Source organism: Janthinobacterium sp. PAMC25594 (genome assembly GCF_019443505.1).
Taxonomy (GTDB): Bacteria; Pseudomonadota; Gammaproteobacteria; order Burkholderiales; family Burkholderiaceae_D; genus Janthinobacterium.
This window is the reverse complement of the sequence record NZ_CP080377.1, coordinates 3,088,374-3,145,889: the sequence shown is the minus strand read 5'-3', so window position 1 is coordinate 3,145,889 and position 57,516 is coordinate 3,088,374. Positions and strand designations below refer to the sequence as shown.

Here is a 57,516-nt window from a genome sequence, read left to right as displayed (position 1 = left end):
GCGCAGGAATTCCGCCTCGCCTTCCTTCATGGAAATGGAATTGACGATGGCCTTGCCCTGCACGCATTTCAGGCCCGCCTCGATGACCGACCATTTCGACGAGTCGACCATGATGGGCACGCGCGAAATATCGGGTTCCGAGGCGATCAGGTTCAAAAAGCGCGTCATGGCGGCCAGCGAGTCGAGCATCGCTTCATCCATGTTGATGTCGATCACTTGCGCGCCGTTTTCCACTTGCTGGCGCGCCACGGAGAGCGCCTCGTCGTATTGCTCGTTGAGAATCATGCGCGCGAACGCTTTCGAGCCCGTGACGTTGGTGCGCTCCCCCACGTTGACGAACAGCGACTCGTCGTTGACGACGAACGGCTCCAGGCCGGCCAGGCGCAAGTCGTGCGACGGGGCCGGCACGGTACGCGGCGTATTTTTTGACAGCAACTCGCCGATGGCGGCGATGTGCTCGGGCGTGGTGCCGCAGCAGCCGCCGGCCATGTTCAAAAAGCCCGCGTCGGCAAATTCGCGCAGCAGGGCGGACGTGTCGGCTGGCAACTCGTCAAAGCCCGTGTCGCTCATGGGGTTGGGCAAGCCCGCGTTCGGGTAGATGCAGACGAAGGTGTCGGCGATCCTGGCCAGTTCTTCCGCGTACGGGCGCATCAGGGCGGCGCCCAGCGCGCAGTTCAGACCGATGGTCAGCGGTTTCGCGTGGCGCACGGAATTCCAGAAGGCGGGCACGGTCTGGCCCGACAAAATGCGTCCCGAGGCGTCCGTGACGGTGCCGGAAATCATCAGCGGCAGGCGCACGACGGTCGGATTTTGCTCGTAGAACAGGTCGATGGCGAACAGGGCCGCCTTGCAGTTCAAGGTATCGAAAATGGTTTCCACCAGCAGCACATCGGCGCCCCCTTCCACCAGGCCCTGCGTCTGCTGCAGGTAAGCGGCCACCAGCTGGTCGAAACTGACGTTGCGCGCGGCCGGGTCGTTCACGTCGGGCGAGATCGATGCCGTCTTCGGCGTGGGGCCCAGGGCGCCGGCGACGAAGCGCGGCTTGTCCGGGGTGGAATACTTGTCGCAGGCGGCGCGCGCCAGTTTTGCCGCCTGCACGTTCATTTCATAGGCCAGGTGGGCCATGTGGTAATCGTCTTGCGCGATCGTCGTGGCGCCGAAGGTATTCGTTTCGATCAGGTCGGCGCCGGCCGCCAGGTAGCGCTCGTGGATTTCCTGGATGATGTGCGGCTGGGTGAGCGTGAGCAGCTCATTGTTGCCTTTAACGAACAGTTCGCGCGCGCCACTGTCGGCCGGCGCGGCGAAATCGATGAAGCGGCCGGCGGGGCCGCCACGGTACGCTTCTTCGTCGAGCTTGTATTGCTGGATGATCGTGCCCATGGCGCCGTCGAGGATCATGATCCGCTGCGCCAGAATGGCGCGCAAGGTGGCTTCGGTCGGGGACATGGCGGAGATCACGGTATCGTTCATTTCATGCTTTCAATAGGCAAACGGGCGGCGGCGCGGCGACAAGACAGGTACGGGGCGGTTGCGGGTCAGCAGGATCCGCTGACGGAGAGTGCCGGCCGGGTAGGGCAGGCAGAAGGTGGCAATCGCCTGATTTCACCGGGTCTAAAATTATACGGCATCAGGCTGCTTTGGTTTTAAGCAAAAGCGGCCGTTCGCCCCACGGCAAGCTTTCTTGCAACACATCGCCTTGCGCCGCACCTGTTTCTGAAAATGCCATTCCTGAAAATCTTGCTCAAAACGTTAATTCTTCCACCAAAATTGGCAGAAATGGATGTCGACCAAGGTGCGGAAAAATTTTTACATTATTTGTGCCATATCAGCCTGTTTTTAATGAATCAAAAGCAGCAATAGTTGTCTTTAGGAATCGAATTAACCGATAATATTGGTTCCTCGAAAGTAAATTCTCACCAAAAGTCACCAATATGTCACATTTTTCTCGTGTCCTCCCCTGCATCGCGCTGCATCAGCATGGTTGCCAGCCATGAAAAACTATTTGCTAGTTGCATTGTTTGTCATGTTGGGTCTGTCCGCCTGCGGCGGCGGTGGTGGTGGCGACACGGTGGTGACGACCACCTCGGGCAATCCCGTCGTGATTCCTGCCGTGACGGCCGTCTCGGCGGCGAATGTCGCCGTCGGTGGCAGCCTGGTGGTCACGGGCACGAATTTGAGCCGCGTGACGGCCTTCCAGGTGGGCGGCGTGACGCTTGCCACCAGCGCCGCCAGCGACACCAGCGTGACTCTGGCCATGCCGGGCGTGCCCGTATCGGGCGCCTTGAGCCTGGTCAGCGCCAGCGGCACGGCGGCCACCAGCTATAACGTCAATGTGTACCTGCCATTGAGCGTGGGCAGCATCGCACCAGCGACGGGCGGCGTCGGTTCCAGCGTGACGATCGCGGGCGGCGGCATGGGTGCCGTGACGGCGGTGCAGTTTGGCAATGGTGCGGCGACGACGCCGCAAAGCCAGACGTCCGGCAGCGTGACCGTGGTGGTGCCCCTGGGTGCGGCAACGGGGGCACTGACGGTGCGCGGTCCGTACAACGATGCCATCAGCAGCGATGCGTACAAGGTCTTGGCGAGCGTGGTCGTGACGTCGATCACGTCCGCCGTCAACAGCGGGACCTTGTCGGTGACGCTGCAGGGCAGCAATCTTGACCAGGTCAGTTCGGCGTCGGTGGGCAAAACGCCAGCCGTGATCGTCAGCGCCAGTGCCAGCCAGCTGGTATTGTCTGCACCAGGCTCGGCAACGGGCGATGTGATGCTGTCAGCCGCTGCGCGCATCGCCGTCAATGCGGGTACGGTGTCGGCCTTTACCCTGGGCAGCATTGATTTCGCGCAGGTACTGAACTTGAACGCCAGCAATACTGCCTTGCACCTGACGCGCGGCAAGCAGGCCGCCGTGCGCGTGTCCGTGCTGGCCTTGCAAGCGGGCCAGGCCAGCCCCGCCGTGACCTTGATTGCGACCGCCGCCAATGGCAGCAATCTGGGCAGCATCAGCATGAGCGGTCCCCAGGTCTTGCCGACGGCGAAAAGCGATTACAGTTTCAACGGCAATTTCAGTGCCGTCCTGCCTGCAGGCTGGATCTTGCCCGGCGTGCGCGTGCGCGTGACGGCCGTGGGCAATGACGGCGTGCAAGTGAGCCAGGAAGCGGCGCCTGCCGTTTCCAGCGCGGCGCGCATCCGCCTGGTACTCGTGCCCTTGAGTACCGATGATGGCGTGGCACAATTGCCTGACGCCAAGGATATCCGCGCGGCGCTGCTGCGCGTCTATCCGTATGCGTCGGAAGACATCAGCATCACCACGCGCACTGCGCTGAGCATGCCTGGCAGCAGCACGGCCGACAGCTGGTGGAGCAACGCCCTGGGAGAGCTGGAAAGCAAGCGGGTACAGGAAGACAGCGGCGCCTATTATTATGGTTTCGTACCGAAAATGTCTGTCACCCGCGCCGCGGGCCTGGCCTATATCAACGGCCGCAGCAGCGGCAGCGACAGCACCTCGGCCATCGGCCTGGACGCCAGGTTCGATACCAGCGCGGCGTTCGATCCCTTCGGCAATGGCTGGCCTGAATGGCTGACCACGCTCGTGCATGAACTGGGCCACAATCACTCGCTGCAGCACGTTCCCTGCGGTAGCCCGGCTGGTGCGGTGACCGATTACCCGTATGCAAATGGTGAATTGGGCCCGCAACCGCTGTACAACAGCGACTATGCGGGCAACATCGGCCAGCTGAGCAAGGCAGTCAATGGCGGCACGCCGATGAAGGATGTGATGAGCTATTGCAGCGGCGCCTGGTTCTCCGACTACAGTTATGCGCGGGTGCAGCAATTCCTGGAAAAACGCAGCACGCAAATAACGGGCAGCAATGTGCTGGCCGCCAGCATGTCCGTGGCCGAAAATGGCTACCTGACCATTTCCGGCCGCATCACGCCGGCCGGCGTGGGGCTGCGTCCCGCCATTGCCTCGTCCACGCGTGTGGGCGCGGCGGCCAGCGGCAGCGGCCAGGCGTACACGCTGCGGGTTTTGACGGCATCGGGAACGACTATCGACTTGCCCTTCGACGCGGTCACCGTGGCCGACCATGGCGGCAGCGCCATGCGCCATTTCCGTGTCAGTTTCGCCAACCCGGGCGATATCAGCGATGTGGAAGTATTCTCAAATGGTAAGCCTTTGCCCCGGCTGGAGCGTTCGGCGCGCCGCAGCAAGGCCGCCAACGATGGCAGCTTTGAGGCAGCGCAAAGCGCTGGCAAGCTGGCGCTGGTCTGGGATGCCCAGGCGGAACCGTACGCCGCCGTGCTGCACGTGGCCGCCGATGGCCGCAAGACGGTGGTCGCCAGCGGCTTGACGGGTGGAAATGCCAGCGTCGACGTCAGCGCCTTGCCGGCCGGTGGCCGTTTCGAGGTCAGCCTGTCGTCGTCCGTGGGCGGACGGTTGATGAAGGTGCAGCGCCGCTAAGGCCGTGGCTGGACGTAAAAAGGGCTTGCCGCGGCAAGCCCTTTTTTTATGGCGCCAGGTTCTTAAACGAAGCGTTTGCCTTCGAGCGGGAAGCCCTTGATGAATTCGGCCGCGGGCAGGCGCTTGCCGCCCGGTTTTTGCAGTTCCGTCAGGCGCAGCGAGCCATTGCCGCAGGCCACGACGATGCCGAGCTGGGCGTCGGCCGCCAGCACCTGGCCCGGCGCTTCCTTGCTGTCCGCTTCGAGTACCTCGGCGGCCCAGATCTTGATGGTCACGCCATCGACCTGGCCGCAGGCGCCGGGAAACGGATTGAAGGCGCGGATTTTCAGGCCCAGTTCCAGCGCGGGCTGGCTGAAATCGAGCGCCGCCTCGTCCTTGGCGATTTTTGCCGCATAGGTGACGCCCGCTTCCGGCTGCGGCACGGCTTCCAGCGGCTGCTGCTGCATCTTGCGCAAGGTCTCGACGATCATCTTGCCGCCCAGCATGGCCAGCTTGTCGTGCAGGCTGGCGGTGGAGTCGCCCGCTTCGATGGGCGTGCGCTCGATGGCCAGCATGGGGCCCGTATCGAGGCCTTCTTCCATCTGCATGATGGTCACGCCCGTTTCATCGTCGCCGGCCTCGATGGCGCGGTGAATCGGCGCGGCACCGCGCCAGCGCGGCAGCAAGGAACCGTGGATATTGATGCAGGGTTTGATGTCGAGTGTGCTGCGCGGCAAGATCAAGCCGTAGGCCGCCACCACCATCACGTCGTAATCGGTGGCCAGCAGGCGCTCGTGGGCCGCCTTTGCCTCGGCGGCGCGCTGCGGGTCCTTGCTGTCCATGCGCAGGGACAAGGGCTGCAGCACCTCGATGCCATGCTGCTGCGCATATTGCTTGACGGCCGAGGCGTGCAGTTGCATGCCGCGTCCGGCCGGGCGGTCGGGCTGGGTCAGCACCAGCGGAATGTCGAATCCCGCTTCGTGCAAGTCTTTCAGGGCCGTGGCGGCGAATTCAGGCGTGCCTGCGAAGATCACTTTCATATGGTTCCTTGACGTGAGGTGCGCAGGCCCGCGCCGGAGGCGCCAGGCTGGCATGGTGTAACGACGACTGTTGCTGCTTAGTCTACCAGCAGTGGCTTAGAAGCGGCGGTTCTGAGCGCGCAGGCTCGCTTCGCGCTCGAGACCACGGACTTCCTTGATCATCTTGGCCTTGATGCGGTTGCGCTTGAGCGGCGACAGGTATTCGACGAATACCTTGCCCAGCAAATGATCCATCTCATGCTGGATGCAGACTGCCAGCAAGCCATCGGCTTCCAGCTCGAACTGCTTGCCGTGGCGGTCCAGGGCGCGCACCTTGATGCGGGCCGGACGCTCGACGCCATCGTAGACGCCGGGCACGGACAAACAACCTTCGTCGTAAACCTGCTTTTCTTCGCTGGCCCAGGTGATCTCCGGGTTGATGAATACTTGCAGCTGGTTTTTCTCTTCGGTGATGTCGATCACCATCATCTGGATATGCGCGTCCACTTGCGACGCGGCCAGGCCGACGCCGGGGGCGTCGTACATGGTTTCGGCCATGTCGTCGATCAGGGTTTGCAGGCGCTCGCCAAATTCGGTGACGGGCTTGGCGATCGTGTGCAGGCGAGGATCGGGGTAACGCAGGATATTTAATATGGACATACGGATTCGACTGGTTAAGGTGGGCGCCGGTGCGCCTGATTATTCATGCCTGGGCCATGCGGACGATGGCAGGGCTATTTTATTTGAATGCGCTACGGTGGGGCGCGTATGGCGCAACGGCGCGGCAGATGCGTTTGCCAGTGCGCTATTCGTTTGCTGCAAAGGGAAATTTTATCACAGACGCCCATGGCGCTGTGGATGAGGGGCCGTTTTGCGGCGCCATTGCACGCATTGTTGCGCGCGTCGGTATCGCGTGCCTGCCAGGGCGCTAGCATGGGAGGGCACAGTACACAGCGAGGTTGTCATGCATGCACTTGCCACAACGGCGGACACGGCCACGGAACTGGCGGGCTGGCTGCGCCTGCAGCATCTGCCCGGCGTGGGTCCGGTGGCGGCGCGCGCCTTGCTGGTCCGCTTCGGCTTGCCGCCGGCCATTTTCGCCGCATCATTCGATGCCTTGCGCGAGGTGGTGCCAGCCAGCGTGGCGCGTGCCATCGTGCAAGCGCCCAAACCGGTGGCCAACAGCCAGCTGGCGCTTACCCTGCAGTGGCTGCAGCGGCCCGGCAATGCCGTGCTGACCCTGGCCGATGCCGCGTATCCGCCGCTGTTGCTGGAAATCGCCGATCCGCCGCTATTGTTATATGTACGGGGGCGGGCGGAACTGCTGTCGCGTCCCGGCGTGGCCATCATCGGCAGCCGCAATGCCAGCGCGCAAGGCATGCAGAATGCGGCCGCTTTTGCCCACGCCCTCAGCGCGGCGGGCCTGACCATCATTTCCGGATTGGCGCTGGGCATCGACACGCACGCGCACGAGGGCGGCTTGCGCGGCCCGGGCGCCACCGTGGCCGTGATCGGCACGGGCGCCGATCTGGTGTATCCGCGACGCAACCTTGATCTGGCGCAAAGAATTGCCGAACAAGGCTGCATCGTCAGCGAGTACGCGCTGGGCTTGCCTGCCATGCCCGGGAACTTTCCGCGTCGCAATCGGCTGATCAGCGGCCTGGCGCGCGGCGTGCTGGTGATCGAGGCGGCCGCGCAATCGGGCTCCCTGATCACGGCGCGCCTGGCCGGCGAGCAGGGGCGCGATGTGTATGCCTTGCCCGGCTCCATCCATGCGACTTTGGCCAAGGGTTGTCATGCACTCATCAAGCAGGGCGCCAAGCTGGTCGAGTCGGCCGATGACGTACTGCAAGAGTTGCAGTGGCTGGGCGGCGTTCCCCTCGTGCCGCCAGCGGTGGCAGACGAGACGCCGCTGCAGGCCGCGCTGGGCCACGATCCCGTCGACGCCGATACCCTGGCCGCGCGCAGCGGCCTGGCCATGGGCACGCTGATGGGGGAATTGCTGGCGCTGGAGCTGGCGGGCCTGGTGGAACGCTTGCCGGGAGGACTGTTTCAACGCTGTAAATGACAGCTTGTCACTTGTGTGGCGGCCTTGCCGCACAGGGAGGCTTTGTCGGCGCGCACTCTTGTGTCGTAGCGAACTTAGCTGATAGAGTAGAGCCATGTTCGATATCCTGGTGTACCTCTACGAGACTTACTATCGCCCCGACGCCTGCCCCGAGCCGGCCGTCCTGGCGCGCAAACTGTCGGCCGTCGGTTTCGACGACGTGGAGATTTCCGAAGCGCTGGTCTGGCTGACGGACTTGAACGCCATGGCGGGCGCCGAGCAAACCCTGACGGCCAGCTCCACGGGCACGCGCTTCTATGTCAAGCAGGAAAGCGACGTGCTGGGCACGGCCGCCATCGGTTTCATCCAGTTCCTGGAAAGCGCCAAGGTGCTCTCGCCGCTGCAGCGCGAAATCGTCATCGAACGGGCGCTGGCGCTCGACGAGGCGCCCGTGTCGCTGGGCAAGCTGAAAGTCATCGTGCTGATGCTGCTGTGGAGCCAGGGCAAGGAACCGGACGCGCTGATGTTCGACGATTTATTCGTCGACGACGAAGATCTCCCGCCGCGCCTGCTGCACTAGTATATAAACACCCCCGGTCGCACCTGGCGCCGCTGCCGCGCCATCTCCCTTACTATATGCGGCGGCACCGCACCCGCCAGCCCATTGTGTTTGCGCTGGCGCATTCTTGCTTGCAGATAACTTGCCGAATTCTTCAATAGGCGCTTATCATTGGCCGCTTGACAAGACCACAAGTCACAAGGCATTGCGCAGACAAAAGCGTCGGTGCCTGGCAATGCACTGTATGATGCGCATGCTGAAACTATCCTAGAGCATTTTTCGAGACCACAAAATATGACAAAAACCCTCATCATCGCCGAGAAGCCTTCTGTCGCGAACGATATCGCGAAGACGCTTGGCGGCTTCACCAAGCACGATGAGTACTTTGAATCGGACGAGTACGTCCTGTCGTCGGCGGTCGGCCACTTGCTGGAGATCGCCGTACCGGAAGAATTCGACGTGAAGCGCGGCAAATGGAGTTTCGCGCACTTGCCGATGATTCCACCGTATTTCGCGCTGAACCCGATCGCCAAGACGGAAGCGCGCCTCAAAGTATTAAACAAGCTGATCAAACGTAAAGACGTCACCACCCTCATCAACGCATGCGATGCGGGGCGCGAAGGCGAGCTGATTTTCCGCCTGATCGCGCAAAACGCGAAAGCCAAGCAACCGGTCAAGCGCCTGTGGCTGCAGTCGATGACGCCGGGCGCCATCCGCGACGGTTTCTCGCACCTGCGCAGCGATGAAGAAATGCTGCCGCTGGCCGATGCGGCCCGCTGCCGTTCGGAAGCCGATTGGTTGATCGGCATCAATGGCACGCGTGCCATGACGGCGTTTAATTCGAAAGAGGGCGGCTTCTATCTGACCACCGTGGGCCGCGTGCAGACGCCGACCCTGTCCATCGTCGTCGAACGCGAAGACAAGATCAAAAAATTCGTGCCGCGCGACTTCTGGGAAGTGCGCGCCGAATTCGTTTGCGCGGCCGGCATCTATGAAGGCCGCTGGCTCGACACGAAGTTCAAGAAGGACGAGAACGACCCCGAGAAGCGCGCCGAGCGCCTGTGGAGCAAGACGGCTGCCGACTCGATCGCCACCGCCTGCTGCGGCCGCCAGGGCATCGTCACGGAAGAATCGAAACCGACCACCTCGATGGCGCCGGGCCTGTTCGACCTGACCAGTTTGCAGCGCGAAGCGAACTCGCGTTTCGGCTTCTCGGCCAAGAACACCCTGGGCCTGGCCCAGGCGCTGTATGAAAAGCATAAAGTGCTGACGTATCCGCGTACCGATTCGCGCCACCTGCCGGAAGACTACATCCCGACCGTGCTGCAGGCGCTGGAAACGGTCAAGGAAAACAGCAACTACCACCAGTTCGCCAAGCAGATCGTCGACAAGGGCTGGGTCAAGCCGAACAAGCGTATTTTTGATAACACGAAGATCTCGGATCACTTCGCGATCATCCCGACGACGATCGCGCCAAAGAATTTGTCCGAGCCGGAACAAAAATTGTATGACCTGGTCACGCGCCGCTTCATGGCCGTGTTCTTCCCGCCTGCCGAATTCCAGGTCACCACGCGCTACACGGAAGTGTCCGGCCATCAGTTCAAGACTGAAGGCAAGGTCATGACCAATCCGGGCTGGCTGGCCATCTACGGCAAGGAAGCATCGACGGACGCCGACAAGGAAAGCAATGGCAACGGCAACCTGGTGCCGGTCGCCAAGGGCGAGAAAGTACAGACGGAAAGCGTCAACGCCAACGGCCTGGTCACCAAGCCGCCAGCGCGATATACCGAGGCGACGTTGCTGTCGGCCATGGAAGGCGCCGGCAAGCTGATCGACGACGACGAGTTGCGCGATGCGATGGCCGGCAAGGGTCTTGGCACCCCGGCGACGCGCGCGGCCACCATCGAGGGCTTGCTGACGGAACGCTATCTGATCCGCGAAGGCCGCGAACTGATCCCGACCGCCAAGGCCTCGCAGCTGATGACGTTGCTCAAAGGCCTGGGCGTCAATGAATTGACGGCGCCGGAGCTGACGGGCGAGTGGGAATACAAGCTGTCGCAGATGGAAAAAGGCAAGATTTCGCGTGAAGAATTCATGCGTGAAATCGCGCAGATGACGCAAATCATCGTCAAGCGCGCCAAGGAATACGACAACGACACGATTCCCGGTGATTACGCCACCCTGGAAACGCCATGCCCGAATTGCAGCGGCGTGGTGAAGGAAAACTACCGTCGTTTCGCTTGCACCAAGTGCGAATTTTCGATGAGCAAGACACCGGGTTCGCGTCAGTTCGAAATCGCCGAAGTGGAACAATTGCTGAAGGACCGCACCATCGGCCCGCTGCAAGGCTTCCGCTCGAAGATGGGCCGTCCGTTCGCCGCCATCCTGCGCATCGTGCGCGATGAAGAGATCAAGAATTTCAAGCTGGAATTCGATTTCGGCCAGAACGACGAGAGCGAAGATGGCGAAGGCGTCGATTTCACGGGCCAGACGCCCGTGGGACCTTGCCCCAAGTGCAATGCCGGCGTGTACGAAATGGGCCTGGCCTATGTGTGCGAACACAGCATGGCCAAGCCGAAGACGTGCGATTTCCGCAGCGGCCGCATCATCTTGCAGCAGGAAATCTTGCCGGAACAAATGGCAAAACTGCTCAACGATGGCAAGACGGACTTGCTGCCGGGCTTTGTGTCGCAGCGTACCCGTCGCCCGTTCAAGGCTTTCCTCGTGCGCGGCAAGGATGGCAAGGTGAGCTTCGAGTTTGAAGAGCGCAAGGCCAAGCCGGGCGCCAAGGTCAAGGCGGCAGCGACCGAGGTCGAAGGCGAAGAAGGCGCGGCGCCGGCGAAGAAAACGGCCGTCAAGAAAGCGGCAGCCGTCAAAAAGGCGCCAGCGAAGAAAGCCACGGCCGTGAAAAAGCCGGCCGCCAGGAAGGCGCCGGCGAAGAAAGCGGCAGCGGCGGAGTAATCGGGCGCCAGCCAGACAGGCAGACAAAAGCCAGGGATCGCTCCCTGGCTTTTTTTACGTCCCGATGCTACTTGGTGCCAGCCTGGCTCTTAGTCCAGGTAGTCGGAATACTCGCGCTGCGCGTAATTCTGCAAATTCGCCCACGGCTGCGCCTTGCTGACGGTCGGCTGCAGCTTGACGTCGACCCGGCGATAAAAAGTGTTGGCGCGGTCGCCGCTTTCGATGATCAGGGGAATCTGTTTTTGCTCATCCCACAGGATGCGCTGGAACACGCCATTCTTTTCCACTTCGCGCCAGCGCGCGCCCGTCACGTTCGACGCCTGTTTCGACAGTGGCATGGCGGTGATCAGTTTCGGGTCCAGCAAATAAAAACTGTTTTCCCAGGAACCGTCGAAATTGACGTTTTCGTACTCGGCCTTGGGAATCGAGACGACGATCTTGTCGTGTGCATCGATGTATTCCACGCGCACGGTGTTCTTTTCCAGCATCACGTGACGCGGTATCAGCACGGGATTGAAGTGCTTGTGTTCATGTTGCGTGGCCTTCAGCGCGACTTTGGTGGTTTCGCCATGCTTGTGGCCGGCATGCGCGTCGGTCGACGGCGCCAGCACGCGCTCGACCCACACGTGGCCGGGGCGGCGCAGCATTTTTTCTTCGTAGCGGCTTTCGCGCGTCACGCCTTCCGGCGTCAGCACGCGGCTGTAATAAGTGATGCCCAGGTCCAGGTCGGCGGGAGCGGAAGGGGTTGCAGGAGCGGCTTGCGCGCTGGCGGCAAAGCCGGCGGCCAGGAGGACGGCGATCAGGGTCGATTTCATGGTGTTGCCTTTACGTGCAGAGGGGCGGAGGGCAAAACTGCCATCCGCCCCGGTGGGGTTACCGTGTTGATGCAGATCAGAAGCCGAATGCCGCCTTCAGCAAGTCAAATACCTTGGTGTTGTCCAGCGTGCCCTTGAAGGCCTTGGCGCCGGCGCCCGTGGCCAGCAGCTTGACGTCGCCGCCGCCGTGGGTTTCGCTGGCCAGGCGCACGCCTGTTTCTTGCAGGTAGTTGTCGGACAGGGCCGTGGCGCTGTCGACGTTGGTGCGCAGGTCAGGGCGGTTCGGGCCGTTGCCGAACACCAGGGTGGTGTAGGTATTGCCGTCTTCATCCTTGCTTGGCGCGTTATCCTTGTAGCTACGGTTGATGTCGAGGATAGGGTTGCCGCGCTTGCCGTAGCCGTTGAACGCCAAGGTGTGGTCGTGGTCGGCCGTGACGACGATCAGGGTATTTTCCAGCTTCGGATCGGTTTCCCTGACCTTGTCGATGGCCGCCTTGATGGCGTCGTCGAAGGCGATGGTGTCGACCAGCGCGCGCTTGGCATTGATGCCGTGCAAAGCGTGGTCGATGCGGCCGCCTTCGACCATCAGGAAGTAGCCAGCATTGTTTTTCGACAGCAGGTCGATGGCTTTCAGCGTCATTTCCGACAGGCTAGGCTGGTTGGCGCCGTCGGCCGATGGCTTGGACGAGGTGCGGTCCAGTTCATAGTCGAGGTGGCTCTTCGCGCTGTACAGGCCGATGAACTTCTTGTTGGCTGGCGCGGCAAGCATTTCCGCTTTCGTCGCGGCCACGGTATAGCCCTTGGCCGCGAATTCCGTCAACAGGTTGCGGCCGTCGGCGCGGCCGCCCTTGTTGCTGGCCGACCATGGCGTGAAGTGGTTGCGTCCGCCACCCATCAGCACGTCCACGCCGTCGCCCAGGGCCGTGTTGTAGCCGGCGCCGCCCGGCGCCGTTTGCGCGGCGATCGCGTATTGCGCATTGCGGTTGCAGATGTGCGAGAAGGTCGTCGCCGGCGTGGCATGCGTCAATTCCGTGGTGGTGATGGCGCCCACGGCCTTGCCCTTGGCTTTCGCCAGTTCCAGGATGGTCGGCACGCTCTTGCCGCCGGCCGGGCAGTTGTCCACGCCCAGGTTGCCGTTGGCGTCGCGGCCGGGTTCCTTGGCGATGGTTTCCTGCGCCATCGAGATGACTTCATTGTTCATCTTGACGCCGGTCATGTAGGCGGCCATCGATGGGGCGCTGTCCGTCGTTTGCGCATCGTGCGAGAACGTCTTGATGCGCGCCGTGCGTTCCAGCTTGTCCATGTTCAGGCTGCCTTCTTCCTTGTACTTGAAGATGCGCGCCGCCGTCACGACGGAAGGGCCCATGCCGTCGCCGAGGAAGAAGATGACGTTCTTGGCGTCGGCGGCATAGGCGCTGGCGACGCTGGCGGCCACGAGCGTGGTCAGCAAGGAGAGTTTCAGGGCGGGTTTCAATGCGAGTTTCATGTGCTTGTCCAATTCTTGTCTCTTGGGGATTACAGACCGCCGGCGGTCTTGACCAGGCCGAATACTGTGGTGTTCTCGATGGTGCCCAGGAAGGTTTCCGAACCCTTGCCGATGGCGCCCAGGAAGACGTCGGTGCCGCCGTGGGTTTCATTGCCGACCGAGGTGCGGATCACCGCTTCCTGATGGTAATCATTGGCGCTGGTGACGGTTTCATCGAGGCTGGCCATGGTGGCGCGGCTCGATTGCGTGCGCTTTTCGCCATTGCCGAAGCCGATGATCGAATACGGTGCGCCGTCCAGGTCTTTTTCGACCGCGCCGGTGACGTAATTCTTCACCACGCCCAGCACGCCAGGGTTGCCGGCAGCCGTCTTGCCCGTGCGCTTGGCGTAGCCGTTCAGCACCAGCGTGTGGTCATGGTCGGCCGTGACGACGATCAGGGTATTGGCCAGGGTCGGATCGGTGAGCTTGGCTTTTTCGATGGCCGCCTTGATGGCGTTGTCAAAAGCAACCGTGTCTTGCAGGGCCTTCTTGGCCGTCGTTTCGTGCAGCGCATGGTCGATGCGGCCGCCTTCGACCATCAGGAAATAACCCTTCTTGTTCTTGGCCAATACATCCATGGCCTTGGTGGTCATTTCCGCCAGGCTAGGTTCCTTGGCCGCATCGCGGTCCAGGTCGTAGCTCATGTGGCTGGAGGTGAACACGCCGAACAGGCGCTCCGTCTTGGCCGGATCGACAGCCTTGAAGTCGGTGGCGTTGTTGGCGATGGTGTAGCTCTTCGCTTTCAGCTCGGCCACCAGGTCGCGGTCGTCGGAACGCTTGCCGCCGTTCTTGAATGGCGTAAAGAATTGCGCGCCGCCGCCGAGCACCACTTCCAGGCCGGTGGTGCCCAAAGCGCTGTTGTAGCCCGTGCCGCCTGGCACGAGCGCTGCGGCGATATCGTTTTCCAGGTCGCGGTGGCAGATGTGCGAGTAGGTAGCCGCCGGCGTGGCGTGCGTCACGCGCGTCGTGCTGACGACGCCGGCTGCGTAGCCCTTGGCCTTGGCCAGTTCCAGCAAGGTGGTGGCGGGCGTGCCGTTGCCGGTGCCGCATTTGTTGACCAGCTTGTTGCCGTTGACATCCTTGCCCGGATCGATGGCGAGCGTGTTGGTCGACATGGAAATGACTTCATTGTTCATCTTGACGCCCGTCATGTAGGCGGCCATCGATGGCGCGCTGTCGGTGACTTGCGCATCGTTCGAAAAGGTCTTGACGAAGGCCGTTTCTGGCAAGGTGTCCATGGTCAGTGCGCCCTCTTCGCCTACCGAGTAGATGCGCGCGGCCGTCATGGTGGTCAGGCCCATGCCATCGCCGAGGAAGAAAATGACGTTTTTCGGCGGGGCCTCAGCCACTACCTCTTCTTTTTTTGCATCACTGCCGCAAGCGGCCAGCATCAGGGTGATGGCGACGCTGCAGCCAGCGACGGAAATTTTTCTGCGTGTCATGTGGTTCATCCGGCTAGGTTTGAAAGAGCTAGCAAGATAGCAATCCAATGTGACACCCTGATGACGCTGTGACATGTTTTGTGACGCTGCTGCGCAGGCGCAGGTGGCGCGGCTTTTGCGCACGTCCTTGCTGGAAAAATACACCGTATCGCGCCAGTCATTGGTAGATTGCATCGAAATATGCAACAAACTATTGCGTTTTATTGGGTTTTTCTACCGAATGAAGCAACGTAAGATGCATGCATCCCAATCATCTTGTGAAGGCGCATCATGTTCTCCAAATCCATCAGCAGCGTTCTTGTTTCCACCCTGTTTGCCGCCGGCGCGGCCTCGGCCGCCGCCAGCGCCCCCCTGACCCTGGAAGTCTTCAACCCGGGCGAAGCGGCCATCTTCCCCGTCGCTTCCGTATTGGTCGCGGGCAAGCATGACGCCGTGCTGATCGATGCCCAGTTTTCCCGCGCCGAAGCGCAAAAGCTGGTGGAAAAGATCCGCGCCAGCGGCAAGAAACTGACGACGGTGTACATCAGCCACAGCGATCCCGATTTTTACTTTGGCCTCGACGTGATCAAGGCAGCTTTCCCACAGGCAAAAATCGTCGCCACGCCGGACACCGTGGCCGAGATCCGCCGCAAGATGGATGCCAAGGTCGCCTACTGGGGGCCGATTTTGAAAGACAATGCGCCGCACAGCATCGTCATTCCCGAAGCGTTGAAAGGCCAGCGCATCACGCTGGAAGGCCAGTCGCTCGATATCGCCGGCCCGACGCCATCGCGCACCTATGTGTGGATTCCGTCGATCAAGGCCGTCGTCGGCGGCGTGGTGCTGTTTGGCAACCTGCACGTCTGGACGGCCGATACGCAAAGCGTGCAATCGCGCCAGGACTGGCTCAAGACGCTCGATGGCATCGCCGCGCTGAAACCCGTCACCGTCGTGCCCGGTCACTTCAAGGTGGGTTCGCCCCTGACGCCCGACAGCATCGGTTTTACGCGCGACTACCTGGTGACGTTCGAAGCGGAAACGGCCAAGGCCGCCAATTCGGCCGCACTGATCGAGGCGATGAAAATGCGCTATCCGAAGCTGGGCCTCGATGGCGCTTTAGAAACGAGCGCGAAAGTGGCCAAAGGTGAAATGAAATGGTAAGCGGCAACAAGGAAGCTATCATGCCCACACTGCACTACATTTTCGACCCGCTGTGCGGCTGGTGCTACGGCGCGGCGCCGCTGGTCGAGGCGGCGCGCGCCGTGCCCGGCCTGGCGGTGGCCTTCCACGGCGGCGGCATGATGACGGGCAGCAATCGCCGTCAGATCACGCCCGCATGGCGCGGCTATGTGCTGCCGCATGACCGGCGTATCGAGCAACTGTCAGGCCAGCCTTTCGGCGACGCCTATGTCAACGGCTTGCTGAACGACACCACGGCCATGATGGATTCCGAACCGCCGATCACGGCCATCCTGGCGGCGGAAGTCCTGGCAGGCAAGGGCCTGGACATGCTGCGGCGCGTGCAGCGTGCCCATTACGTGGATGGCTTGCGCATCGCCGACCTGCCCGTGCTGCTGGCGCTGGCGCAAGAGCTGGGCATGGATGGCGCCGCCTTCCAGGCCGAGTATGCGCGGCAGGCGGGTGCCGCCACGCAGCGGCACATCGACGCCAGCCGCGCCTTGCTGGCGCAGGTGGGCGGCCAGGGCTTTCCCACGTTCGTGCTCGACGATGGCAGCGGCAAGTTGTCCGTGATCGACATCGGCGATTATCTGGGCCAGCCGGCGAAGTTGCAGGCGCAACTCGGTGGCGTGTGTGACGCCCATGGCTGTGCATTGTAAATATCTATCGATTCGATAAAATCAATTATCTTTTCCTTTGTTGTTGACTTCATTACACTGCTTCCATCAGTCAACAACGAAGGAAAAGCAGTCATGAGTCAACAGCCGCCATTCAGCACCGCCTCGGGTATTCCCGTCGCCGACAACCAGAATTCCATCAGCGCCGGCCCCCGCGGCCCCTTGCTGCTGCAAGACTTTCACCTGATCGAAAAACTCCAGCATTTCAACCGCGAGCGCATCCCCGAGCGCGTGGTGCACGCGAAAGGCTCGGGCGCCTACGGCACCTTTACCGTCACGCACGACATTTCGCGTTACACCAAGGCCAAATTATTTGCCGAAGTGGGCAAGCAGACAGCCACCTTCGCCCGCTTTTCCACCGTCGGTGGCGAGCGCGGCAGTGCAGATACGGAACGCGACCCGCGCGGCTTCGCCGTGCGTTTTTATACGGAAGAGGGCAACTGGGACCTGGTCGGCAACAACACGCCGATGTTCTTCATCAAGGACCCGATCAAGTTTCCTGACTTTGTCCACACGCAAAAGCGCGATCCGCAAAGCAACTTGAAATCGGCCGAGATGATGTTCGACTTCTGGAGCCATGCGCCGGAAAGCTTGCACCAGGTCACCATGCTGTTCTCGGACCGGGGCACGCCGGACGGCTACCGCCACATGGATGGCTTCGGCAGCCACACGTATAGCCTGATCAATGCGGACGGCCAGCGCGTGTACGTGAAATGGCACTTCAAGACGCGCCAGGGCATCAAAAATTTACCTGCGGCGGAAGCGGGCCGCCTGGCCGGTGCCGACCCCGACTACGCCCAGCGCGACCTGTTCGGCGCCATCGAACGCGGCGATTTCCCGCAGTGGGAAGTCAAGCTGCAGGTGGCGACGCAGGAGCAACTTGATGCCTGGGAGCAGCGTACGGGCTGGAACCCGTTCGACCTGACGAAGGTGTGGCCGCACGCGGACTTCCCGCTGCTGCCCGTCGGTATTTTCGAGCTGAACCGCAACCCGGACAATTACCACGCGGAAGTCGAGCAGGCGGCGTTTTCGCCGGCCAATGCCGTGCCGGGCATGGGATACTCGCCGGACAAAATGCTGCAAGGCCGCTTGTTCGCCTACCACGACGCCCAGCTGTACCGGGTCGGCACCAACCACCAGCATCTGCCCGTGAATGCGGCCCGCTGCCCCTTCCATAACCAGCAGCGCGACGGCGGCATGGCCATCCACAATGGCAGTTCGGCGCAGAATTACGCCAACGTGGCGGCGGCAGGCACGCAGCCGCAAGGGCTGGGCCATGGTGAACCGGCGCTGGCGCTCGACGGCGGCGCGGCCCGTTATGATGGACGCGGCGTGGAAGACGATTACACGCAGGCCGGCAATCTGTTCCGGTTGATGTCCACCCAGGCGCAGCAAAACCTGTTCGACAACCTGGCAGGACCGTTGAGTCTGGTGCGACCGGAAACCTTGCAGCGTCAGCTCGCCCACTTCGACCAGGCTGATGCCGCCTACGGTGCCGGCGTGCGGGCCGCCTTGCAGGCACGCGGCGTCTCCCTGTAATGGAGTGTTGCAGGCGGAACAAGCTTGTTCCGCCTGTTTGATGCAGCACAAATTAGTGCTCGATATAAAATATTGCCGTATGGACATATTTGCCTTCCATGCGTAGACTTGTCGGTCTGATGATCGCGCCGCCTTCCTGGCGGCGTCCTGACTAGAAAGTCTTGCAATATGAATATGGTGAAGCTGTCGGTGCATGGGGACGATCCCACGCTCAAATCCATTCTCGAAGTCTTGCCCACCGATCCGGAGCGGCAATGGCGCAAGGGCGAGGCGAAGGGCACCTCGGGTCGCGTGCATCTCGATTCGGGCTTCGAAGTCGTCATCGCGCAGGCCACCAAAGTGCAAGTGTTGCCCTCGCGCATACGCAGCTACCTGGCCGAATGCCGTTCGCGCGGCGTCAGCTTCACCATGCCGCGCATCGTGGCCGAGCTGCAACTGGAGTTGAACGGCGACGACACGGTCGATGCGCCGCTGGACCTGACCCTGGCCGACATGCAGCACCTGACGGAGATGGGCATCAGCCTGAGCCTGGTGACGCGCTGCGCCGCGGCCTGATTCCCGTGCGACACTGAAAAAAATGGCCACCTGTCCAGGGTGGCCATTTTTCGTCACGGTTCGTCGAGCTCGACGGTGACCATATTGTCATCGGGCTTGCGGTCGATCAACTTGTTGTCGGGGTCGATGCCCGCCTTGCCGGGCCGGCTGCCGACGATGACGGTATAGCTCGCTTCGCGCGCCGTCATGCGCAGGCGTTCGCGCAGCAGCGGTTGGCCATTCGCGTCGTCGACGCCGATCTCGATCCAGTCATGCAGGGGCGCATCGTGTTCCTCTCCCTGTTCGCCGGCCATCAATTTGCTCGCCTGCACCTTGAGGGTGACGGCGTACTTGCCATCGCCGCGTTTGGTGGCCTTGGCCGACAGGGCGCGGTTGTCGAACAGCACGATTTTCTCGAACAGATCGTCGATCAGGTAAGCCTGCTCGGGCGGCGTGACCTGGCGCAAGCCCTGGACCAGCGCCGTCACGCTCGCATACGGCGGTCCCTTCTGGCCGTAAGTCTTCAGCAGCTCGCGCAGCACGCCGTTGACCTTGTCTTCGCCGATCATGTCCTGCAGCAAATACATGGCCAGGCTGCCCTTGTGGTAATGGATGTAAGCCTGGTTTTCATTCTCGGCCAGCGGCAGCTCCTTCTTGCGTTCTTCGCTGCGTCCCATCAGGTATTGGTTCAGGTCATAGCGCAGGAAGCGGCGCATCTTGGCCGGCCCCGTGGTTTTTTTCATCACCATCAGGGCCGAATATTCGGCCAGGGTTTCGCTGAGCACGGTGGCGCCACGCGTGTTGCCGCCCACCAATTGATGCGCCCACCACTGGTGCGCCACTTCATGCGCCGTGACGTAGAACGGATAGTCGAGGTCCTTCGGATTCTTGTCGTCCACCTTGGCGATGAAACCCAGGCCTTCCGAATACGGAATCGTGTTCGGGAACGACTGCGCAAACGTGGCGTAGCGGGGGAATTCGACGATGCGCAAGACCTTGTGCTGGTAGGGGCCGAAGTTTTTTGTGTAGTAATCGAGCGCTTCCTTGCTGCCACGCACGAAACGATCGAGGTTGTATTCATGGCCAGGATGGTAATACACGTCGATGGCCACATCCTGCCAGCGCTCGTGCTTGACGGCGTAGCGGGCCGACTGGAACGCGTAGAAATTCAGGATAGGCTGGTCCATCGTGTAATGGAAGTAATGGCGGCCGTTGGCGATCCAGTCGTTGTCCAGCATGCCCGGCGCGATGGCCGTCTGGCCGTCGACGGTGCTGACGGTGGCGTCGAAATTGATGCGGTCGGCGTCAATGCTGACGTAATTGTCGGCCAATCCCTTCGCATCGTCGCGCGGCAAGGCCCGTTCGCGCGCCGGCAAACCGTGTTTCTTGCGGTCGCGCGGGTCCGTCAATTCCAGCTGCGGCTGGTAGCCGATGTGCGGCAGCACGGCATTCGTGAAGAAGGTGCCGTTGGCCACGACGGGCGTGTCCTGGCCCAGGCCGAAGATGCCGCGCGGCGCATAGGCAATGTCGAAATCGAGGCCCAGGCTGGCGCCCGGCGCCAGCGGCGCGGCCAGACGGTAGCTGTAAAAGCCCAGCTTGCCGTCATCGATGCCGGGGTGCACGCGCGCATCGAAACGCAGGCGCATGGTGGCCGTCGGGTCTTGCTGCACAAAAATGTGGCTGATCGGCAGGCTGGTCTTGTTTTGCAGCAGGTAGCGGCCCGTGACGGCCAGGGTGCGCTGCGCCGGGTAGATGGCCACGTCGAGTTTCACGTCGGTGATTTTCGGCTGCGGCGTGGCGGCAAACTTGCGGTACTGGCGCTCGACACTGGCGCGGTCCGCATCGCGCGCATAGTCGGACTTGTAGTCGTTGGCCACGTGGAAGACGTAGAACAGCACGCCGCCGGCGCTGACGAAGATCAGGGCGCCGACGGCAAAGCTGGCCAGCACGCCTTGCGTCAGGCCGTGGCGCGCCAGGCGCAGCCGGATGCGCCAGCTATCCTGCGCGCCACGGGGCCAGAACAGCAGCGACAGCAGCGTCAGCATGACGGCCGCGCCGCTCCAGTACAGCAAGTACCAGCGCTCGCGCAACACATAGTGGCCGGCGCCGTTCATGGCTGAATAGATGAAGTCCGGCGTGCTGGCGTACAGCAGCAGCGGGTCGCCCAGGCCCAGCGAGGCAAAGCTGATGCTGGCGATGTGGTACAGAATCATGGCGAAATACGCCAGGTACTTGTGATTGATCACTACCTGCAAAAAGATGGCCAGCACGGCGATCAGTGCGTAGTAGGGCAGGTGCGACAGGAACAGCGATTCCAGGTACAGGCCGGGGTCGAGGCGGTAATAGCCCTTGAAGACCTGGATCGACATGCCGCACAGCATGATGACCAGGCTCAGCAATGCTTGCAGGCCGATCAGGGCGAACAGCTTCGACAGCAGGGGCAGCCAGTTTGGCACGGGCAGGGCGTCGAGCATCAGCTCGATGTGCGTTTCCCGTTCGCGCCACACCAGTTCGCCCGCATAGAAGGTGGTAATGACCAGCATGAACAGGGCGAACGAGGCGCTGACCATGTCCAGCACTTTTTCCGTCACGGGATACGTATTCGTGCCGTACATGGAACCCATGTCCAGCGCGCCCGCATACATGGTCAGCACGCCAGCGAGCACGATGACGACAAAATAGATGTTCTTGATGGTTTCGCGCAGGTTCAGCCAGCTCATCTTGACGAGCAGGGCGGCCAGGTTGCGCTGCGCAAAATCAGGTGCTTCCTGCGTGGACAGCGAAGCGCTCGACAGGCGCAGCGGTACATCGCCCTCGCTGCGGCGCTTGCTGGCGCCCGCGTCCGTCGTGGCGTGGAACTGGAAGCGCCAGTAGCCGAGCAGCAAGGCCACCAGAGCGAAGCCGGACCAGATGGCGCGGTTCAGCAAATACACGCCTTCCAGGGGCACCAGGCGCGTGTTGCGCTCCGCATTCGGCCAGTATTCCGTCAGGCGTATCAGCGCCGTGGTGCCGAAGGGGTCGATCAGGGCGGCCAGGGTCTTGTAGTCGAGGTCGCGCGCCAGCGAGGGCGCCACCAGGTAGCCGATCAGCATGACCACCGAGCTAATGTACACGGGCAACATGCGCCGCGTCAGGGCCGCGATGACGAAGAAGATGGCGCCGAAGATGAACAGGTTCGGCAGCAGGGTAAATACATATGGCATCAAATAGGCCAGCGCGCGCTGTGGCCCCAGCCGTTCGGGATCGATGCCGGGCAGCCAGGCGCCCAGCCAGGCCCCGATGACGATGCTGGAAAACACCACGGCCAGCACCAGATAAGCGCCGAGGAAGCGACCGAAGACATACTGGTATTTTTTGATCGGCGCGCTGAAGAAGAAATGCTGCATGCCGTGCTCGAAATCCTGCTGCACCGAGCGGCCCATCATGGCGGCCACCACCACGGCGCCGAAGCAGCCCAGCAGGCTGCACGTGAACGCCAGCGAGCGGGGCGCGTTGATCAGGAACTTGCCGCCGAAGCTGATGCTCGCTTCCTTGAAGACACCGCCGGCGGCGGCCATCCACAGCATGGCCAGCGCCAGGAACATGGCGAAATACACCCAGGTGGACAGCAGCTTGAGCCGCTGTCGCGCTTCAAAGCGGGCGATGGCAAACATGGCCGCCCCCTCAGTCGCACTGCGGGGCGACGCGGTGGCGCCCGGCAATGGTGGCGAAATACAGGTCTTCCAGGTCGCCGATGGCTTCCTCGAAGCCGTCGCCCGGGTCGTCGTCGCTGTAGACGTGGATCAGGGTGCGGCCCGACAGCAAGCGCGTGGAAATGACGGCGTGGCGCTGCTGGAAGCTGGCGAGTTCTTTCTTTTCGACAAAGCGCGCCCAGATCTTGCAGCTGACTTCATCGATCAGTTCCTGGGTCTTGCCGCACAGCAGCAAATGCCCTTTGTTGATGATGGCCATGTTGGCGCACAGGTCGGCCACGTCGGAGACGATGTGGGTCGACAGGATCACCGTCTTGTCTTCGCCGATATCGGACAGCAGATTATGGAAGCGCACGCGCTCCTGCGGGTCGAGGCCGGCCGTCGGCTCATCGACGATGATCAGTTTCGGGTCACCCAGCAGGGCTTGCGCGATGCCGAAGCGCTGGCGCATGCCGCCGGAAAAGCTGCCCAGGCGCTGGTGGCGCACGTCGAACAGATTGGTTTGCTGCAACAGGCCATCGACGACCTCGCGCCGGCGCGCCCGCTGCGACAGCCCTTTTAGCATGGCGAAGTGGTCGAGCAGTTCGTAGGCCGTCACTTTCGGGTACAGGCCGAAGTCTTGCGGCAGGTAGCCCAGCATGCGGCGGATCTCGTCCTTGTCGTCGAGCACGTCGTAGTCGCCGAAGAAGATGGAGCCGGAATCGCATTCCTGCAAGGTGGCCAGGGTGCGCATCAGGGTCGACTTGCCCGCGCCATTCGGGCCCAGCAAGCCAAACATTCCGGGCGGTATCGTCAGCGACACGTTATCCAGCGCTACCACGCCATTCGCGTAGGTTTTCGACAATTTGCGAATCTGCAATTCCATACAACTCCTGACTCATGCGTTGCTGCCCGATGCTACAGGGCTACTCTATGCTGGCATTGTATTGAATTTACGACGTACTGGGCAGTTGCATGCGATACACGGCATTTTCGCGTGGCCAGAGTGCGGATGGGCGGGGTGGATGGCACCCCGCCGCGAGTCATTTGCAAGCTTAATTGCGGAACAGAACCGATTCGCGGTTAAACCACCAGCGGCACAGCATCAGCAGCGCGCCCGCGATCACCGTGGTCGAGGCCAGGATCACGCCGAACATGCGGTAATCCATGGTGCCCTTGACCAGCTCCTTCATGGCCAGCGATACATTCGTCAGCGGCACCATGGCCCACATCCAGTTCAGTTCGACGCCGGGCAGCATGGCCGCCACCGTGGGCAGGATGACAAACAGCATCAATGGCGTGATCATGCCGGCCGCTTCCTTGTAGCTTTTCGCGTAGATCGAGATCGACAGCAGCAGCGAGGCGAAGATGGCGGCCGTCGGCACCAGCATCAGGGTCACCATGGCCAGGTCGGGCAAGCCGATGCTGCGCACCATGACGGCCATGTTGCCTTCGAGCGAACTGCCGAAGATGGCCAGCAGGGCGCCCATGCTGCCCACCATCAACACGGCCGAGGTCATGCCCACCGTGAACAACACGAGGAACTTGGCCAGCACGATGGCGCTGCGCGGCACGGGCGCCAGCAGCAGGGTTTCCAGCGTGCCACGCTCCTTTTCGCCGGCGCCCAGGTCGATGGCCGGATACATGGCCGCCGTCAGGCATACCATCAGCAGCAGATAGGGCAGCATGCCGCCGACGATGGCGCCCATCTGCTCGCGCTCGTTGGCCGTCGACTGCTTGTCGAGCACGATGGGGTGCAGGGCGAAGGCCAGCTGGGCCGGACTCAGGTTCAGTGCCGACAGCGCCCCTTCGCGCAGGCTGGCGTTGTAGGTATCGATAATCTCGCGCACCCGCTGCTGGGTCACGTCGACCGTGCTGGCGCTGTTGTAGTGCAGTACCACCTTGGCCTGTTGCCGTTGCTGCAGCGCCTCTTCAAAATGCGGCGGGATGACGACGGCGAACTTGATGCTGTCGTCGCCGATGGCGCGGCGAATCTCCGCCTCGCTGGCCAGCGGCACTTCGCGCAAGTTGTGCTGCTGCGCAAAACGCGCGCTCAGGCCCGGCGAATGGTCCTTGCCGAACAGCGCATAGCGCATTTCCGCCGTCTTGGCGTTCTTGAACATATTGTTTGAAACATAAGCGAAGCCGCCAAAGATCAGCGGCATGGCAAAGATGGGGATGAGGATGGTGAAAATCAGCGTCTTGCGGTCGCGCGTGAGTTCCAGCAACTCTTTCAGATAAATGGTCCACATGGCTCAGGTTCCCTGGTTGATGACGCTGACGAAGGCATCGTACAGATCGGCACTGCCGCCCAGGTGGCGCAGTTCGTTGACCGTGCCATGGAAGGCGGTGGTGCCACGGTTGATGATGCAGACGCGGTCGCACAGCTTTTCCACCTCGTGCAGATGGTGCGTGGAAAAGATCAGCGGCACGCGCAGCGCCTTGTAGCTGGCGATGAAGTCGAGCAGGATCTTGGCCGACATCACGTCCAGGCCCGTGGTCGGTTCGTCGAGGATCACCACCTGCGGCTCATGCACGACGGTGCGGGCGATCGCGCACTTCTGTTTCATGCCCGTCGACAACTGATCGGCCCGCTTGCCGCCGTATTCCTCCATGTGCAGCAGGGCAAACAGCTCGTCGCAGCGGCGTTTCAATTTGTCGGCCGGCATGCCGTGCAGGCGGCCAAAATATTCCACGTTCTCGCGCGCCGTCAGGCGCCCATACAAGCCCGTCGAGCCGGACAGGAAACCGATGCTCTGGCGCGCCACCAGCGGCTGGCGCAGCACATCGACGCCGTTGACGAGGGCGCTGCCCGCGTCCGCTTGCAGGGCCGTCGACAGCAGGCGCAGGGTGGTCGTCTTGCCGGCGCCATTCGGACCCAGCAAGCCCAGCACCTCGCCCGGGGCGCAGCTGAAACTGACGTCGCGCACGGCGTGAAACCAGCCCTCATGCTCGCGCGGATCGCTGACGTGCACGCCCTTGCCCTTCTGGGGCGGCATGCGGAAACGTTTTGCCAGATGCTTGACTTCAATCATGTGCTTCATCCATTTGACGGTGAAGAACGAGAGTAGCATGCAAAAAATGTAACTTGCAAGACGGAAATATCGTTTGGTCTATTGAAAAAAGCAGCATCTTCATGCAAGCTGGCCCGGTGGGCGCCGGCGGACGGCGCAGGAGAGTGCAATGCGAACGATCGATCAGGCGATGCAGGACAAGGTACTGGCCGTGGCGCGCGCCGGCATGACCAGTGCCGAAGCCATCGGTTTCTTCCGTGTCAGTCTGGGCTTGTACTACCTGGCCGGCCTGATGACGGAGGAAACGCTCGATTTCAAGCAGATCGACGCCAGGTACAACCGCTTTATTTATCACTCGATTGGTGGCGGGCACAGCATCGCCAGCGTGCTGCAATTCATGAGCGGCGAGAAAGTCTTGCGCGTGCTGCAGTCGGAGCGTTTTCGCGCCGCGTTTGCCGAATACTGCCCGGACATCCCCGTCGACAGCATTTCCTTCCTGGTTTCACTGAACCTGGGCGTGGCGAAAAGCCTGTCCGGCCTCGATGCCGTCGGCCCCGTGGTCGACTGGATCGAGCAGGAAAAAGCGCGCACAAGTCAATAAAGCCCCGTTCGCCCTGCGCGCGGCGTGGGGACTGCTGGCCGCTATCGTCCTATAATTCATGCTTTACTACTCATGAGCATAGCCACGATGACCGCGAACCGCCATTTTGACCCCCTGGATCGTTTGATTGTTGGCGCCGACAAGGCCCTGCGTGTGATCGCGGGCGTGGCCTCGGCCTCGCGTCCCTCGCCGGCCGCGCACGCGCCCGATGCACAGCTGAGCGCGGCCGAGCAGCGCCACAGCGCCGGCTTGATGCGCGTCAACCACGTGGGCGAAGTGTGCGCCCAAGCCCTGTACAACTCGCAGGCGCGCTATGCGCACAGCCCGGCCATCCGCGCCCAGTTCGATGAGGCGGGACGCGAAGAGGAAGACCACCTGGCCTGGACGGCGCAGCGCCTGACGGAGCTGGGCTCGCGTCTGAGCCTGCTCAATCCCCTGTGGTATGCGGGTTCGTTTGCGCTGGGCACTATCGCCGCGCGCATGGGCGACGGCCGCAGCCTGGGGTTTGTGGTGGAAACGGAGCGCCAGGTGGAAGCGCACCTGGCCAGCCACTTGCAGGAATTGCCGCCGCAGGACGCGAAATCGCGTGCCATCGTCAAGCAGATGGCCCTCGACGAAGTGGAACACGGCGCCGCGGCGCAGCGCCTGGGCGCCATCGATACGCCGGCGCCCGTCAAGGCGCTGATGGGCTTGATGGGCAAAGTGATGACGAAGACAGCGTATTACCTGTAGGTCGGATTAGCGCGGCAATGCCGCGCGTAATCCGACACATTGTTGGCGTTACGGGTATTGTCGGATTACGCGCTGGCGCACCTCGGCGGCCCCGCTAATCCGACCTACCTCATTCCTCGATGATTTCGAACGAGTGGGTGATCTCGGCAGTTTTCGCCAGCATGATCGACGCCGAGCAATATTTGTCGTGCGACAAAGTCACGGCCCGTTCCACGGCCGTCGGTTTCAGGGCCTTGCCCCGCACGGTGAAATGGAAGTGGATCTTGGTAAACACTTTCGGGTCGGTGTCGGCGCGCTCGGCCTTCAGGGTCACTTCGCAGCCGCTGACGGCTTCGCGTCCCCGTTTCAGGATCAGCACCACGTCATAGGCGGTGCAGCCGCCCGTGCCCAGCAAGACCATTTCCATGGGGCGCGGCGCCAGGTTGTGGCCGCCGCCGTCGGGCGCGCCATCCATGGTCACCAGGTGGCCGGAACCGGTTTCTGCCCGAAAACTCATGCCCGACGGGCCATTCCAGCTGACTTTGCATTCCATCGTACTCTCCGAAAATTGTAAGCGTTTTGTATTGTAATAGAGGAATGCCTGTCCATGTGCCGCCCGCCGGCCCGCAGCCGGTCCGCATCGTGGCTTGACGCGGCAAGGCAAAGCCGCTTATACTTGTCGGCTTTCCGTTCGCTCAGGAAAAGTAAATAAGGCAGAGTCCGCACAGCAGCATCGGCGGAACCACCATTTGAGCGTGTAATCTATTAGGAAGTCAACATGAAAACATTTTCCGCTAAAGGACATGAAGTCCAGCGCGATTGGTTCGTGGTTGACGCGACGGACAAAGTCCTCGGACGTGTTGCCAGCGAAGTGGCACTCCGACTGCGCGGCAAACACAAACCAGAATTTACTCCTCACGTCGATACCGGCGACTTTATCGTCGTCATCAACGCAGGCAAACTGCGTGTGACCGGTACCAAAGCTACTGAGAAAATTTACTACCGTCACTCTGGCTATCCAGGCGGCATCTACGAAACCAACTTCCAGAAAATGCAACAGCGTTTTCCAGGTCGCGCGCTTGAGAAAGCGGTCAAGGGCATGCTGCCTAAAGGCCCACTCGGCTACGCAATGATCAAGAAGCTGAAAGTGTACGCGGAAGGTTCCCATCCGCACGCTGCTCAGCAACCTAAAGCACTTGTTCTCTAAGGAACTGACATGATCGGTAATTACAATTATGGAACCGGCCGTCGCAAAAGTGCAGTGGCTCGGGTTTTTATCAAAGTTGGCACAGGCTTGATCGTTGTTAACGGCAAACCAGCAAACGAATACTTTTCGCGCGAAACAGGTCTGATGGTCATCCGTCAACCTCTGGAACTGACCGGCAATGTCGAGCGTTTCGACATCAAAGTCAACGTCCATGGCGGCGGTGAGTCGGGCCAGGCTGGTGCAGTTCGTCACGGCATCACCCGCGCTCTGATCGACTACGATGCAGCGCTGAAACCGGAACTGGCGAAAGCCGGCTTCGTGACCCGCGATGCACGTGAAGTCGAGCGTAAAAAAGTTGGTCTGCGCAAAGCACGTCGCGCAAAGCAATTCTCGAAGCGTTAATTCTTACGCTACAGCACCTTTCGAGGTGCTGCTCGAAAAGCCGCTGGACTTCGGTCCCGCGGCTTTTTTGCATTTCAGCGGGATGCGCCGTTGCGCTGTAAAATACGCGGAAAACCCGCAGGGGTAGCGTTTCACTTCATCTTTATGCAATCTCAATCTATACACAAGGAAAGAACATGATCAAAGTTGGCATCGTCGGCGGCACTGGATACACGGGCGTGGAATTGCTGCGCTTGCTGGCTACCCATCCAGATGTTGAGTTGACGGCGATTACCTCGCGCAAGGAAGATGGCTTGCCCGTTGCTGACATGTATCCTTCCCTGCGTGGCCACGTCAAACTGGCGTTTACTTCGCCGGACAAGGCGAATCTGGAACAGTGCGACGTGGTCTTCTTTGCCACCCCGCATGGTGTTGCCATGGCGCAAGCACCAGCCTTGCTGGCCGCCGGCGTGAAAGTCATCGACCTGGCCGCCGACTTCCGCCTGAAAGACCAGGCCAAGTTCGAGCAATGGTACAAGATTCCCCATACGGCCCCGGAGCTGATCGAGCAGGCCGTGTATGGCTTGCCGGAACTGAACCGCGAAGACATTAAAAAAGCCAGCCTGATCGCCAACCCCGGTTGCTATCCGACCACCATGCAACTGGGCTTTTACCCGCTGCTCAAGGCGGGCCTCGTCAACGCCGGCGGCTTGATCGCCGACTGCAAGTCGGGCGTGTCCGGCGCCGGCCGCAAGGCGGAAATCGGCATCCTGTTTTCGGAAAGCAGCGACAGCTTCAAGGCCTACGGCGTGGCCGGTCACCGCCACCTGCCGGAAACGACGGCGCAATTGCAGCGTTTCACGGACGACAAAGTGGGGCTGACCTTCACGCCGCACCTGGTGCCGATGATCCGCGGCATGCACTCGACCCTGTACGCGCAGCTGAACAAGGATGTCAGCAATGAAGAATTGCAATCCTTGTTCGAAGAGCAATACAAGGATGAGCCTTTCGTCGACGTGATGCCATTCGGCTCGCACCCGGAAACGCGCTCCACGCGCGGCTCGAACATGCTGCGCCTGGCCTTGCACCGTCCCGAAGGCGGCAATACCGTCATCGTGCTGGTGGTGCAGGATAACCTGGTCAAGGGCGCATCGGGCCAGGCCGTGCAGTGCATGAACTTGATGTTTGGATTGAAAGAAACGGCCGGCTTGCAACATATCGCCTTGCTGCCATAAAAATAGGCAGCCGTGCTTGCGCAGGTGCGGCGCCTTTTTGCCGGACCTGTGCTAAATTGGACTGCCACGTACACCAACAGGATGACGTTCATGTTCGAGCGCAACGCGAAAAACCCCATCGACACCCTGATCGGCGCCTCCACGCGGATCGAGGGCGACTTGCTGTTTTGCGGCGGCTTGCGCATCGATGGCCATGTGCGCGGCAATGTCACGGGCGAGCCGGGCGAGCTCACGCATGTGGTGCTGGGCGAGGCGGGGCGCATTGATGGCGAAGTGCGCTGCTCCAGCCTGGTCGTCAGCGGCGAGATCAATGGCCCCGTGTATGTGTCTGAAATGCTTGAAATCCAGCCGAAAGCCCGCATTGTAGGGGAGGTGTATTACAAGGTGCTGGAAATGCACAGCGGCGCCTTGGTGCAAGGAAAGCTCAGTCGCCACGACAGCGCCGACCCCGTGCTGCACCTGGCCGTGTCGGAAATGTGAGCAGGAACAACACCGCCCAGCGGCATCAGCGGCGGCCGCAGCGCGAGTTGTGCCAACAGTCTATAATGAGGCTATGTTTTCTGAGGAGTCTGAAATGAATGCAGTCGCTGAAATGCAAGATGTGATCCCTTCGCCTATCATCTTTACCGATAGCGCCGCCGAAAAAGTCGCGCAGCTGATCGAGGAAGAAGGCAATCCCGACCTGAAATTGCGCGTCTTCGTGCAGGGTGGCGGCTGTTCCGGCTTCCAGTACGGCTTCACCTTCGACGAAATCGTCAACGAAGATGACACCACCATGGTCAAGAACGGCGTCCAGTTGTTGATCGATTCCATGAGCTACCAGTATCTGGTCGGCGCGGAAATCGATTACAAGGATGACCTGGAAGGCGCGCAGTTCGTGATCAAGAATCCGACGGCGACGTCTACCTGTGGTTGCGGTTCTTCGTTCTCGGTATAAAGTAGTTTTACCGGAATGTAAAAATAGCGGATCATCGATCCGCTATTTGTGTTTCTACATCCTCTCAACGCGGATACAGCGCACCCAGTACGCGTAAGCCCTGCGCACCCGTCACGGCCGGCAAGTTGCCTGGTTTACGCTGCGTAAAGCGCCAGGCCAGCCAGGCAAACGCCAGCGCCTCGACCTGGCTGGGCGCCACGCCCAAGGCTTGCGTAGACTCTACCGCCATGCCCGGCAATGCAGCGGCCAGCGCTGCCATCAAGCTGGCGTTCTGCGCGCCGCCGCCACATACATACACGGTTTCCGCCTGCGCCCCGTCGCGCGCGATGGCATGCGCCAGGCTGGCGGCCGTCAGTTGCGTCAGGGTGGCCTGCACGTCGGCAGCTGTGGCATGCGGATAGTTGCGCAGCTTGTCCTGCAGCCAGTCGGCATGGAACAGGTCACGGCCCGTGCTTTTCGGCGCCGGCAAGTCAAAATAGGCTTCATTGAGCAATTCCGCCAGCAGGGCAGGCAAGACTTTACCCGTGGCGGCCCAGGCGCCGTTGGCGTCATACGGCTGTCCCAGGTGCCGCAGGGCCCAGCCATCCATCAGCGCATTGCCGGGGCCCGTGTCGTAGCCCGTCACCGTGCCGTCCGCGTGCAGCACGCTGATATTGCTGATGCCGCCGATATTGGCCAGCACGCGCGTGTGGCCGGGTAAATTGAAAATGGCCTGGTGAAAAGCGGGCACCAGCGGCGCGCCCTGGCCGCCGGCCGCCACGTCGCGGCTGCGCAAGTCGGCGATGACATCGATACCCGTCAGTTCGGCCAGCAGGGCCGGGTTGTTCAACTGGCGCGTAAAGCCCAGTTCGGGGCGGTGGCGGATGGTCTGGCCATGCGCGCCGATGGCGGCGATGGCGTCCGGTCCGATGCCCGCGTCGCTCAACAGCAGGGCGACGCAGTCGGCGTAATGGCGTACCAGTTGATTGGCCGCCAGCGCTTCGCGTTCGATTTCATTCTGGCCGGCACTTTGCAATGCCATCAGGTCAACGCGCAGGCTGGCGGGGAAGGGAATATACGCATCGCCCAGGCTGCGCACGCCGCCATCGTCGGAAAAGTCGACCAGGGCGCCGTCGACGCCGTCCAGGCTGGTGCCCGACATCAAACCGATATACAGCATGGGTGTTTCCTTGAGTGCGTCAGTGATGGGTGCATTGTGCCGCATTTTCCGGCGGACATAAAACAAAGGCACCGGCCATTTGCATGGGCGGTGCCTTTATATGTTGCCAGAAGGTAATTTCGTTTAACGCGACGCCAGTGCCGTGTCGTTCGGACGCAGCAGGGTGAAGCGGTGCATCATGTCGGCCGAAACCATGCGGAAGCGGCTCAGCTCGGCAGCCGTCAGCGGCGCCTGGGCTTGTACATTCAGCTTGCTTGGATCTTGTGCCACGCCGCCGACGCGGAATTCATAGTGCAAATGGGCGCCCGTGGACCAGCCGGTGGTGCCGACGTAGCCGATCACATCGCCCTGGCTGACTATCTGGCCTTTTTTCAGGCCCGAAGCGAAGCGGCTCATGTGGGCGTAGGCGGTGGTGTAGTTGGCCCAGTGTTTCAGGACAACAACATTGCCGTAGCCGTTTTGGCTGCCGACGGAATCGACCACGCCGTCGCCCGAGGCGCGGATGGGGGTGCCCGTCGCTGCAGCGAAATCGATGCCCTTGTGCGCTTTCCAGTTGCCGGAAATCGGGTGCACGCGCATGGAGAAGCCGGACGAGATGCGGGAGAATTCGAGGGGGGATTTCAGGAAGGCTTTTTTGAGGGACTTGCCGTCAAAACTGTAGTAACCGCCGCCTTGCTTGCTGGCTGGGTCTTCGAACCAAACGGACTGGTAAGTCGTGCCGCGGTTGGTGAATTCACCGGCCAGGATACGGCCCGCTCGGACGAATTCGCCATCTTGCCAGAACGTTTCGTAGACGACATTGAATGCGTCGCCGCGTTTCAGGTCGGAGCGGAAGTCGATATTGGTGGAGAACATTTCCACGATTTGCGCGGAAATCGAATCTGGCAGGCGGGTGCCGTCCAGGCTGGAGTCGGTGGCGGCGAACAGGGTGGAAGTAATCTTGCGCGCGTGCATTTCAACGCGGCGTTCCAGCTGGGCTGCCACTTCCGTGGCCACGAACTTGTCGCCCTTGCGGGTGATCAGGATGTTCTTGACCGACTTGTCCGTGCCATCGACGAGGGTGGCGCGCATCCAGTTGAGGTCGCCGTTTTCGGTCGTTTGCGCTTGCACGCGCTTGCCCGATTTCAGCAACATCACGCCGCGCGCGATCTTGTCGGTCTTGATGAAATTGGCAGCCGCCGGATCATCCACGCCGAGACGGGTCAGCAGGGTGGCGAGGGTATCGCCGGCGCGGACTTTTTCTTCGTGGGTGAAATTCTGGTCTACCTGTTCCATCGCGGAAATTTGCGAAGTGAGATCAGGCATTTCCAGGTTCTGGGCTATGGACGTGACCGGCAAGTCGGATGCGTCGGGCGCCATGGGCGATACAGCGACTGCGCCGAAGGCGGCCACGGCGAGCAGCACTGCCGACGCGCCGATAATGCGTGCCTTGCGTGTCGTCGTCAGCTGTGTGTACAAGCGTGAGCCTGTGATTTTATGTATAGGGTTCATGCAATCAGTTAAAATTTGCCCTTGAACGTGACCTGAACTAATGCTCTTTGTTATTGTTATTTTGGTTCGTTTTCATACGGCAAGATTGATGGGATCGAGCATTATAACAAACTCCGCAAACCTACTACCATTTTGAGATTTATAGTCAAATTTTATGGAAATCAACACCACCGCATCGCCTGCCAAGGCTAACGCCGCTCAGACCGCACTTCCACTGTCGGACAGAGTACAAGAAGCCCTCGCGATTACCAAGCGTGGCGTCGACGAACTCTTGATCGAAAGCGAATTTGCGCAAAAATTAGCGCGCTCCGAGAAAACCGGTGTTCCACTGCGCATCAAACTGGGCCTGGACCCGACTGCACCCGACTTGCATCTGGGTCACACTGTCGTACTGAACAAGATGCGCCAGCTGCAAAACCTGGGCCATCAAGTCATTTTCCTCATCGGCGACTTCACTTCCATGATCGGCGACCCTTCGGGCCGCAACGTCACGCGTCCGCCTTTGACCAAGGAACAGATCGAGATTAACGCGATGACGTATTTCGCGCAAGCATCTTTAGTGCTGGATGCCAGCAAGACGGAAATCCGCTATAACTCCGAGTGGTGCGATCCGCTGGGCGCGCGCGGCATCATCCAGCTCGCTTCCCACTACACGGTGGCGCGCATGATCGAGCGCGACGACTTCACCAAACGCTTCCAGGGCGGCATTCCTATTTCCGTGCATGAATTCCTGTATCCGCTGATGCAAGGCTACGATTCGGTGGCCCTGAAATCGGACCTGGAACTGGGCGGCACCGACCAGAAGTTCAACCTGCTGGTGGGCCGCGAACTGCAAAAGCAGTACGGACAGGAGCAGCAATGTATTTTGACCATGCCGCTGCTGGAAGGTTTGGACGGCGTGGAAAAAATGTCCAAGTCGAAGAATAACTACATCGGCATCACGGAACCGGGCAACACCATGTTCGCCAAGCTGATGAGCATTTCCGACGTCATGATGTGGCGCTACTACGAGCTGCTGTCGTGGCGCTCGATCGCCGAACTGGCCCAGCTGAAGAGCGAAGTGGAAGGCGGACGCAATCCGCGCGACACCAAGGTTGCACTGGCGCAAGAGATCGTCGCCCGTTTCCACTCGCAGCAGGCGGCCGAAGATGCGCTGGCAGACTTCGTCAACCGCTCGAAGGGCGGCATTCCCGACGATATCCCGGCAGTGACCCTGGCTGGCGCGCCGCTGGGCATCCCGCAATTGCTGAAACAAGCGGGCCTGTGCCCATCGACGTCGGAAGCCATGCGCAAGATCGACCAGGGCGGCGTGCGCATCGACGGCACCGTCATCAGCGACAAGGGCTTGCAAGTGGCGGCAGGCGAATTCGTGTTGCAAGTTGGCAAGCGCAGTTTCGCGCGCGTCACCTTGACAGCATGATCGCGCTGCTGCAGAGAGTCACGCAGGCGAAAGTCGACGTTGCCGGCGCCACTATCGGCGCCATCGACGCCGGCCTGATGGTGCTGGTGTGCGCCGAGCGCGGCGATACGGAAAAGGAAGCGGACGCCTTGCTGACCAAGCTGCTCGGCTATCGCGTGTTTGCCGACGAAGCGGGCAAGATGAACCGCAGCGTGACGGACGTGGCCGGCGGCTTGCTGCTGGTGCCCCAGTTCACCCTGGCGGCCGATACCAAGTCCGGCACGCGCCCGTCGTTTACGCCAGCGGCCGCGCCGCAGGACGGCTTGCGCCTGTTCACGCATTTCGTGGAGCAGGCGCGCCACCGCCATGCGAACGTGCAAACGGGACAGTTTGGCGCCGACATGCAGGTGTCGCTGACGAATGATGGCCCCGTCACCTTCTGGCTACAAGTGAACGCAAAACAATAACGATAAAGAGGAGCAAGCGATGAAATTGTGGAGCGAGACGTTTCGTGATGGCGGCCTGATGCCGGCCGAGTATGCCTTTGCCGAGATCGATCCGGCCAGCCGCGTGCGCCTCGCCGGCAACCGCAATCCCCATCTGGCCTGGGACGAGGTGCCGAACGGCACCGAGTCGCTGGCCCTGTTCTGCATCGACCCCGATGCGCCGCAAGACGCCAGCCTGGCCAACCGCGACGACCAAGCCTTGCCGCTGACGGCGCCGCGCAGCGATTTTTATCACTGGAGCTTGCTCGACTTGCCGCCCGCCATGCGGGTTGTTGCCGCCGGGGAGTTTTCCAGCGGCATCACGCCGCGCGGCAAGGCGGCCGCTACTGGCAATGGGCTGCGCCAAGGCTTGAATGACTACACGGGCTGGTTTGCCGGCGATCCTGACATGGCCGGCGACTATTACGGTTATGATGGTCCGTGCCCGCCGTGGAATGACGAGCGCATCCACCACTACATTTTCCGCCTGTATGCGCTCGACGTGCCAAAGTTGGCCTTGCCCGAACGTTTTACGGGGCAGCAAGCCCATGCCGCACTCTACGGCCACATCCTCGACGAAGCGCAGCTCGTCGTTGCCTACTCGCTCAACCCCGAGCTGGCACTTACCCTGAAGAAATAAAGCATGAGCACCACGATCTTACTGATACGCCATGGCGAAACGGCCTGGAATGCGGGCCGCCGCCTGCAGGGCCATATCGACATCGCCCTGAACGAGGCGGGCCTGGCGCAAGCTTGCGCGCTGGGGCAGGCGCTGGCCGATGAGCCGCTGGCCGCCATCCTCGCCAGCGATCTGCAGCGCGCGCAGCAAACGGCGCAAGCCGTGGCCGATGTGAAAGACTTGCCCGTGCAGACGGACCCCTTGCTGCGCGAGCGCTGCTACGGCGCTTTCGAAGGCTTGCTGTATGCCGATATTGCCGCGCGCTATCCGCACGAGTATGCGCAATGGCAATCGCGGCAGATCGATGCCGTGATGCCGTCGGGCGAGCGCGACGCCGAGAGTTTCCGCCAGTTCTATGCGCGCGCGAACGGCGCCATCGCCCGCTGGGCCGAACGCTATGACGGCCAGACGATCGCCATCGTGGCGCATGGCGGCGTGCTCGAATGTGCTTACCGCGAGGCGGTCGGCATGACGCTCGACAGTCCACGCGACTTCCAGGTGAAAAATGCCAGCGTCAACCGTTTTTCGTATGCGGACGGCAAGCTGCATTTAGTGCACTGGGGAAATATCGAACATCTGAGCGCCCCCGCGATGGACGAGCTGGGCTAAGCGGCCCCATTGTCACTCCGACGCACTGATCCAAAAAAATAGTGCTTATTAATTAGGCAGGGAATCGGTTAAAATAGCAGGTTCCTCCGTCCATTCCAGGTTCTTCAGTGCAAATCGGCCCTCACATTCTGCGCAACAACGTTTTCGTCGCCCCCATGGCGGGCGTGACGGATCGGCCTTTCCGCCAGTTGTGCAAGCAGCTCGGTGCCGGCTATGCCGTGTCGGAGATGGCGGCGTCGAATCCGCGCCTGTGGGCGACGGAAAAAAGCGCGCGCCGCACGGACCATGAAGGCGAAATGGAGCCGAAAGCCGTGCAAATCGCCGGCGCCGATCCGCAAGACCTGGCCGACTGCGCCAGGTTCAACGTGGACCGGGGCGCGCAGATCATCGACATCAACATGGGTTGCCCCGTGAAGAAGGTGTGCAACAGCTGGTGCGGTTCGGCCCTGCTGCAAAACGAAAGCCTGGTCGAAAAGATCTTGCATGCCGTCGTCAATGCTGTCGACGTGCCCGTCACCCTGAAATTTCGCACGGGTTGGAACCGCGAAAACAAGAATGCCCTGAAAATCGCCCGCATCGCCGAGCAAGCCGGCATCCAGATGCTGACCTTGCACGGCCGCACGCGCGCCGATGGCTACAAGGGCGATGCCGAATATGAAACCATTGCCGCGGTGAAAGCATCGGTGGGCATCCCCGTGGTGGCCAATGGCGACATTACTACTCCTCAGAAGGCCCGCTTTGTGCTGGATCAAACGGGCGCCGATGCCGTCATGATCGGCCGCGCGGCGCAGGGCCGGCCGTGGATTTGCCGCGAGATCGACCATTTCCTGCGCACGGGCACTTTGTTGCCAGCGCCGTACGTGGATGAAGTGCGCACCTTGATGGACGAGCATTTGCGCGCCCATTACGCGTTTTATGGCGAATTTCTAGGCGTGCGCACGGCGCGCAAGCACATCGGCTGGTATGTCAAGGATCTGGAAGGCGGCGAGGCGTTCCGACAGCAAATGAACTTGCTGGAGTCGACGGACGCGCAATTGCTGGCCGTCGATCAATTTTTTGAGTCGCAATGGAAATTTGGCGAACGGTTACAATACCGCCTCTCCGAATCGAGTGAAAGTGGCCTGATCGATGTGATCAAACCTACGGCCACGGCAGCATGAGCAGATAGCAACAAGCAGGGTAAATCAGTTACCAGCAGTACAAGGGCGAGCGCCTATACAGAGCGTCATGCAATATTAATTACAACACCGAGGCAAGAGGGCAGCACGCGGACCGCATGAGCGGCGCGGCGCCGGATGGCCAGGTGTTCAGCCGGTTGAAGCATAAAAATGAGCAAAGAAAGCATTCAGGAAGTCGTACAGAAAAGTCTAGAAGATTACTTCAATGACCTGGGCGAACAGCAAGCGTCGAATATCTATGACATGGTCGTGCTGACCGTGGAAAAGCCCATCCTGGAAGTCGTGATGACACGCGCCGATGGCAACCAGTCGCACGCCGCGCAGATGCTGGGCATCAACCGCAATACCCTGCGCAAGAAATTGCAGGAGCACGGTTTGCTGTAATGCCGGCATGCAAGTGACGCCAAGATTTGAATCCGCCGCCGCTTCGGTCAGATGACCGAGCGGTGCCATTCGCCAAGAACACTTAACCACCTAGCCACAGCCATGATCAAACAAGCTCTCCTCTCGGTTTCCGACAAGACCGGCGTTCTCGAATTCGCCCGTGCCCTGTCCGCCCTCGGCGTCAACCTCCTGTCCACCGGCGGCACCGCCAAATTGCTGGCAGACAACGGTGTTCCCGTCACGGAAGTTGCCGATTACACGGGTTTCCCGGAGATGCTCGATGGCCGTGTGAAGACGCTGCACCCGAAAGTGCACGGCGGTATCCTGGCGCGCCGCGATTTCCCTGAGCACATGTCGAAACTGGTCGAGCACGACATGCCGACCATCGACATGGTGGTGGTCAACCTGTACCCGTTCCAGGGCACGGTCGCCAAGGCCGATTGCACGCTGGAAGACGCGATCGAAAACATCGATATCGGCGGCCCGACCATGCTGCGTTCGGCAGCCAAGAACCACAAGGACGTGGTCGTCATCTGCGATCCGACCGACTACGACGCGGTGCTGGCGGAGCTGCGCTCGGCCGACGGCACGGCCGGTACGGTCAGCTACGACACCAAGTTCATGCTGGCGAAAAAAGTCTTTGCGCACACGGCGCAATACGATGGCGCCATCACCAACTACCTGACCAGCCTGGGCCCGACGAAAGTGCACGCCGAGCGCGGCGCTTATCCGCAAGTGTTGAATGTTGCATTTGAGAAAGTGCAAGACATGCGCTACGGTGAGAATCCACACCAGAGCGCCGCCTTCTACCGCGACCTGGTCACCATCGATGGCGCGCTGGCCAACTACCGCCAACTGCAAGGCAAGGAATTGTCGTACAACAACATCGCCGATGCCGATGCGGCCTGGGAATGCGTGAAGAGCCTGGGCGGCTTCGAGCAAAGCGCCGCCTGCGTCATCGTCAAGCACGCGAACCCATGCGGCGTCGCCCTGGGCAAGAATGCGGCTGAAGCCTATGCGCGCGCCCTGCAGACAGACCCGACTTCCGCGTTTGGCGGCATCATCGCTTTTAATACCGAACTGGACGGCGCCACCGCCGGCGAAATCGCCAAGTTGTTCGTCGAAGTGCTGATCGCCCCATCGTTCTCCGCCGAAGCGAAACAGATTCTGTCGAGCAAGCAAAACGTGCGCATGCTGGAAATTCCGCTGGGCAGCGGCGTCAACGCCATGGACTTCAAGCGCGTCGGTGGCGGCTTGCTGGTGCAATCGCCGGACGCGAAAAACGTCGGTATCGGCGACTTGCGCGTGGTCAGCAAGCTGCAGCCGACACCGCAGCAATTGTCCGACCTGATGTTCGCCTGGAAAGTGGCGAAATTCGTCAAGTCGAACGCCATCGTCTTCTGCGGCAATAACATGACCTTGGGCGTGGGCGCTGGCCAGATGAGCCGCATCGACTCGGCCCGCATCGCCTCGATCAAGGCGCAAAACGCGGGCCTGTCGCTGACCGGTTCCGTGGTGGCGTCGGACGCCTTCTTCCCGTTCCGCGACGGCCTCGACGTCGTCGTCGATGCGGGCGCGACCTGCGTCATCCACCCGGGCGGCTCCATGCGCGACCAGGAAGTGATCGATGCGGCGGACGAGCGCGGCGTCGTCATGCTGTACACGGGCACGCGTCACTTCCGTCATTAATAAGGCGGCCTAAACCTACGGCGCGGCGCGGGGCGCGGCCTGCGATGCTCACTGTGCTCTAAGTAGGTCGCAATAAATTATTGTGATTTCTGACTTCCATAACCGACGCTCTGCGGTGTTGCCCGCTGCTAGCAGTGCTCGCACTGCGTCGCAGCGGGCGCCTTGCAGAGCATCCGGTTCTGTTCGTCATAACTTCACAATAATTTCCCACGCCCTACTTAGCACAGTTGCGCTTCTCGGCCACGCCGCATCGCCGCTCGCTACGGTTTATCCCACCTTATTGAAAGGTGGCCAAACGGCAGGCACTGGTTATTCACCGGTGCCTGCCGTATTCATTATAGAATCTTGCGATGATTATTCTTGGCATCGATCCTGGCCTGCGCACGACGGGCTTTGGGGTCATTGAAAAACACGGCAACAAGCTGCGCTATATCGCGTCGGGCACCGTCAAGACGGGTTCCGAAGGGGAATTGCCGCCGCGCCTGAAGATCATCCTGCAGGGCGTGAGTGAAATTGTCGGCACCTACCAGCCCGACTGCGCCGCCATCGAAAAAGTGTTTGTCAACGTCAATCCCCAATCGACCTTGCTGCTGGGCCAGGCGCGCGGCGCGGCCATTTGCGCGCTGGTCCACGCCGACCTGTCGGTGGCCGAGTACACGGCGCTGCAAGTGAAACAGGCCGTCACGGGGCACGGCAAGGCGGCCAAGGAGCAGGTGCAGGACATGGTTTCCCGGCTGTTGTCACTGCCCGGCTTGCCCGGTACGGATGCGGCCGATGCGCTGGGCGTGGCCATTTGCCACGCCAACAGCATCGATGCGCTGGCCATGCTCGGCGCGCTGGCCCCCCAATTGCAGGGCTTGCGCATGAAGCGCGGCCGTCTCGTTGGATAAAGCAGCACTCTGAAATTTAACATTAGGAACACGCGATGATAGGTCGTCTCTCCGGTATTTTGCTTGAAAAGAATCCGCCACAATTGCTGGTCGATTGCCAGGGCGTCGGCTATGAAGTCGACGTGCCGATGAGCACCTTTTACAACCTGCCCCACGTGGGCGAAAAAGTCGTGCTGTTTACGCACCAGGCCATCCGCGAAGATGCGCACCTGCTGTTTGGCTTCGGCAATGCGGCCGAGCGCGCCGTGTTCCGCCAGTTGATCAAGATCACGGGCGTGGGCGCGCGCATGGCGCTGTCGATTCTCTCCGGCATGACGATTGCCGACCTGGCGCAGGCGATCACCCTGCAGGATTCCGGCCGCCTGGTGAAAGTGCCGGGCATCGGCAAGAAGACGGCCGAACGCCTGCTGCTGGAACTGAAGGGCAAGATCGGTGCGGATCTCGGCCCGCTTGGCGCACACGCTGCGCCCGATACGCAGTCCGATATCCTCAATGCTCTGCTGGCGCTGGGCTACTCGGACAAGGAAGCAATGGCGGCCGTGAAAAACGTGCCGGCCAGCAGTGGCGTGTCGGACGGCATCAAACTGGCGCTGAAAGCGCTGTCGAAAGGCTGATAACGCATGAGCATCCAGACCGACAGCTTCACGGAACAGCGCATCATCGACGCGGCGCCCATCTCGCATAACGAAGAGGCGATCGAACGGGCTTTGCGCCCCAAGCAGCTCGACGAGTATGTGGGGCAGGAAAAGATCCGCGACCAGCTGGAAATCTTCATCACGGCCGCGCGCCAGCGCAAGGAAGCGCTCGATCACACCTTGCTGTTCGGCCCGCCGGGCCTGGGCAAGACGACGCTGGCGCACATCATCGCGCGCGAAATGGGCGTCAATTTGCGCCAGACGTCCGGCCCCGTGCTGGAGCGCCCGGGCGACCTGGCGGCGATTTTGACGAATCTGGAAGCGAACGACGTCCTGTTCATCGATGAAATCCACCGCCTGTCGCCTGTCGTGGAAGAAATCCTGTATCCAGCGCTTGAGGATTATCAAATCGATATCATGATCGGCGAAGGCCCGGCCGCCCGTTCCGTGAAACTCGATCTGCAACCGTTCACCCTGGTCGGCGCCACCACGCGCGCCGGCATGCTGACGAACCCGCTGCGCGACCGCTTCGGCATCGTCGCGCGGCTGGAGTTTTATAACACGAGCGAACTGACGAAGATCGTCACGCGCAGCGCCGCCTTGCTGAAAGCCCCGATCGACCCGGAAGGCGCGCACGAAATCGCCCAGCGCGCGCGCGGCACGCCTCGCATCGCCAACCGCCTGCTGCGCCGCGTGCGCGATTTCGCGGAAGTCAAAAGCAATGGCGAGATCACCAAGGTGGTGGCCGACCGCGCGCTGGCCATGCTCGACGTCGATTCCGCCGGTTTCGACGTGATGGACCGTAAATTGCTCGAAGCCGTGCTGTTCAAGTTCGGCGGCGGCCCCGTCGGCATCGGCAACCTGGCGGCCGCCATCGGCGAAGCGGCCGATACCATCGAAGACGTGCTGGAACCGTATCTGATCCAGCAAGGTTTCTTGCAGCGCACGCCGCGTGGCCGGGTCGCCACGCCGGCCGCCTATCTGCACTTCGGCGTCAGCGCGCCGCGCATGGGTCCGGGCGGCGAAGCGTGGGAACTGTGATGGCGGACGGCAGCCAACAGGCTATCCAAGGCATGCAGATCTGGATCGACGCCGATGCCTGTCCCGTCGTCATCAAGGAAATTTTGTACCGCGTGGCCGACCGCCTGGAGTTGCCGCTCACCCTGGTCGCCAACCAGGGCTTGCGCGTGCCGCCGTCGCGTTTTATCCGCACCGTGCAAGTACCGTCCGGTGCGGACGTGGCTGACCAGGAAATCGTGCGTTTGCTCAATCCCGGCGACCTCGTCATCACGGGCGACATCCCGCTGGCGGCCGACGTGCTGGCCAAGGGCGGCTTTGCGCTGAACCCGCGCGGCGAGTTTTATACGAAAGATAATATCGCCCAGCAACTGACGATGCGCGCCTTCATGGAAGAATTGCGCAGCGGCGGCGTCGACACGGGCGGCCCGGCCGCCTTCAGCCAGTCGGACCGGCAGCAGTTCGCCAACAGCCTGGACCGGCATCTGAGCAAGCATCATCGCAAGCCGGCGCCAGCGCCATAATCGATGGACGAAAAAAAAACCGGCAAGCCGGTTTTTTTATGCGCGTAAAACTTAACGCATGACTTTTCTCGTGCCCACCACTTCCACCGTTACGCGGCGGTTCTTGGCGCGGCCGGCGGCACTCGTGTTGTCGGCCACGGGCTGCTTTTCGCCCTTGCCTTCCGTGTAGACGCGGCTCGTCTCGACACCTTGCGCCACCAGGTAAGCCTTGACGGCTTCGGCGCGGCGCTGCGACAGCTTCTGGTTGTAGGCGTCGGAACCGACGGCATCCGTATGGCCGACCGTGACGATCACTTCCAGGTCCATGCCGCTCAACTGGCCAACCAATTGGTCCAGCGCCGCCTTGCCTTGCGGCTTGAGCGTCGATTGATCGAAATCAAACAGCGCTTCGGAAGCAAACGACACTTTTTCCGAGACGGGCGCTGGCGCCGGCTTCACCTCGGCCACAGGGGCCGGCATGGTTTCGCTGATGGGCGGCAATGCCGCTGGCACCGGCTGGTAGGCTGGCGTGGCGCTGGCCGGGCGGCCCAGTTTATACACGAGGCTGACGGAATACAGGTCGGCATCGCCGCGGTTGCCGACGGCGTCGTTCAGGCGGTAACGCTCGACTTCGCCGCGCAGGGCCAGCGCTTCGCTGAACTTGTATTCGAGGCCCAGGCCCAGCTTGGCGTTGAGCTTGCGTTCGCTGGCATGCGTGTTCGTCGAACCCAGCAGGCGGTTGCCGCTGAATTCCGTGTTGGTCTTCGTGTAATGCATGCCGACACGGCCCAGCAAGGACAGGCGCTGCGACAGCGGCAGCTGGCCCAGCAAGTCCAGGTTCACGCCGCGAAAGCCCGCTTGCCCGTTCAGCACGCCATTGCCGCTGGTGGTCGACTTGAAGTCGAACTTGCCCAGGTCAAAGTAACCGGCTTCCACGGCGAAATACTGGTTCAGTTGCCGGCCGACAAACAATTTATAGCCGGTGTCGCGCTGGTCCTTGGTAAAGCCGGTGACCGTTTCGCCGTTGGCGGCCAGGCTGGCGCGCAGGCGCGGTTCGTCGATGGTGGCGCGCGACTGGCCCACGCCCGCGCCGATGTACCAGGCGCTGTTGGCCCAGTCCGGGTTGATGAAGGTGTTGTCCTGCGCCTGCGCCGATTGGGTTGCCAGCAAGGCGCCGGCCATCACGCTCAGGGCGCCCAGTGTGTGTGCGATCGTCATGGTCATGTCCCGTTTATTTGGTGATCTGGTTGTTGCGCAGGGTGACGGCAGCGGCCGTCAGCACGCGGCCATTGAGCAGGGTCGTGTTGTCGCCCACCGTGATGGCGGCCGACTGGCCCAGGATATTGCCCTTGAAGACGCTGTTGGCGGCCAGGGTGGTCGGGCCGACGGGCAGCCAGCTGACGTTGTCGGCCGTGGCGCCATTGTTCAGGGCAACGATGGAGTTGACGGTCGAATCGAGCGTCAATGCCGTGCGGAAGATGTACACGCCGGGACCGTTCAGGGTCAGGGTGCCCGTGATGCTGATGGCGCCCGCATAGCAATACACGCCGGGACCGAAGGTCTGGCCGCCCAGGTCGATGCCGCCGGCAAAGCTGACGTCGCAGGTCCGGCTATTGCCGTCCGTGATCGCCGCTTGCAAATCCGTCATCGCGCCGGCCAGGATGGCGCCCGATTTGTAGTTATTGAAACCGGCCGCCTGGGTCGGATCGACCGTTTGCGATGGCGCACCGACGTCGCCCGTGATCAGGGTGGTGCCGCCCGAATTGTTGGTGATCGAGGTGCCTGCCAGTACGCCGAACGGTGCCGCGCGGCCCAGGATGATCGGGTTGAGGACGGGCGGGATGACTACCGCAGTGACAGTCAGCAGCGCGCTGCCCGACTTGCCGCCGGCCGTGGCCGTGATATTGCTGGTGCCGGCCGTGATGCCAGTGGCGATGCCCGTGTTCAATACCGTGGCGGTGGCGATGGTGCCCGAAGTCCAGCTGGCGCCGTTGGTGATGATGGCGTTCGAGCTATCGGAATAGGTTGCCGTGGCAACGAATTGCTGCTGGGTACCGACAGCGATGCTGGCGGTGGCTGGCGTGACGGCGATGCTGACGATGGTGGCGGCAGGCACGGTGACGGTAGTGCTGGCCGTCTTGCCGTTGAAGCTGGCATTCATGACGCTGGAACCAAAGGCGACGCCGGTGACGAGGCCATTGCTGGCGACGCTGGCGAAAGCGGGCGTGACGGCAAGGAAGCTGCTGCCGGCCGTGACGTCAGCGGTGCTGTTGTCCGAGTAGGTGGCAATGACGGCCAGCTGGCGCGTCGCGGCCACTGACACGATGGGGTTTTGCGGCGTGACGGCGATCGACAGCAAGGTGGCCGGTTTGACGGTCAAGACCGTACTGGCCGTGAGCGTGCCCGTGGTGGCGGTGATCTGCGTCGTGCCGGCAACCTTGCCCAGTGCCAGGCCGCCAGCGGCGATGCTGGCCGTGGCTGGCGTCGCCGAGGCAAATGTCGACACGGCCGTGACGTCGCGCGTGGTGCCGTCGCTGAAGCTGCCCGTCACCGCAAATTGCTGCGTGGCGCCGATGGCGATGGCTGGCGTGAGCGGCGTGATGGCGATGGCTCGCAAGGTGGCGGGCGAGACGGTCAACTGGGCCGCTGCGCTCTTGCCGCCGAACGCGGCGCTGATGCTGCTGTTGCCGGCAACGATGCCGCTGCTCAAGCCCGTGCCCGCATTGACGGTCGCGCTGGCCGGCGTGGCCGACGTCCAGGTCGCCTTGGCGCTGACGTCTTGCGAAGAGCCGTCGCTATATGTGGCGATGGCCGTGAATTGCTGACCGGCGCCGATGGCGACCGTCGCCGTGGCTGGCGTGACGGCCAGGCTGGACAAGGTGGCAGCCGGCAAGCCGAGGATGGGATCGCGTCCCTGGTCGCCGCCGCCGCAACCGGCGAGGGCGGCCATGGCCAGCAGCCCTGCCGAGACGAGCAAGGGGTTCAGATATCGTTTGAAGAGGTTCATGTGTTTCCTTTGTGCATGGCAGTCACTGCCGGGCATCCGCGGATGAGGTCATCCGGCAGAGCCATGTCGCCCTTCGCTACAGGGCGATGGCGTCACAGGCATGCACTATTTCATTTAGGAAACTGGAGGTATGTGCGCTGGCGCGCTTAGCTTGTCGGCAATTGGAAAACTGTTCAAAAAGGAATGATTCGGCCTGAAAAACAACGGCCGTGTGCGGAAAACAGACACAAAAAAGCCGGCGCGGGCCGGCTTAGGTCGGGCAGGGCGTGCCTTGCTTACTCTGCGCGCACCCACGTCTGCGAGCGGCCAAACATCGGCACGCCGACATAGCCGCGCACTTGCAGCTTGGTGCCGCCTTCAATCAGTTCGGCCTTGCTCTTGTAGGTCTTGCCATTGGCCGGGTCCGTGATTTCGCCGCCCGTCCATTCCTTGCCGTCATATTTCAGGCCGGACAGGATCACCATGCCGACGATGGGCTGGTCCTTGTTGGCGCCCGTGCACTTGTCGCACTTGGGATTTTGATCTTCGTCAGGACCGCGGAACAGCTTGTCGATCTTGCCTTGCAAGACGCCGTTGTTTTCCGTGATGACGATGAGCGATTTCGGCTTGCCACTGGCGTCGTCGATGGTTTTCCACGTACCGACGGGGGTGTAGTTGCCGTCGCGCGCGATGGCGCTGCAGGCGATGGCCAGGGCGGCCATCATGATGCTTGCTGTGATGCTTGCTTTGAATATTGTATGCATTGCCAGTCTCCAATGGTTTTTTTGATCGGGTCACGAACAGTTATATACCAAGGCAAGACCAGGAGTGCTGCGCGGCGTCACTGGGACGGCCGCGCAATCCTTCCAAACTTGCCTTATGCGCTGGCTAGTTTAGCAAACTGTTCGCGCATTTTTTCAATTGTGGCCGAAAAACTGAGCAAACGCTCGTTTTCTTGCGCAACGATGGCGGCCGGGGCGCGCGCGACGAAGCTTTCATTGCCTAATTTGCTATTAACTTTGGCAATTTCCGCTTCGATACGGGCGATTTCCTTGCCCAGGCGCTCGCGTTCGGCGGCCACGTCGATTTCCACTTTCAGCATCAGCTTGGTGGTGCCGACGATGGCGACGGCGGCAGGCGAGTCCGGCAGCGCATCGACGATCTGCACCTCGGCCAGTTTGCCCAGCGACTGGATGTACGGTGCGTACGAGGTCAGCGCGGCCTTTTCCGTCGCATTGCCCGCTTCGACGATCAGCGGCACGCGCACCGATGGCGAGATTTGCATTTCGCCGCGCAGGTTGCGCGTCGCGTCCGTCAAAGCTTTCAGCTGCTGCATCCACGCTTCGGCCGACTCGTCGATCTTGTCGGTGTTGGCGATCGGATACGGTTGCATCATGATCGAATCACCCTCTGGCTTGAGCGTCTTGCCGGCCAATGGCGCCACCGTCTGCCACAACGCTTCCGTGACGAACGGGATGATCGGATGGGCCAGGCGCAGCACCACTTCCAGCACGCGCAGCAGGGTGTGGCGGGTGGCGCGCTGCTGGCCTTCCGTACCTTGTTGCACTTGCACCTTGGCCACTTCCAGGTACCAGTCGCAATATTCGTCCCAGACGAATTTGTAGATGGTGGCGGCGATATTGTCGAAACGGAAGTCTTCAAAGCCCTTGGCCACGTCCAGTTCAGCGCGTTGCAGCAAGGAGATGATCCACTTGTCCGCCTGCGACAGGTCGGCGTCGTTCGGCGTGCAATCCTTGCCTTCCGTATTCATCATGACGAAACGGGTGGCGTTCCACATCTTGTTGCAGAAGTTGCGGTAGCCTTCGCAGCGGCCCAGGTCGAAATTGATGTTGCGGCCCAGCGAGGCATAGCTGGCCATGGTGAAGCGCACGGCGTCCGTGCCGTAGGCCGAAATGCCGTCCGGGAATTCCTTGCGCGTCGCCTTGGTGATCTTTTCCGCGTCGCGCGGGTTCATCAGGCCCGTGGTGCGCTTGACGATCAAGCCTTCCAGGTCGATGCCGTCGATCAGGTCGATCGGGTCCAGCGTGTTGCCCTTCGACTTGGACATTTTCTGCCCTGTCGAATCGCGCACCAGGCCGTGCACGTAGACGGTTTCAAACGGCACCTTGCCCGTGAAGTGCGCCGTCATCATGACCATGCGCGCGACCCAGAAGAAGATGATGTCGAAACCCGTCACCAGCACGGACGACGGCAGGAAAGCCTTCATGTCCGGCGTTTCTTCAGGCCAACCCATGGTCGAGAACGGCACCAGGGCCGACGAGAACCACGTGTCGAGCACGTCGTCGTCGCGCTTCAACGGACCCGTGCTGCCGGCGGCCAGTGCTTTCGCTTCCGCTTCGGCTTGCGTCTTGGCAACGAAGATATTGCCGGCGTCGTCGTACCACGCCGGAATCTGATGGCCCCACCACAGCTGGCGCGAGATGCACCAGTCCTGGATGTTGTTGAGCCACTGGTTGTAGGTGGTGCTCCAGTTTTCCGGCACGAACTTGATTTCGCCATTGGCGACCTTGTCCAGCGCCGTTTCCGCGATCGACTTGCCTGGGAAGAAGGTGCCTTCCGGGGCCGGTTTGCTCATGGCGACGAACCACTGGTCCGTCAGCATCGGTTCGATGACGACGCCCGTGCGGTCGCCGCGCGGCACCATCAGCTTGTGCGGCTTGACCTGTTCCAGCAAGCCTTGCGCGTCGAGGTCGGCGACGATCTGCTTGCGCGCGGCGAAGCGGTCCAGGCCCCGATACGCTGCCGGCGCGTCGTCGGTGATCTTCGCGTCCAGGGTCAGGATGACGATCTGCGCCAGTTTGTGGCGCTGGCCGACGGCGTAATCGTTCATGTCATGCGCCGGGGTGATCTTCACGCAACCGGTGCCGAATTCCTTGTCGACGTATTCGTCGGCGATGATGGGGATTTCGCGGTCCGTCAGCGGGAGTTTGAGCATCTTGCCCACCAGCGCCGCGTAGCGCTCGTCCGTCGGATCGACGGCCACAGCGACGTCGCCCAGCATGGTTTCAGGACGCGTGGTGGCCACCGTCAGGAAGCCGCTGCCATCGACCAGCGGGTACTTGATGTACCACATCGAGCCGTCTTCTTCCTCGGACACCACTTCCAGGTCGGACACAGCCGTGCCCAGCACGGGATCCCAGTTCACCAGGCGCTTGCCGCGGTAGATCAGGCCTTGCTCGAACAGGCGCACGAAGACGTCGGTGACGACTTTCGAGCGCGGTTCGTCCATCGTGAAGTATTCGCGCTGCCAGTCGGCCGAAGCGCCCAGGCGGCGCATCTGCCCGGTGATGATGGAACCGGATTTTTCTTTCCATTCCCACACTTTTTCCACGAATTTTTCGCGGCCCAGGTCATGGCGCGAAATCTTTTGCGCGTCCAGCTGGCGTTGCACGACGATTTGCGTGGCGATGCCCGCGTGGTCGGTGCCGGGTATCCAGGCCGTGTTGTGGCCCAGCATGCGGTGGTAGCGGGTCAGGCCATCCATGATGGTCTGGTTGAACGCATGGCCCATGTGCAGGGTGCCGGTGACGTTCGGCGGCGGCAACTGGATGCTGAAGGAAGGTTTTCCCGCATCGAGGGTGGCGGTAAAGTAACCGCGCTGTTCCCACTCGGTGCGCCAGAATTGTTCAATGTCGGCGGGCTCGAAAGACTTGGCTAATTCCATGATTTGGCGTGTGATTGGCAAAAGGAACCATTATAAGGGGTGCATAAAGCATGCGCACCAAATAGCGGGCCTGGATGGCCCGAAAAGCCGCGCACGATTGCGCAATATTGCTGCATTGTATTTTTTTAAAGCTATCATCTTTGCAACATTATTTGAAAGCTCAGGCAATCATGAAAAAATTGTGGCAATTGGCCGTGCTCGGCGCCGGATGGGCTGCCGGAGGCGCGTGCGCCGGCATCCCGGAAGGGATGGCATTGTTCCAGCGCGGGCGCTGCGTTGACGCCGCGGCCCAATTGCGCGGCCCGGCACTGGGCGGCAATATCAAGGCGCAAAAGGTTCTCGGCGATATCTACATGGGCGAGCAGCGATGTTCGGACCTGGCGCGCAGCGATGCCGATGCCGGGCGCTGGTATCTGCTGGCTGCCAACGGTGGCGATCGCCTTGCGCAGGAGAAACTGGTTTCCTTGTATACGAGCTGGTCGGGCAGCATGCAGGATCCAGCGCGCGCGCTGCCCTGGCTGCGCCGCCTGGCGTCGCAGGGCGCCGGCGAACCGATGGCGCAACTGGCGCAAATGTATGAACGGGGCGAAGGCGTGCCGGTCGACAGGGTGGTGTCGTATGCGCTCAGGCTGCTGGCGCTGCAAGACAAGGAATGGCGCGGCGCGGCCGAGCTGGAGACATCTCTGCCGGCGCGCCGCCGCGCGATGTCGCCGGACCAGGTCGACGAGGCGCAGCGTCTGGCCAAGCGCTGGAAGCGCGGCGCGCCCCTGCCGGCGACGTCGCTGACGGGACGGCGCGCGCCCGAGCAGTGGTATCGCCGCGCCGCCGAGGGCGGCGACATGGACGCCGCCTACCAGTTGGGCATGCTGTGCTGCAACGAGGCAGGCGGCCTCGATGACATGCAGGCCGCCCGCTGGCTGCGCAAGGCCGCCGAAAGCGGCAACGCCAAGGCCCAGCTGCAGCTGGCCGTGATGTACGGCATGGATCGGGGCGTGCCGCAGGACTATGTGCTCGCTTCCATGCTGAGCCAGCTGGCGGCGGCGGGCGGGGAGCCGGGGGCCGCCGCCAGTGTGGCGGGCTGGGCAAAGGCGATGAATGCGGCGCAAAACGCCGAGGCGGATCAGCTGGCGCGGGCGTGGAAGGTGGGCATGCCGCTGCCGCAGGTCTCGGTGCACGGCATGGAGCGGGTGATCCATTATGTGCGCGAGGCGCGCGACAAGCTGCCGCCGACGCCCGAGGTGAGGGCGCTGTTCGACGCCGCCAGCGAGGGCGATGAAGCCGCCTTCGGCAAACTGCTCGCCGGCGTCGCCCTGCCGGGCGCCTACCGGATCGGCGAGCGCACCTTGCTGCACGCCTTGATCTTGCCCGCGTACAGCCTGGTCGAAGCCGAATCAGCATGGCAGAAGGCGCAACCGCGTCTGGACGACCCTCTGCTGCAACAGGTGCGGCGGCGGGCGCACCGCGAGGCGCAACGCGCGCGGCACGCCGCGCTGCTGCCCGCCAGGCTGCGCATGATGACGCTGCTGTTGCAGCGCGGCGTGCCGGTCGGCGAAGGCACCGGGGGCAGTAGCGTCGCGCCCCTGCATCTGGCGGCCATGTACGGCAACGCCGCGATGGTGCGCCTGTTGCTGGCCCATGGCGCCGATGTGCGGCACTACGGCGCCGGAAATGAAACGCTGGCGCCGCTGGAATACGCGCTGCAGCAGGAAGATGCGGGTACTCTGCCGGAATTGCTCGACGCGGATGAGCGTACGGCGAACATGATCGCCTTGCTGGACGCAGGTTCGGGCATGCCCTATCTGGTGGGCGATCAGCGCATGGCGGAGCTGCGCCATTCACAGAAAAAGACGGCGAAAGACGGCGCGGCGCGGCCAGCCGAGCGGCCGCTGGCCGATCACATGCTCTGGAGCCGCTTGCTGGGCATGACGCGTGGCACCGAAGTGCTCGATAAAATGCTGGCCACCGGCACCACGCCGTCTATCGACGACAATGGCAAGTCGCTGTACGCCTACGCCGCCGAAGCGGGCAACGCCGGCGCGCTGGACTGGCTCAAGCAGCGCGTGCCCCGGCATGATGCGAAGGGAAGGGACCGCTGGCTCGATGCCGCGATGCGCGCCATGTACAACCACCAGCCGGCGTCCGAGGACGTGCTGCGCCAGCTGGTGATGCCCGGCATGCCATGGCAGCAAGCCGGTCCCGCAGCCGAAGGGTTGCACATGAGAGCGCTGGCGACGCTCGATGCGCTGCACCTGGAAACGGAGACGCTGCTGTGGCATGCGGTGCGCAGCCAGCGACCAGACTGGGTCGCCCGCCTGGCCGCGATGGGCGCGTCCGTCGTCAGCGATGGTGATCGCCCGCCCTTGCTGGCGGCCGTCGAAAATAGCGACGCGGCGATGGTCAAGCTGTTGCTGGGCCTGGGCGCCGATCCGCTGGGCGGCGAGTTCCCCGTATTGAAGATGGCGCTGAAACTGCCGCCGACGCCGGACAATAATGCCGTGCTGTCATTGCTGCTGGCGGCCGTCGCGGCGCGCCAGCCGCCGACCGCCATCGAGTGGTCGCCGCTGGACGAGGCGCTGCGTGCCGTGCGCGATGCGGCCGGCGTCGAGCGGATACGCCTGATGCTGGCGGCCGGCTTGCCGGCCAGCCAGTTGAGCAATAAGGCCGCCATGCTCGCCGTGCGGTCGCGGCAGCGCGCACTGGCGCCGCTGTTGCTGGAACACGGCATGTTGCGGCGCGCCGACGGTGAGCGGCGCGCGCCGGACGATGCGGTGGTGCTGCAGCAGGCGCTGCGCGCGCAGCGCGACGACCTGCTGCCGCGCCTGCTGGACCTGGGGCTGGACCCGAACTGGCGCGGCGCCAATCAGAAGAGCGCGCTGGAACAGGCCATTCTCAACGGCGATACCGGGGCCGTGCGCCTGTTTATCGCGCGCGGCGCGCGCATCGATGACAGCTCAGGGTACCCATGGGGTGGTGCGCTGGACCTGGCTGCCGCCAGCCTCAATCCCGCTATGCTGGCCCTCGTCACGCGCCACTGGACGCTGTCGCTGGACAAGGTATGCCTGCCGGACACGCTGAACCTGGTCAACATCGCCTTGCACGCATCCGATGCGTATTGGGACTTGTTGCTCAAGCATGGCTTTGCCGCCGCGCCGCAACAGTGCGACCCCGGCATGGCGCCGCGCCTGATCGCCGCCTTTGCCGATGAGCCGAAGCATATGCTTGCCGGCTGGCTGGGCCAGCGCTTTGCTGCGCGCCTGCCGCGTCTGGCCGGCAGCCTGCGCCAACTCGCGCCCCAGGACTGGAGCGCGCTGCGCGCCGCGGGGTGCGATGACATGCTGGCCATCCTGGCGGCGGGCGGCTGGCGGGTGCCGCCCGCCAAGGTTGCCGCTGCGCCCGCGCACAAGGACAAGGCTGCCGACCTGGCGCTGCAACGGCGCTTGCCGGGACGCTATGCGCTGGGGCGCAGGACCGAGGTCGCGTCGCAGATCGTGCTGCGCGCCGACGGGCGTTTCAGTTACCGGATGCTGTACGGTGCCGATGAGCAAGCGGCGCAGGGACGCTGGTCGGTGCTGGACGGCGAGCTGCTGCTGCGGGGCGATGGGGCGTCGCCCGATGCGCCCTTTGCGCTGTTGCCGCCGCGCCCCGGCGACGCCACTACCGGTCCGGCCCGCATCATCGTCGAATATCGCGGCGAGGCCGTGCCCGATATCGCTCTGGCGGCGTTGGGCGATGCGCCCGCGTTGGCCCAGGGCGTCAGCGGCAAGCAGCCGTGGCAGGTGCCGTTGGCCGGGCCGCTACGCCACCTGGTGCTGTCTCATCCGGAAACAGGCTTTGCCACGGTGAAGCTGCCGGCCCGTCAAGGCCTGTTGCGTTTTGCGCTGTATCCGCCGCACTTGGGCATGCGCGATTTCCACGCCGTCATCGGCATCGAGGATGACAAACTGGCCTGGGATCGCGACGGGCAAATGTTGTCGTACGACAAGGTGAAATGAACGCAGCCGCATGGCCGTGTTTTGGCGGCCTGGCGAGTCGTTTTCCCGCAACAGAACGGGGAAAGCGGTGTCGCCGATGCTATAATGCCGGCCTCGGCGCCTCCTGCCCCATCCTTGCGGACGGCGCCAGCAGACGCGGTTGTATCAATTCTTCATATCCAGCACTCGTCCGCGTCTCAAGGCCAGCGCATCTGCGATGCCAGCCACCTTCAGTGCGTCCCCTCCGGGCCGGGCGCCTGAGCCACGCGCACCGCCAGCGGTGCACCATTCACGGCGGAATCAAAGCGGCGCGTCCATTGCACGCCGCTGCCGCCACAGCTTAGCCAGGATCTTTTGTCCGGCGCGTCGTCTTTTGATACGGCATCCCCCGCATGGCGCCTTGCCGCTAGTGGTCTTGCCGTGGCCGCCGCTTTCCTGGTGTCGCTTTTACAAGGAAATCATCATGAAAAAAATCGCCATCGTTGCCGGCCTTGCCACCACCCTCGGCGCCTTGCCTGCCGCACACGCCCAGTCCTCCCTCGACCTGTATGGCTTGATGGATGCGGGCCTGGTGCAGGAAGGCGGCGTCAGCAAGCTTACCAGCGGTATCTCGGCCGGTTCGCGCCTGGGCTTGCGTGGCACGGAGTCGCTGGGCAATGGCTTGCAAGTCGTGTTTACCTTGGAAGCCGGTGTCCTGAGCGACACGGGCCGCTCCGACCAGGCGGGCCAATTGTTCGGCCGCCAGGCTTTTGTCGGCCTCAATAGCCCGCTGGGCATGCTGACCATGGGCCGCCAGTACAACTTGCAAAGCCAGGCACTGACGGACGTGGCCGATCCCTTCGAGGGCGGCTTTGCCGGCGCGGCGACCAACCTGGCCGGCTATTCGGCCACGCGCATCGACAATACCGTGCGCTATACCTCGCCCGAGCTGCGCGGCGTCACCGCCACGGTGATGTACGGCTTTGGCGAACATACGGGTGTGGTGGCAGATCAGCGCTCGCTGGGCCTGGCCCTGGGCTATGTCAACGGCCCCCTGACCCTGCGCCTGGCGCGCCAGAGCCGTGCCGGCGAGCCGGGCAAGGCTGCCGCCAACAACACCATTCTGGCCGGCAACTACAACTTCGGCGTGGCCACGGCGTTTGCCGGTTATGGCCGCAACACGGGCGATGGCAGCACCATGTTCTTTGCGGAAAACCCGTATGGCGCGGCGCAGGCCCCGGCCCAGTCGACGGACAGCCGCGACGCCATCGTCGGCGTGTCCGTGCCGCTCGGTGCGACTACCGTGCTGGCCTCGTATGTGCACAAGGATGACCGCAATGCGGCCAACCGCGATGCGCAGCAGCTGGCCATCGGCGCCACGTATGCCTTGTCCAAGCGCAGCAAGATTTATGTGGCCTATGCGCACATCCGCAACCGCAACGACGCCGCCTACATGGTGGGTAATGCCACGGAAGTGGGCACGGGCAACCGCGCCTTCAACGTCGGCCTGCGCCACGCGTTTTAAGCAGCGGCCAGCATGCTGCCTTCGTGCAGCAGCGCTTCAAAGGCGGGCACGGTCAGCGGGCGGCTGAACAGATAGCCCTGCATCTGGTCGCAGCCGTGCTGGCGCAGGAAGGCCAGCTGCTGCGGCGTTTCCACGCCTTCGGCGATGACTTTCAGGCGCAGGCTGTGCGCCAGCGAAATGATGGCGCACACGATGGCTGCGTCGTCGTCGTGCGTGATGTCGCTGACGAAGGTCTTGTCGATTTTCAGTACGTCGATGGGGAAGTGGCGCAGGTAGGCCAGGCTGGAATAGCCGGTGCCGAAGTCGTCGATCGACAGTTGCACGCCCAGCGCCTTCAGGTTGGCCATGATGGCCGTGGCTTGTTCCACGTCATGCATGACCATGCTTTCGGTCAATTCCAATTCCAGATGGGCAGCGGCCAGCCCCGTTTCAGCCAGCGCCTGCGCCACCGCATGCAGCAGATTCCTTTGCTTGAATTGCCGCGCCGACAGGTTGACAGCCAGGCGCAGCGGGCCATGGCCGGCCAGCTGCCAAGCGCGCGCCTGGGCGCATGCGGTGCGCAGCACCCAGTCGCCGATGGGGATGATCAAGCCCATTTCCTCGGCCAAGCCGATGAAGCTGGCCGGCGCAATGCGCCCCAGCTGCGGATGCTGCCAGCGCAGCAGCGCTTCCATGCCCACCACCTTGCCGCTGGCCAAGTCCAGCTGAGGCTGGTATTCGAGGTGGAACTGTCCCCGTTCCAGGGCATGGCGCAACTCGCTCTCCAGTCCCAGCCGCTCCAGGGTGCCCGCATTCATGCTCGAGGCATAGAATTGCCAGTGGCCCCGTCCCTGTTCCTTGGCGCGGTACATGGCGATGTCGGCGTGCTTGATCAGGGTGTCGGCGTCAAGGCCGTCGTCGGGATACACGGCCACGCCCATGCAGCAGCTGAGAATAAATTCATATTCGCCCAGTTGCAGCGGCTGCGCCACGGCGTCCAGGATGCGCTGCAGGATGGCCGCGCCCGGTTCGCCATTGCCATGCTGGGGCAGCAGCAGCACGAATTCGTCGCCGCCCAGGCGTGCCACCGTGTCGACTTCGCGCGTCGCGTCGCGCAGGCGCTCGGCGACGTTTTTCAGCACAGTGTCGCCCGCATCGTGGCCGAGGGTGTCGTTGACGAATTTAAAGCGGTCGAGGTCGATGAACACTACCCACAAGGGCAGGCCACTGCGGCGCGTCACGGCCATCGCCTGTTCCAGCCGCTCGCGCAGCAGCAGGCGGTTGGCCAGGCCCGTCAGAATATCGTGCCGCGACTGGAATTCCAGCTCCTGTTCGAAGCGCATGACGGTGCTGATGTCGTATTGCGCCACGACAAAGTGGCTGACGGGGCCATCGCCATCGTCGTGCACGGGCGCGACGAACAGCTCGCTCCAGTAGCAGCTGCCATCCTTGCGAAAATTGCGTACGATGGCCTTGCCTTCGCGCTGTTCGCGCAGGGCCGCTGTAATCTCATGCATGTCTTGCCGCCCCTGTTCGGGTCCCTGCAAGTCTTCCAGGCGCTGGCCGATGACTTCGCCAGCCGCATAGCCGGTGATGCGCTCGAAAGCGGGATTGACGTATTCGATCAGGTAGCCCGGCGCGTCGGCGCTGCACAGGATGATGGCGTTGGCCGATACTTCGATGATGCGTTCGCGCAAACGCAGCGACTTCTCAGTGTGCATGCGCGCGGCGATGTCTTCGGACAGGCGCAAATTGGCAAACTGCAGCGCCGCCGTGCGTTCGCCCGTGATGCGGGCAATCACGGAGTTGCGCGACACGAGCTGAAACACATACGCCGTTGCCAGCAGGCTCGACAGCAGTCCGCCCAGCAGCACATACAGGGAGCCGCGATGGTTCGCATCCAGGCTCATGCCGTTGGCAGGCAGCATGGCGGCGCGCAGCGTGTGACCGCTGGCGTGGTACTGCAGCAGCAGCCGGGTGCTTTCCGACTCGATCTGGCGTGCCGAGGCGTAGCACAGGGCCGTCAGGCTCAGCCCGACCGCCAGCGTGATCAGGGCCGAGGTGGACACGGAAATGGAGATGCGTTTGAAGAATGATTGCATGATGGCGTCCGGTAAGCAGCGCCGGTGCCGATCCGTGATACGGCAGCCCTGGCAGTGACTGACTGTAGGGCGCGGGGTACGTGGCCGTCCGTTCGCTGCCGAACAGACCGCCATGCCAGCAAGAAATATAGTGGCGGCACTGTGCAGGCGCTGTGTTACGCTCCGGCATATGGCGCCCCTCGTTCGGACGTTTTTTATCTATCCCCTAGCTGACGACTGGAAACCAGGAAAACTGCCCATGTCGAGTCCGCATGCCCAGCTGCACAACCCGAATCAAAACCATTTGCTCGCCGCCATGCTCGACGCCGATTTCGCGCGCCTGGCCCCCCATCTGGAGCAAGTCTCCATGTTGCTCGGTGACGTGATCTACGATTCGGGCGACAAGCTGCAGCATGTGTACTTCCCCACCACCGCCATCGTTTCCATCCACTACCTGCTGGAAAACGGCGGCTCGTCCGAGATCGCCGGCGTGGGCAACGAGGGCATCGTGGGCGTGTCGCTGTTTATGGGCGGCAACTCTACCCCCAGCCGCGCCGTGGTGCAGACGGGCGGCGTCGGCTATCGGCTGAAGGCGCATTTGCTGATGGAAGAATTCGACCGCGCCGGCCCCGTCATGCGCTTGCTGCTGCGCTATACGCAAGCCCTGATCACGCAAATGTCGCAGACGGCCGTGTGCAACCGCCACCATACGGTGGAGCAG

47 protein-coding genes (2 of these 47 running past the window's edge) are annotated in these 57,516 nt (G+C 62.2%); 29 read left to right on the top strand and 18 right to left on the bottom strand.

Annotated elements, in window-relative coordinates; genetic code table 11:
- Positions 1-1,470, bottom strand: the 5' portion of a protein-coding gene (gene metH / locus KY494_RS14135; protein WP_258194880.1) for a methionine synthase. It extends 2,325 nt beyond the left edge of the window; the window shows 1,470 of its 3,795 coding nt (coding positions 1-1,470); the start codon lies at positions 1,468-1,470; the stop codon falls past the left edge of the window.
- Between the two features lie 553 nt (positions 1,471-2,023).
- Here metH and KY494_RS14130 point away from each other — a divergent pair.
- The gene (locus KY494_RS14130; protein ID WP_219891355.1) at positions 2,024-4,459 is read left to right on the top strand and encodes an IPT/TIG domain-containing protein; all 2,436 of its coding nucleotides are present in this window, start codon (positions 2,024-2,026) and stop codon (positions 4,457-4,459) included.
- 62 nt (positions 4,460-4,521) lie between these two features.
- On the opposite strand, the gene fmt is transcribed toward KY494_RS14130, so the two are convergent.
- Together fmt and def are read right to left on the bottom strand one after the other, a co-directional pair.
- The gene (gene fmt, locus KY494_RS14125) at positions 4,522-5,478 is read right to left on the bottom strand and encodes a methionyl-tRNA formyltransferase (protein ID WP_219891354.1); all 957 of its coding nucleotides are present in this window, start codon (positions 5,476-5,478) and stop codon (positions 4,522-4,524) included.
- A gap of 96 nt (positions 5,479-5,574) precedes the next feature.
- Positions 5,575-6,117 (bottom strand): peptide deformylase, encoded by a 543-nt coding sequence (def, locus tag KY494_RS14120; RefSeq protein WP_219134964.1) that lies wholly within the window; start codon positions 6,115-6,117, stop codon positions 5,575-5,577.
- Between the two features lie 304 nt (positions 6,118-6,421).
- On the opposite strand from def, the gene dprA reads away from it, so the two are divergent.
- The 3 genes from dprA (at position 6,422) to KY494_RS14105 (ending at position 11,024) form a co-directional block, all read left to right on the top strand.
- Positions 6,422-7,525 (top strand): DNA-processing protein DprA, encoded by a 1,104-nt coding sequence (gene dprA, locus KY494_RS14115; protein WP_219891353.1) that lies wholly within the window; start codon positions 6,422-6,424, stop codon positions 7,523-7,525.
- Positions 7,526-7,619: 94 nt separating this feature from the next.
- Positions 7,620-8,084 (top strand): DUF494 family protein, encoded by a 465-nt coding sequence (locus tag KY494_RS14110; protein WP_219134966.1) that lies wholly within the window; start codon positions 7,620-7,622, stop codon positions 8,082-8,084.
- A 273-nt stretch (positions 8,085-8,357) separates the two neighbouring features.
- Complete coding sequence (locus KY494_RS14105) at positions 8,358-11,024, top strand: DNA topoisomerase III (RefSeq protein WP_219891352.1); 2,667 nt, start codon at positions 8,358-8,360, stop codon at positions 11,022-11,024.
- Between the two features lie 89 nt (positions 11,025-11,113).
- Here KY494_RS14105 and KY494_RS14100 read toward each other — a convergent pair whose 3' ends face one another.
- The 3 genes from KY494_RS14100 to KY494_RS14090 all read right to left on the bottom strand — a co-directional run bounded on the left by KY494_RS14100 (position 11,114) and on the right by KY494_RS14090 (position 14,806).
- On the bottom strand, positions 11,114-11,839 hold the full coding sequence (locus KY494_RS14100; protein WP_219891351.1) for a hypothetical protein: 726 nt from the start codon (positions 11,837-11,839) through the stop codon (positions 11,114-11,116).
- A 76-nt stretch (positions 11,840-11,915) separates the two neighbouring features.
- A complete protein-coding gene (locus KY494_RS14095; RefSeq protein ID WP_219891350.1) occupies positions 11,916-13,325 on the bottom strand; it encodes an alkaline phosphatase in 1,410 nt (469 codons plus the stop codon).
- 29 nt (positions 13,326-13,354) lie between these two features.
- Entirely contained in the window at positions 13,355-14,806 is a 1,452-nt protein-coding gene (locus KY494_RS14090) for an alkaline phosphatase (RefSeq protein ID WP_219134970.1), read from the bottom strand.
- A 270-nt stretch (positions 14,807-15,076) separates the two neighbouring features.
- Between KY494_RS14090 and KY494_RS14085 the strand changes: the two genes are divergently transcribed.
- The 4 genes from KY494_RS14085 to KY494_RS14070 all read left to right on the top strand — a co-directional run bounded on the left by KY494_RS14085 (position 15,077) and on the right by KY494_RS14070 (position 18,735).
- Positions 15,077-15,946 carry an MBL fold metallo-hydrolase gene (locus tag KY494_RS14085; RefSeq protein WP_219891349.1) on the top strand — a complete coding sequence of 290 codons (870 nt, stop codon included), beginning with the start codon at positions 15,077-15,079 and terminating at the stop codon, positions 15,944-15,946.
- A 20-nt stretch (positions 15,947-15,966) separates the two neighbouring features.
- Positions 15,967-16,623, top strand: coding sequence for a DsbA family protein (locus KY494_RS14080; RefSeq protein WP_219891348.1), 657 nt, complete (start codon positions 15,967-15,969; stop codon positions 16,621-16,623).
- 93 nt (positions 16,624-16,716) lie between these two features.
- A complete protein-coding gene (locus KY494_RS14075) occupies positions 16,717-18,180 on the top strand; it encodes a catalase (protein WP_219891347.1) in 1,464 nt (487 codons plus the stop codon).
- Positions 18,181-18,348: 168 nt separating this feature from the next.
- The gene (locus KY494_RS14070) at positions 18,349-18,735 is read left to right on the top strand and encodes a hypothetical protein (RefSeq protein WP_219891346.1); all 387 of its coding nucleotides are present in this window, start codon (positions 18,349-18,351) and stop codon (positions 18,733-18,735) included.
- A 53-nt stretch (positions 18,736-18,788) separates the two neighbouring features.
- Here KY494_RS14070 and KY494_RS14065 read toward each other — a convergent pair whose 3' ends face one another.
- From KY494_RS14065 to KY494_RS14050, 4 genes are all read right to left on the bottom strand, one after another.
- Positions 18,789-22,367, bottom strand: coding sequence for a M1 family aminopeptidase (locus KY494_RS14065; protein ID WP_219891345.1), 3,579 nt, complete (start codon positions 22,365-22,367; stop codon positions 18,789-18,791).
- 10 nt (positions 22,368-22,377) lie between these two features.
- Positions 22,378-23,271, bottom strand: coding sequence for an ABC transporter ATP-binding protein (locus KY494_RS14060; RefSeq protein WP_096233797.1), 894 nt, complete (start codon positions 23,269-23,271; stop codon positions 22,378-22,380).
- Positions 23,272-23,440: 169 nt separating this feature from the next.
- Positions 23,441-24,637: an ABC transporter permease gene (locus tag KY494_RS14055; protein ID WP_219891344.1), complete on the bottom strand. Its 1,197-nt coding sequence runs from the start codon at positions 24,635-24,637 to the stop codon at positions 23,441-23,443.
- 3 nt (positions 24,638-24,640) lie between these two features.
- Positions 24,641-25,420, bottom strand: coding sequence for an ATP-binding cassette domain-containing protein (locus KY494_RS14050; RefSeq protein ID WP_219891343.1), 780 nt, complete (start codon positions 25,418-25,420; stop codon positions 24,641-24,643).
- 148 nt (positions 25,421-25,568) lie between these two features.
- On the opposite strand from KY494_RS14050, the gene KY494_RS14045 reads away from it, so the two are divergent.
- Together KY494_RS14045 and coq7 are read left to right on the top strand one after the other, a co-directional pair.
- Entirely contained in the window at positions 25,569-26,000 is a 432-nt protein-coding gene (locus KY494_RS14045) for a hypothetical protein (protein ID WP_219891342.1), read from the top strand.
- Between the two features lie 87 nt (positions 26,001-26,087).
- On the top strand, positions 26,088-26,732 hold the full coding sequence (coq7, locus tag KY494_RS14040; RefSeq protein WP_219891341.1) for a 2-polyprenyl-3-methyl-6-methoxy-1,4-benzoquinone monooxygenase: 645 nt from the start codon (positions 26,088-26,090) through the stop codon (positions 26,730-26,732).
- Positions 26,733-26,841: 109 nt separating this feature from the next.
- Here coq7 and KY494_RS14035 read toward each other — a convergent pair whose 3' ends face one another.
- Positions 26,842-27,264 (bottom strand): OsmC family protein, encoded by a 423-nt coding sequence (locus tag KY494_RS14035; protein ID WP_071079492.1) that lies wholly within the window; start codon positions 27,262-27,264, stop codon positions 26,842-26,844.
- Positions 27,265-27,489: 225 nt separating this feature from the next.
- Between KY494_RS14035 and rplM the strand changes: the two genes are divergently transcribed.
- The 5 genes from rplM (at position 27,490) to erpA (ending at position 30,471) form a co-directional block, all read left to right on the top strand.
- Positions 27,490-27,918, top strand: coding sequence for a 50S ribosomal protein L13 (rplM, locus tag KY494_RS14030; protein WP_010393282.1), 429 nt, complete (start codon positions 27,490-27,492; stop codon positions 27,916-27,918).
- A 9-nt stretch (positions 27,919-27,927) separates the two neighbouring features.
- Positions 27,928-28,320 carry a 30S ribosomal protein S9 gene (gene rpsI, locus KY494_RS14025; protein WP_010393285.1) on the top strand — a complete coding sequence of 131 codons (393 nt, stop codon included), beginning with the start codon at positions 27,928-27,930 and terminating at the stop codon, positions 28,318-28,320.
- A gap of 176 nt (positions 28,321-28,496) precedes the next feature.
- On the top strand, positions 28,497-29,534 hold the full coding sequence (gene argC / locus KY494_RS14020) for an N-acetyl-gamma-glutamyl-phosphate reductase (protein WP_219891340.1): 1,038 nt from the start codon (positions 28,497-28,499) through the stop codon (positions 29,532-29,534).
- Between the two features lie 90 nt (positions 29,535-29,624).
- Positions 29,625-30,014 (top strand): polymer-forming cytoskeletal protein, encoded by a 390-nt coding sequence (locus KY494_RS14015; protein WP_219891339.1) that lies wholly within the window; start codon positions 29,625-29,627, stop codon positions 30,012-30,014.
- A gap of 94 nt (positions 30,015-30,108) precedes the next feature.
- Complete coding sequence (gene erpA / locus KY494_RS14010; RefSeq protein WP_029496047.1) at positions 30,109-30,471, top strand: iron-sulfur cluster insertion protein ErpA; 363 nt, start codon at positions 30,109-30,111, stop codon at positions 30,469-30,471.
- A 64-nt stretch (positions 30,472-30,535) separates the two neighbouring features.
- On the opposite strand, the gene KY494_RS14005 is transcribed toward erpA, so the two are convergent.
- Together KY494_RS14005 and KY494_RS14000 are read right to left on the bottom strand one after the other, a co-directional pair.
- Positions 30,536-31,630, bottom strand: coding sequence for an anhydro-N-acetylmuramic acid kinase (locus KY494_RS14005; RefSeq protein WP_219891338.1), 1,095 nt, complete (start codon positions 31,628-31,630; stop codon positions 30,536-30,538).
- Between the two features lie 123 nt (positions 31,631-31,753).
- On the bottom strand, positions 31,754-33,121 hold the full coding sequence (locus KY494_RS14000; RefSeq protein ID WP_219891337.1) for a M23 family metallopeptidase: 1,368 nt from the start codon (positions 33,119-33,121) through the stop codon (positions 31,754-31,756).
- A gap of 154 nt (positions 33,122-33,275) precedes the next feature.
- On the opposite strand from KY494_RS14000, the gene tyrS reads away from it, so the two are divergent.
- From tyrS to KY494_RS13945, 11 genes are all read left to right on the top strand, one after another.
- Positions 33,276-34,541, top strand: coding sequence for a tyrosine--tRNA ligase (tyrS, locus tag KY494_RS13995; RefSeq protein WP_219891336.1), 1,266 nt, complete (start codon positions 33,276-33,278; stop codon positions 34,539-34,541).
- Positions 34,538-34,987 (top strand): D-aminoacyl-tRNA deacylase, encoded by a 450-nt coding sequence (dtd, locus tag KY494_RS13990; protein ID WP_219891335.1) that lies wholly within the window; start codon positions 34,538-34,540, stop codon positions 34,985-34,987. The genes tyrS and dtd overlap by 4 nt, the downstream gene beginning before the upstream one ends.
- A gap of 19 nt (positions 34,988-35,006) precedes the next feature.
- Positions 35,007-35,645, top strand: a complete 639-nt coding sequence (locus KY494_RS13985; RefSeq protein ID WP_219891334.1) for a YbhB/YbcL family Raf kinase inhibitor-like protein — start codon at positions 35,007-35,009, stop codon at positions 35,643-35,645.
- Between the two features lie 3 nt (positions 35,646-35,648).
- Positions 35,649-36,293, top strand: a complete 645-nt coding sequence (locus KY494_RS13980; RefSeq protein ID WP_219891333.1) for a histidine phosphatase family protein — start codon at positions 35,649-35,651, stop codon at positions 36,291-36,293.
- 155 nt (positions 36,294-36,448) lie between these two features.
- Complete coding sequence (gene dusB, locus KY494_RS13975; protein WP_375143484.1) at positions 36,449-37,453, top strand: tRNA dihydrouridine synthase DusB; 1,005 nt, start codon at positions 36,449-36,451, stop codon at positions 37,451-37,453.
- A gap of 168 nt (positions 37,454-37,621) precedes the next feature.
- Complete coding sequence (locus KY494_RS13970; protein WP_008445162.1) at positions 37,622-37,855, top strand: helix-turn-helix domain-containing protein; 234 nt, start codon at positions 37,622-37,624, stop codon at positions 37,853-37,855.
- 102 nt (positions 37,856-37,957) lie between these two features.
- On the top strand, positions 37,958-39,544 hold the full coding sequence (gene purH / locus KY494_RS13965) for a bifunctional phosphoribosylaminoimidazolecarboxamide formyltransferase/IMP cyclohydrolase (protein ID WP_102123178.1): 1,587 nt from the start codon (positions 37,958-37,960) through the stop codon (positions 39,542-39,544).
- Between the two features lie 350 nt (positions 39,545-39,894).
- Positions 39,895-40,434: a crossover junction endodeoxyribonuclease RuvC gene (gene ruvC / locus KY494_RS13960; RefSeq protein WP_141171710.1), complete on the top strand. Its 540-nt coding sequence runs from the start codon at positions 39,895-39,897 to the stop codon at positions 40,432-40,434.
- A gap of 35 nt (positions 40,435-40,469) precedes the next feature.
- A complete protein-coding gene (gene ruvA, locus KY494_RS13955) occupies positions 40,470-41,048 on the top strand; it encodes a Holliday junction branch migration protein RuvA (RefSeq protein ID WP_219891332.1) in 579 nt (192 codons plus the stop codon).
- A 6-nt stretch (positions 41,049-41,054) separates the two neighbouring features.
- The gene (gene ruvB / locus KY494_RS13950) at positions 41,055-42,110 is read left to right on the top strand and encodes a Holliday junction branch migration DNA helicase RuvB (RefSeq protein WP_219134989.1); all 1,056 of its coding nucleotides are present in this window, start codon (positions 41,055-41,057) and stop codon (positions 42,108-42,110) included.
- 32 nt (positions 42,111-42,142) lie between these two features.
- Positions 42,143-42,610: a YaiI/YqxD family protein gene (locus tag KY494_RS13945; protein WP_219134990.1), complete on the top strand. Its 468-nt coding sequence runs from the start codon at positions 42,143-42,145 to the stop codon at positions 42,608-42,610.
- A gap of 51 nt (positions 42,611-42,661) precedes the next feature.
- Here KY494_RS13945 and KY494_RS13940 read toward each other — a convergent pair whose 3' ends face one another.
- From KY494_RS13940 to KY494_RS13925, 4 genes are all read right to left on the bottom strand, one after another.
- Positions 42,662-43,807 (bottom strand): OmpA family protein, encoded by a 1,146-nt coding sequence (locus tag KY494_RS13940; protein ID WP_219891331.1) that lies wholly within the window; start codon positions 43,805-43,807, stop codon positions 42,662-42,664.
- A gap of 13 nt (positions 43,808-43,820) precedes the next feature.
- Positions 43,821-45,596 carry an ice-binding family protein gene (locus KY494_RS13935; RefSeq protein ID WP_258194868.1) on the bottom strand — a complete coding sequence of 592 codons (1,776 nt, stop codon included), beginning with the start codon at positions 45,594-45,596 and terminating at the stop codon, positions 43,821-43,823.
- Between the two features lie 275 nt (positions 45,597-45,871).
- Positions 45,872-46,300: a DUF2147 domain-containing protein gene (locus KY494_RS13930; RefSeq protein ID WP_375143483.1), complete on the bottom strand. Its 429-nt coding sequence runs from the start codon at positions 46,298-46,300 to the stop codon at positions 45,872-45,874.
- A 152-nt stretch (positions 46,301-46,452) separates the two neighbouring features.
- On the bottom strand, positions 46,453-49,260 hold the full coding sequence (locus KY494_RS13925; protein WP_219891329.1) for a valine--tRNA ligase: 2,808 nt from the start codon (positions 49,258-49,260) through the stop codon (positions 46,453-46,455).
- A 170-nt stretch (positions 49,261-49,430) separates the two neighbouring features.
- Between KY494_RS13925 and KY494_RS13920 the strand changes: the two genes are divergently transcribed.
- Together KY494_RS13920 and KY494_RS13915 are read left to right on the top strand one after the other, a co-directional pair.
- Positions 49,431-53,252 (top strand): tetratricopeptide repeat protein, encoded by a 3,822-nt coding sequence (locus tag KY494_RS13920; protein WP_219891328.1) that lies wholly within the window; start codon positions 49,431-49,433, stop codon positions 53,250-53,252.
- Between the two features lie 442 nt (positions 53,253-53,694).
- Positions 53,695-54,735, top strand: a complete 1,041-nt coding sequence (locus KY494_RS13915; RefSeq protein WP_219891327.1) for a porin — start codon at positions 53,695-53,697, stop codon at positions 54,733-54,735.
- On the opposite strand, the gene KY494_RS13910 is transcribed toward KY494_RS13915, so the two are convergent.
- Positions 54,732-56,816 (bottom strand): bifunctional diguanylate cyclase/phosphodiesterase, encoded by a 2,085-nt coding sequence (locus KY494_RS13910; protein ID WP_258194867.1) that lies wholly within the window; start codon positions 56,814-56,816, stop codon positions 54,732-54,734. The two genes, KY494_RS13915 and KY494_RS13910, sit on opposite strands and share 4 nt — an antisense overlap.
- 238 nt (positions 56,817-57,054) lie before the next feature.
- On the opposite strand from KY494_RS13910, the gene KY494_RS13905 reads away from it, so the two are divergent.
- Positions 57,055-57,516: the 5' portion of a Crp/Fnr family transcriptional regulator gene (locus tag KY494_RS13905; protein ID WP_141171717.1), read on the top strand. The gene runs 279 nt beyond the window's last position; 462 of the gene's 741 nt are visible here — the first part of the coding sequence; its start codon is at positions 57,055-57,057; its stop codon lies beyond the right edge, outside the window.

What these genes read in the sequence shown, in the direction of transcription:
- KY494_RS14130 (WP_219891355.1), top strand. Translation starts at nt 2,024, where the DNA reads ATGTTGGGTCTGTCCGCCTGCGGCGGCGGTGGTGGTGGCGACACGGTG.
- fmt (WP_219891354.1), bottom strand. Translation starts at nt 5,478, where the DNA reads ATGAAAGTGATCTTCGCAGGCACGCCTGAATTCGCCGCCACGGCCCTG.
- def (WP_219134964.1), bottom strand. Translation starts at nt 6,117, where the DNA reads ATGTCCATATTAAATATCCTGCGTTACCCCGATCCTCGCCTGCACACG.
- dprA (WP_219891353.1), top strand. Translation starts at nt 6,422, where the DNA reads ATGCATGCACTTGCCACAACGGCGGACACGGCCACGGAACTGGCGGGC.
- KY494_RS14110 (WP_219134966.1), top strand. Translation starts at nt 7,620, where the DNA reads ATGTTCGATATCCTGGTGTACCTCTACGAGACTTACTATCGCCCCGAC.
- KY494_RS14105 (WP_219891352.1), top strand. Translation starts at nt 8,358, where the DNA reads ATGACAAAAACCCTCATCATCGCCGAGAAGCCTTCTGTCGCGAACGAT.
- KY494_RS14100 (WP_219891351.1), bottom strand. Translation starts at nt 11,839, where the DNA reads ATGAAATCGACCCTGATCGCCGTCCTCCTGGCCGCCGGCTTTGCCGCC.
- KY494_RS14095 (WP_219891350.1), bottom strand. Translation starts at nt 13,325, where the DNA reads ATGAAACTCGCATTGAAACCCGCCCTGAAACTCTCCTTGCTGACCACG.
- KY494_RS14090 (WP_219134970.1), bottom strand. Translation starts at nt 14,806, where the DNA reads ATGACACGCAGAAAAATTTCCGTCGCTGGCTGCAGCGTCGCCATCACC.
- KY494_RS14085 (WP_219891349.1), top strand. Translation starts at nt 15,077, where the DNA reads ATGTTCTCCAAATCCATCAGCAGCGTTCTTGTTTCCACCCTGTTTGCC.
- KY494_RS14080 (WP_219891348.1), top strand. Translation starts at nt 15,967, where the DNA reads ATGCCCACACTGCACTACATTTTCGACCCGCTGTGCGGCTGGTGCTAC.
- KY494_RS14075 (WP_219891347.1), top strand. Translation starts at nt 16,717, where the DNA reads ATGAGTCAACAGCCGCCATTCAGCACCGCCTCGGGTATTCCCGTCGCC.
- KY494_RS14070 (WP_219891346.1), top strand. Translation starts at nt 18,349, where the DNA reads ATGAATATGGTGAAGCTGTCGGTGCATGGGGACGATCCCACGCTCAAA.
- KY494_RS14065 (WP_219891345.1), bottom strand. Translation starts at nt 22,367, where the DNA reads ATGTTTGCCATCGCCCGCTTTGAAGCGCGACAGCGGCTCAAGCTGCTG.
- KY494_RS14060 (WP_096233797.1), bottom strand. Translation starts at nt 23,271, where the DNA reads ATGGAATTGCAGATTCGCAAATTGTCGAAAACCTACGCGAATGGCGTG.
- KY494_RS14055 (WP_219891344.1), bottom strand. Translation starts at nt 24,637, where the DNA reads ATGTGGACCATTTATCTGAAAGAGTTGCTGGAACTCACGCGCGACCGC.
- KY494_RS14050 (WP_219891343.1), bottom strand. Translation starts at nt 25,420, where the DNA reads ATGATTGAAGTCAAGCATCTGGCAAAACGTTTCCGCATGCCGCCCCAG.
- KY494_RS14045 (WP_219891342.1), top strand. Translation starts at nt 25,569, where the DNA reads ATGCGAACGATCGATCAGGCGATGCAGGACAAGGTACTGGCCGTGGCG.
- coq7 (WP_219891341.1), top strand. Translation starts at nt 26,088, where the DNA reads ATGACCGCGAACCGCCATTTTGACCCCCTGGATCGTTTGATTGTTGGC.
- KY494_RS14035 (WP_071079492.1), bottom strand. Translation starts at nt 27,264, where the DNA reads ATGGAATGCAAAGTCAGCTGGAATGGCCCGTCGGGCATGAGTTTTCGG.
- rplM (WP_010393282.1), top strand. Translation starts at nt 27,490, where the DNA reads ATGAAAACATTTTCCGCTAAAGGACATGAAGTCCAGCGCGATTGGTTC.
- rpsI (WP_010393285.1), top strand. Translation starts at nt 27,928, where the DNA reads ATGATCGGTAATTACAATTATGGAACCGGCCGTCGCAAAAGTGCAGTG.
- argC (WP_219891340.1), top strand. Translation starts at nt 28,497, where the DNA reads ATGATCAAAGTTGGCATCGTCGGCGGCACTGGATACACGGGCGTGGAA.
- KY494_RS14015 (WP_219891339.1), top strand. Translation starts at nt 29,625, where the DNA reads ATGTTCGAGCGCAACGCGAAAAACCCCATCGACACCCTGATCGGCGCC.
- erpA (WP_029496047.1), top strand. Translation starts at nt 30,109, where the DNA reads ATGAATGCAGTCGCTGAAATGCAAGATGTGATCCCTTCGCCTATCATC.
- KY494_RS14005 (WP_219891338.1), bottom strand. Translation starts at nt 31,630, where the DNA reads ATGCTGTATATCGGTTTGATGTCGGGCACCAGCCTGGACGGCGTCGAC.
- KY494_RS14000 (WP_219891337.1), bottom strand. Translation starts at nt 33,121, where the DNA reads ATGAACCCTATACATAAAATCACAGGCTCACGCTTGTACACACAGCTG.
- tyrS (WP_219891336.1), top strand. Translation starts at nt 33,276, where the DNA reads ATGGAAATCAACACCACCGCATCGCCTGCCAAGGCTAACGCCGCTCAG.
- dtd (WP_219891335.1), top strand. Translation starts at nt 34,538, where the DNA reads ATGATCGCGCTGCTGCAGAGAGTCACGCAGGCGAAAGTCGACGTTGCC.
- KY494_RS13985 (WP_219891334.1), top strand. Translation starts at nt 35,007, where the DNA reads ATGAAATTGTGGAGCGAGACGTTTCGTGATGGCGGCCTGATGCCGGCC.
- KY494_RS13980 (WP_219891333.1), top strand. Translation starts at nt 35,649, where the DNA reads ATGAGCACCACGATCTTACTGATACGCCATGGCGAAACGGCCTGGAAT.
- dusB (WP_375143484.1), top strand. Translation starts at nt 36,449, where the DNA reads ATGGCGGGCGTGACGGATCGGCCTTTCCGCCAGTTGTGCAAGCAGCTC.
- KY494_RS13970 (WP_008445162.1), top strand. Translation starts at nt 37,622, where the DNA reads ATGAGCAAAGAAAGCATTCAGGAAGTCGTACAGAAAAGTCTAGAAGAT.
- purH (WP_102123178.1), top strand. Translation starts at nt 37,958, where the DNA reads ATGATCAAACAAGCTCTCCTCTCGGTTTCCGACAAGACCGGCGTTCTC.
- ruvC (WP_141171710.1), top strand. Translation starts at nt 39,895, where the DNA reads ATGATTATTCTTGGCATCGATCCTGGCCTGCGCACGACGGGCTTTGGG.
- ruvA (WP_219891332.1), top strand. Translation starts at nt 40,470, where the DNA reads ATGATAGGTCGTCTCTCCGGTATTTTGCTTGAAAAGAATCCGCCACAA.
- ruvB (WP_219134989.1), top strand. Translation starts at nt 41,055, where the DNA reads ATGAGCATCCAGACCGACAGCTTCACGGAACAGCGCATCATCGACGCG.
- KY494_RS13945 (WP_219134990.1), top strand. Translation starts at nt 42,143, where the DNA reads ATGCAGATCTGGATCGACGCCGATGCCTGTCCCGTCGTCATCAAGGAA.
- KY494_RS13940 (WP_219891331.1), bottom strand. Translation starts at nt 43,807, where the DNA reads ATGACGATCGCACACACACTGGGCGCCCTGAGCGTGATGGCCGGCGCC.
- KY494_RS13935 (WP_258194868.1), bottom strand. Translation starts at nt 45,596, where the DNA reads ATGAACCTCTTCAAACGATATCTGAACCCCTTGCTCGTCTCGGCAGGG.
- KY494_RS13930 (WP_375143483.1), bottom strand. Translation starts at nt 46,300, where the DNA reads ATGATGGCCGCCCTGGCCATCGCCTGCAGCGCCATCGCGCGCGACGGC.
- KY494_RS13925 (WP_219891329.1), bottom strand. Translation starts at nt 49,260, where the DNA reads ATGGAATTAGCCAAGTCTTTCGAGCCCGCCGACATTGAACAATTCTGG.
- KY494_RS13920 (WP_219891328.1), top strand. Translation starts at nt 49,431, where the DNA reads ATGAAAAAATTGTGGCAATTGGCCGTGCTCGGCGCCGGATGGGCTGCC.
- KY494_RS13915 (WP_219891327.1), top strand. Translation starts at nt 53,695, where the DNA reads ATGAAAAAAATCGCCATCGTTGCCGGCCTTGCCACCACCCTCGGCGCC.
- KY494_RS13910 (WP_258194867.1), bottom strand. Translation starts at nt 56,816, where the DNA reads ATGCAATCATTCTTCAAACGCATCTCCATTTCCGTGTCCACCTCGGCC.